The following is a 45,160-nucleotide window of genomic DNA, read 5'->3' as shown; positions in this document are numbered from 1 at the left end:
GGGCGGGGGGGGGGGGGGGGTGGGGACGGCGGGGATGTCTGCGGCGCCGTTGGCGGCCGACTGGGCCGGTCCGGCGGCACGACGGCCACGGCGCCGGCCTCGGCGCCGTCGCGGTTTGGCCTGTTCGCCGTCGGACACCCAAGCGATAGTAGCTGGCACGTTGGGGGGCAACGTGCGCACTCGCCGGTGTCCGCGAGGTGCCGACAGCGCCATTAGGCCGCTGTCCTCCTGCGCATTAGGCTCATCGAACGTGTCCGAGCCCCGTCCGCCCGCAGCCGCCGATGAACCCGCGGCCGCTGACGACGCCGCCCTGCTGGCCCGCGCCGCGGTGGCGCTGAACAAGCACGCTGAGCCGTTGCGCGAGCTCGGAGCGCTGTTCGCCGAGGCAGGTCAGCCGTTGTATCTGGTGGGCGGCAGTGTCCGTGACGCGTTGCTGGGCCGGCTGGGTGCCGACCTGGACTTCACCACCCCGGCCCGGCCCGACGAGGTGCAGAAGATCGTGCGCCCCTGGGCCGACGGCATGTGGGAGGCGGGCATCGAGTTCGGCACCGTGGGCGTGGCCCGCCGCGGGCATCGGGTGGAGATCACCACGTTCCGCGCCGACACCTACGACCAGGTGTCCCGCAACCCCCAGGTGCGTTTCGGTGACCGGCTCTCCGACGACCTGGTCCGTCGGGACTTCACGGTCAACGCGATGGCGGTGCGCCTGGATCCGGACCGGCCCGGCGGCATCGGAGAGTTTTTGGACCCGCTGGACGGGCTGTCAGCGCTGCGCGCCGGCGTGCTCGACACCCCATCGGCCCCCGAGGTGTCCTTCGGCGACGATCCGCTGCGCATGCTGCGCGCCGCGCGCTTCGTCTCCCAACTGCAGTTCTCGGTGGCGCCTCGGGTGCGTGCGGCGATCGAGGAGATGGCGCCCGAGCTGTCCCGCATCACCGCGGAACGGGTGGCCGCCGAACTGGACAAGCTGCTCCTGGGCGCCGACCCGGTCGCGGGAATCGACCTGATGGTCCAGACCGGCATGGGCGATCAGGTGCTGCCCGAGGTCGGTGCCATGCGGATGGCGATCGACGAGCACCACCAGCACAAGGACGTCTACCAGCACTCGCTGACGGTGCTGCGGCAGGCCATCGATCTGGAGGAGCCGTCCGAATCCCCCGATCTGGTGCTGAGATGGGCCGCGCTGCTGCATGACGTCGGCAAGCCCGCGACCCGTCGTCACGAAGCCGACGGCGGCGTCAGCTTCCACCACCATGAGGTGGTGGGGGCCAAGATGACCCGCAAGCGCATGCGTGCGCTGAAGTACTCCAAGCAGATGGTCGACGACGTCTCGCAGCTGGTGTATCTGCATCTGCGGTTCCACGGCTACGGCGACGGCAGGTGGACGGATTCGGCGGTGCGCCGGTACGTCACCGATGCCGGTCCGCTGCTGAGTCGCCTGCACAAGCTGGTGCGCGCCGACTGCACGACGCGCAACAAGCGCCGCGCCGCGCGTCTGCAGGCCAACTATGACGATCTCGAGGAGCGGATCGCCGTGCTCGCGGCCAAAGAGGACTTGGCGCGGGTGCGGCCCGATCTCGACGGCAACGAGATCATGAAGCTGCTCAACATCCCGGCCGGACCGGACGTGGGACGCGCCTGGAACCACCTCAAGGAGCTTCGGCTGGACCGCGGCCCCCTCGACCACGACGAGGCCGTCGCCGAACTGCTGCGGTGGTGGAACGAAGAGGGCTCCGCCTCCGTCTGATCCGTATGGATTACTGCCTGGGTGCCGGTGACGGCACGGCCTCGATGCTCAGCGGGGGTCCCGACGTCGACCTCGACGGTGACGGGGTGCTGGACGCGGTCGCGCTGGACTTCGACGGTGACGGACTGCACGACGACGTGCTGGCGGATCTGGACGACGACGGCGTCGCCGATCATGCGGTGCTCGATCACGCCGCGCCGGACGCCGAATGGTTCACCGACGACGGGTCGGGGACGTGGGCCGTGGCCACGACAGCGGCGGGGTCCGGCGCCGCGCAGCCGTCGGGCAGCGGTTCGGCGCTGCGCTGGCAGTCGCTGGACGGTGTGGAGCAGACCGGTGGTCCGCTGGTGGACTTCGACGCCGACGGAGACATCGACGACCGCCTTCTCGACAGCGACGGGGACGGTCTGGCCGACCGCGTCATCGCCGAGGACCGCAGCAGCGGCTACGTGGACACCGACGGTGACGGGCGGATGGACGTCAAGCTCGTCGATACGGATGGCGACGGGTTGGCCGACGACGCCAGCCAGCTGTGAGGCCGGGCGCGCTCATCGACCGGCGCGTGGTCTCTATGGCGCCGGCTCTCTTCGCGCTGGCGCGCTCATCGACCGGCGCGGGTCGTGATGGCGCCGGCTCTCTTCGCGCTGGCGCGCTCATCGACCGGCGCGTGGTCTCTATGGCGCCGGCTCTCTTCGCGCTGGCGCGCTCATCGACCGGCGCCGGGAGGCCCCGCGAAGGCCTGCGCGATCGTCAACCAGTGCTCGGCATCGGGTCCATCGGCGACGACATCCAACGCGGCCCTCGGCCGACGCTGTGTGACCAGCGCGCAGAAGTCCTCGGCCGATCCCGTGACCCGCTGCACGGCGTCGGCGGGCCCCCACGACCAGGTCTGACCATCGGGTGCGCGTAGTTCCACGTGAAACGGTGACGCCGGTGGAGCCTCGCCGTGCACGGTGTACGCGAAGTCCCGGGTCCGGACACCCAGGTGCGCAATGGACTTCAGCCGGTTCGTCGCGGGCCGGGAAACGCCCAGAGCGTCGGCGACGTCGAGGCCGTGCGCCCAGGTCTCCATGAGTCGCGCGGTGGCCATCGACGCCGCACTCATCGGCGGACCGAACCACAGCAGCTTGCGGCCGTCGGCGACGGTGCGCAGCGCGTCGTGCAGGCGGTCTCGGGTCGTGCGCCAATCCGCGAGCAGGGCATCCGGCGGACAGCCGGCCAGCTCGTTGGCGGCCGCGTCGACGAAGTCGGGCACCGACCCGGCCTCGGCGAGCACGTCGGCGAACCGGGACTCGTCGGTGATCGAGATCAGCGCGACGCGGTCGGTCCACAACAGGTGCCCGACCTGGTGGGCGATGCTCCATCCGGGAGCGGGCGTGGGCGACTGCCACTGCTCCGGGGGGAGGGGAGCCACCAGCGAGTCCAGTTCAGCGCTCTCGGCGACGAGATCGTCGACGATCGGTCCGGCGTCGGCCATGGGCCCACGCTAGACCTCAGGTGGCGCGCCGACCGACGAACGCGTGGACGGCCAGGCCGAGCGCGTAGACCGCCGACCCGGCCACGACGAGCAGGGGAGCGTGGCCGTCGGCGGGAACCACGGCCGCAGCCGCGGTGACGGCGGCGATGAATGACATCCAGAACAACGAGTCCTGCACCGCGAACACGTGTCCGCGCAGGGCGTCATCGACGTCGATCTGCATGGCGCTGTCCGCGCACAGCTTGACCACCTGGCCCAGCGCGCCGAGCACGAACCCGCAGATGACCATCACCGCGACCTGGATCCCGGTGGCGGCCAGCTGTACGACGGCGGCCGACCCCAACGCGAGGTTCGCCGTCGCGTAGCGGCCCCACCGGTGCACCAGGGCCGGAGTGATCACCGTGGCCAGAAAGGATCCGGTGCCCGCCGCGGCGGTGAAGATCACCGCCGAACCCAGGCCCGGGACCGAGACCGCCGGGATGTCGGTGTGCCGGACGATCACCAAGACCAGCAGCGTGTTGATGCCGAAGGCGATGCGATGGGCGGCCAGACCGGACAGGGTCGCGGTCACCGACGGCACGGCCAGGGCGGTGCGCGCCCCGTGCAGCCAGCCGGTGGCCACGGCGTAGAACACCGACCCGTGGATGGCACGCGCGGTGTCGTCGGGTCCGAGCACGTGCGACGGGAATCGCAGTGACAGCACCAGCGCGATGCTGATGGGCACGGTGACCATGAAGATGATCGCCGACGAACCGGTGTCACCTGCGCCGATGAGCCAGCGCGGCACCAGCATGAACATCGCGCCGGCGAAGGTCGCCAGCGCACCGGTGGCGGTGGCGACGGAGTTCATCGACACCACCTGATCGCGCGGAACGACGTGTGGCAGGGCCGCGGACAGCCCGGACGCCACGAAGCGGGTGAAACCGTTGACGATCAGCGCGCCGCACAGAATCGCGAACTCGCTGGACCGGGTGGCCAGCAGGACACCGACTCCGAGTGCGAGCAGCAGGCGCCCGGTGTTGGCGCCCACCAGCACCAGTCGGCGATCCCAGCGATCCAGCAGCGCACCAGCGAACGGTCCGAGCGCCGAGTAGGGGAGGAACAGCACCGCGAACGCCCCGGCGATCTGCCACGGGGTGGCCGCGCGTTCGGGGTTGAACAGCAGCGCACCGGCGAGCCCCGCGGAGAACAGGCCGTCGGCGAACTGGCTGACTACGCGGAGTTCGAGGAGGCGGCGGAAGTCGCGCAGGCCGCGCACTGACCGCCAGACGGCGAGGGTGCCGCGCGCGTCAACCACTCCCACACTCCTCGCTCACGGGATCCATCGATCGACGCCCCGGGTCCACAGTACAAATATCCTTGCGCGCCGCGCTTGTCAGCCACAGCGGGGGTCTCGGGTGCGATGATGGAGCCATGCCTGGGCCAGAAGACCCCGAGGACTACGTCGCACCCGCGGCCCACCGGGTGCGCGCGGGCACGCTGCTGCTGGCCAACACCGATCTGCTCGAGCCGACGTTCCGGCGCAGCGTGATCTACGTCGTCGAGCACAACGACGGCGGCACCCTGGGCGTCGTGCTCAACCGGCCCAGCGAGATGGCCGTGTACAACGTGCTGCCGCAGTGGGCGAAGCTGACCTCCAAGCCCAAGACGATGTTCGTCGGCGGCCCGGTCAAGCGGGACTCGGCGCTGTGCCTGGCGACCCTGCGGGTGGGGGCGGATGCCCACGGTGTGCCCGGCCTGCGGCACGTCTCGGGCCGGATCGTGATGGTCGACCTCGACGCCGACCCCGACGTGCTGGCTCCCGTCCTTGAAGGTGTCCGGATCTTCGCGGGCTACTCGGGCTGGACGATCGGCCAGCTCGAGGGTGAGATCGAACGCGACGACTGGATTGTGTTGTCGGCGTTGCCCTCTGATGTTCTCGTCGAGCCCAAGGTGGACCTGTGGTCTCGGGTGCTGCGCCGTCAGCCGTTGCCGCTGTCGATGCTGGCGACCCACCCCATCGACACCAGCCGCAATTGACCGACTAGAAGACGATCGTCTGATTGCCGTGCCGCACGATGCGGTCTTCGCAGTGCCACAGCACGGCCCGGGACAGCACCACACGCTCGACGTCGGCGCCGAGGCGACGCAGGTCGTCGACGCCGTGGCGGTGATCCACCCGCACGACGTCCTGTTCGATGATCGGGCCCTCGTCGAGTTCCTCCGTGACGTAGTGCGCGGTGGCGCCGACGAGTTTGACGCCCCGTTCCTTGGCCTTGCGGTAGGGGGCCTCGCCGACGAACGCCGGCAGGAACGAGTGGTGGATGTTGATCAGCGGGCAGCCGATCTCGCTGAGGAACCGCGGTGTGAGCACCTGCATATAGCGCGCCAGCACCACGAGATCGACGTTGCCGCGGAGCAGGTCCAACTGGCGGGTCTCAGCTTCGGCGCGAATGTCCTTGTGGGCGGGCACATGTAGGAAAGGCACACCGAAGGGACGGACCTGGTCGGCCAGGTCGGGGTGGTTGGAGATCACCATGACGATCGACATGTCCAACTCGCCGCGACGGTTGCGCCACAACAGGTCCAGCAGGCAGTGGTCCTCACGGGAGGCCAGGATCGCCACCCGCTTGGGTTTGGCGGCCTCGGTCAGCTGGAAGTCCATCCCGAACTCGGCGGCCACCCGGTCCCTGAAGGCACGCTCCATCTCGTCACGGGCCGCGGACAGACCCGGCATGTGAAAGATGGTGCGCTGCATGAATGTTCCGCCGGTCTGGGCGGTGGCGTGCTGATCCAGCGAGATGATGTTGGCGCCGGTCTCGGACAGGAACGAACTGATCGACGCGACGAGTCCGGGGCGGTCGTCACAGCGCAGCAGCAGCCGACCGATGTCCTGGGCGGGCAGAGACGTGGCCGAGGGGAAACCGCCGGTGGTCATGGGCTCTGACTCCTCAGTGGCACGACAGGGTGCAGGCCGCGCAGCTTCCCGCGCAGTCGTCGGCGGGTGCGGCCGCAGCGGCCTGCTCGCGCTCGACGGCGAACCGGGCGCCCTGCCAGGAACCCGCGGCCACAGTGCCGATGGCGCCGAGCACACAGACGATCAGGACCAGCAGACCCATCCGCTGGTCGCCGGCCAGCGCCACCACACCGCCGGCCGCCAGCATCGCAGCGGCCGCCAACTGGGTCGGCGCGACAGCGCGGCGCACCTGCACGGCAACATCGGCACTCGCGGGGCGGGTCAGCGTCCACAGCCCGGATCCGGCCGACGCCACCGCCGCGCACAGGCACAGCACACCGGCGATCAACATGGGGTCACCTTATCGAAGGTGCCCGGGTGCCTGCGCTAGCCGGTCGGGGCGACGGGTGCCGGCAGGGCCGGCGCCGCGGCGGCCGCAGGTGGTGCCACCACCGGTGCGGGGGTGACGGCGACAGCCGCCGGATCGGTGACCCGGAAGCCGTTGACGATGGCATCGGTGGCATCCGCGGTGGCCACGGCCTGGTTGACCGCCGTCGTCACCGACAGGCTGACCAGGTAGCGATCGTCGCCGGAGGTGGCGATGACGTGGCGCCGAGATGTGTTCAACGCCATATCGTTCTCGCGATAGGTGCCCTCGATCTGCGCTGACGGGAATCCGCCGAACGGCGCCAGCGAGGCGTCGGTGGTCTGCCAGTTGGCCAGCTGCTGGCTGTCGACGAACCCGTGGGTGATGGCCTCGGTGGGGTCGAACGATCCGACAAGTTTGTAGATGACCACCTGGGCGTTCGACGTGTACAGACCGTCGCCGCCGACTCGGTCGGCGATCACGGCGTAGGCATCCGGCACGTTGGGGTCGGGCACCTGGGTCCAACCGGTCGGCATCGGCAGCGTGATCATCAGCGCTCGGAACTCGCGGGGATTCTGCGCCTCAAGGGTGACGCCCTTGTCGGCGAAGTAATCCCGCAGGGTGCCGGACGTGGCCGGGATCAGCGCCGGGGTCGGCGCGGCCTGGACCGGCGCGGCCTGGACCGGTTGCAGGGCAGTCTGGGGCGTGAGTGCGGTCTGGGTCAGCTGTGAGCTTGGCGTCAGCGGCACCGTGCTGGGGATCGGAGTCACACCGGTGGTCACCGCTGCCGGATCGACGCTGACGGTCACCGGGGTGGGGACCGGCGTGGGCGGTCCGGGCACGATCGGTTCGGCGGCGGCGGTGGCCCCTGCGAACCCCATCACACCGGCGATGCCGGCAGCGGCTCCACCTGCGAAAACCCGCCAGCCACGGGTCATGGAGAACATGTTTGTCGGTCCTTCCCTGTCTGGCAGGCGAGTCCGAAGCCGCCTGCTGTCGACGACTGTGGCGATCACGCCACCCCAGGTCACGGGCCGACACTAACCATGCTCGCGCACCCCAACCAGCCCCGTGGACGGGTTGGAACAGACCTGGAATCAACTGCTGACAGCCCCGCAACTCAACCGAGACCATCCCGTTGCCGACGGCGGGCCGTTCGGCGGGCTTTTTGGCCCGCGGCGCTGGCCTTATACCCTGTCCTGGTGACCGAACCCCAGACCGCCGGAGGAGCCGAATCCGACGCACCGCAGTTCCGCTACAACGCAGAGCTGGCGGGTCGGATCGAGCAGGACTGGCAGGAGACCTGGGCCAGGCTCGGGACTTTCCACGTCCCGAACCCCGTGGGCGAGTTGGCGCCCGCCGACGGTGCACCGGTGCCGCAGGACAAGATGTTCGTGCAGGACATGTTCCCGTACCCGTCGGGCGACGGCCTGCACGTCGGTCACCCGCTGGGCTACATCGCCACCGATGTGTACGCCCGGTACTTCCGGATGACCGGTCGCAACGTGCTGCACGCGCTGGGCTTCGACGCCTTCGGTCTGCCCGCCGAGCAGTACGCCATCCAGACCGGCACGCATCCGCGCACGCGGACCGAGGCCAACATCGTCAACTTCCGGAGGCAGCTCGGTCGCCTCGGCCTGGGTCACGATGCCCGGCGCAGTTTCTCGACCACCGACGTCGACTACTACAAGTGGACGCAGTGGATCTTCCTGCAGATCTTCAACGCGTGGTTCGACACCGAGGCCAACCGCGCGCGGCCCATCTCCGAACTGATCGCCGAATTCGAATCCGGCGCACGCACTCTCGATGACGGCCGGGTCTGGTCGGAGCTGGACGCCGGTGAGCGCGCCGATGTGATCGACGGGTACCGCCTGGTCTATCGGTCGGATTCGATGGTGAACTGGTGCCCCGGACTGGGCACCGTGCTGGCCAACGAAGAGGTGACCTCCGAGGGGCGGAGCGAGCGCGGCAACTTCCCGGTGTTCCGGAAGCGGTTGCGGCAGTGGATGATGCGGATCACCGCCTACTCCGATCGGCTTCTGGATGACCTCGATGTGCTGGATTGGCCGGACAAGGTCAAGGCCATGCAGCGCAACTGGATCGGGCGCTCGGTCGGCGCCAGTGCGCTGTTCGCGTCGCAGGCCGGCGACATCGAGGTGTTCACGACGCGCCCCGACACCCTGTTCGGCGCCACCTATCTGGTCCTTGCGCCGGAGCACGATCTGGTGGACACCCTGGTGAGCGCGCAGTGGCCCGACGGTGTCGACGAACGCTGGACCTATGGCGCCGCCACCCCGGTGGAGGCGGTCGCCGCCTACCGCAGGGCGGTGTCCGCCAAGTCGGATCTGGAGCGCCAGGAGAACAAGACCAAGACGGGTGTGTTCCTCGGCGCCTACGCCACCAATCCGGTCAACGGCGCGCAGGTGCCCATCTTCATTGCCGACTACGTGCTGGCCGGGTACGGCACCGGCGCCATCATGGCCGTGCCCAGCGGAGATCAGCGCGACTGGGAGTTCGCAACCGAGTTCGGCCTGCCGATCGTGGAAGTGGTTGCGGGCGGCGATGTCTCGCAGGGCGCCTACGCGGGCGACGGCGTGCTGGTGAACTCCGACTACCTCAACGGCCTGTCCGTCGTCGACGCGAAGAAGGCCGTCATCGAACGCCTGGTGGCCGATGGACGGGGTCAGGAGCGCGTCGAGTACAAGCTGCGGGACTGGCTGTTCGCGCGGCAGCGGTACTGGGGTGAGCCGTTCCCCATCGTCTACGACGCCGACGGACGAGCCCACGGCCTGCCCGAATCGGCACTGCCCGTCGAACTTCCAGACATCGAAGACTATTCGCCGGTGCTGTTCGACCCCGAGGATGCGAACAGCGAGCCGTCGCCGCCGCTGAACAAGGCGACTGAATGGGTCCACGTCGAGCTGGATCTCGGTGATGGGCTCAAGCCGTACAGCCGTGACACCAACGTCATGCCCCAGTGGGCGGGCAGCTCCTGGTACGAGTTGCGCTACTGCGATCCGCACAATCAGGATGCGCTGTGCGACAAGGAGAATGAGCGGTACTGGATGGGTCCGCGGCCGGCTGAGCACGGCCCGGCGGATCCGGGTGGCGTTGACCTCTACGTCGGCGGCGTGGAGCATGCCGTGCTGCACCTGCTGTATTCGCGGTTCTGGCACAAGGTGCTCTTCGATCTCGGGCATGTCAGCTCCAGCGAGCCGTACCGCCGCCTGATCAACCAGGGCTACATTCAGGCCTTCGCCTACACTGATTCGCGCGGCGCCTACGTGCCGGCCGCCGAGGTCGTCGAACGGGACGGCAGGTTCTTCTGGACCAGTCCCGACGGCGAGATCGAGGTCAACCAGGAGTTCGGCAAGGTCGGCAAGAGCCTGAAGAACTCGATCTCACCGGACGAGATCTGCGACGACTACGGTGCCGACACCCTGCGCGTCTACGAGATGTCGATGGGCCCGCTGGAGGCGTCGCGGCCGTGGGCGACCAAGGACGTCGTCGGCGCGCACCGCTTCCTGCAGCGGGTCTGGCGACTGGTGGTCGACGAGCAGACCGGCGCCGAACGGGTCAGCGAGCACGAGGCGCTTGACGACGCCACCCGCAAGGCACTGCACCGCACGATCGCCGGTGTCGCCGAGGACTATGCGAACCTGCGCAACAACACGGCCGCGGCCAAGCTGATCGAGTACACCAACCACCTCACCAAGGAGGGGGTGACGGCGCGCGCCGCGATCGAACCGCTGGTGCTGATGCTGGCGCCGTTGGCGCCGCATGTCGCCGAGGAGTTGTGGCGTCGACTCGGCCACGACGGCTCGCTGGCGCACGGACCGTTCCCCGTCGCCGACGAATCCCACCTGGTGGAGGACACGGTCGAGTACCCCGTGCAGGTCAACGGCAAGGTCCGCGGTCGCATCACGGTGTCGGCGGACGCCGATCGGTCGGCGCTGGAGGCCGCGGCCCTGGCCGACGATAAGGTGCAGGCGTTCCTGGCGGGTGCGACGCCGAAGAAGGTCATCGTGGTGCCGGGCAAGTTGGTGAATATCGTCGCGTGAGCGACAGGGCCCGGCGTAGCGACAGGGCCCGGCGTGAGCGACAGGGCCCGGCGTAGCGACAGGGCCCGGCGTAGCGACAGGGCCCGGCGTAGCGACAGGGCCCGGCGTAGCGACAGGGCCCGGATCATCCCCGGGGTCTGACGATCACTTCCTGCACGTCGGCGTCGGGAGGTGTGGCCACCACGTCGGCCACCACCTGCGCGACGGTCTCGGGGGACAGGAACCGCGCCGGGTCGTACTCGCCGCCCTCGTAGGCGACGAGGTCGCGCTGCATGTCGGTGTCGATGCGGCCCGGGTAGACCGTCGTGACCCGCAGCGAGGGCTCGTCGACGCGCAGCGAGTCGGCGAAGGCCCGCAGCGCGAACTTGCTGGCGGCATATGACGCCAGCCCGGGGGAGGGGTTGCGGCCCGCCCCGGAGTTGATGAACACGACATGACCGTGTGCCGCGCGCAGCGCCGGCAGCAGGGCGAGTGTCAGCGCCACCGCGCCGACGACGTTGACCTCGAACGTCACGCGCCACTCCTCTGCGGAGCTCTCGGCGACCCGCCCCGGAAACACCACGCCCGCGCAGTGCACGAGCACGTCGAGTTCGGCGAGCACCTCGGTGCTGGCTTCGATGCTGGCCGGATCGGTGAGTTCCAACGGCCAGGTCGGCGCGCCGAGACGTTCGGCGACGGCGTCCAGCTCTGCCGAGGGGCGTCCGGCCAGCAGCAACGTGTGGGTCGGTTCCAGGGCGGTCGCGATGGCCGCCCCCAGGCCCCGGGAGGCACCCGTGATCAGAGCTGTCGGCATACGGCCCACCCTAATCCCGTCGTCGGTGCCCTCGGCGCGCGGTCGACCGCGCACCGAAGCACAATGAGAACGTGGCCCCGGATCCCAGCTTCACCCCGACCCAGCTCTCGGCGCGCGCCGCGTACCTGCTGCGGGGCAATGATCTGGGCACCATGACGACGGCGGCGCCGTTGCTGTACCCGCACATGTGGAGTTGGGATGCGGCGTTCGTCGCGGTGGGCCTCGCGCCGCTCAGTGTGGAGCGCGCGGTCGTCGAACTCGACACCCTGCTGTCGGCGCAGTGGACCAACGGCATGATCCCGCACATCGTGTTCGCCAATGGCGTCGACGGCTACTTTCCCGGGCCCGCGCGGTGGGCCTGCTCGGCGCTCGCGGCGACGGCACCGCGGAACCGGCACACGTCGGGAATCACGCAGCCGCCTGTGCACGCGATCGCGGTGCAGCGGATTCTCGATCATGCGCGCCGGCGGGGGAGGTCCACCCGTGCGGTGGCCGAGGCGTTCCTCGATCGCCGCTGGGATGATCTGGTGCGATGGCACCGTTGGCTCGCAGAGCAGCGCGACCAGGCCTCGCGGGGCCGGATCACGCTGTACCACGGGTGGGAGTCCGGGATGGACAACTCACCTCGATGGGATGCCGCCTACGCCAACGTGATTCCCGGCGCCGTTCCGGAGTATCAGCGCGAGGACAACAACATCGTCACCGATGCCAGCCAGCGTCCGTCCGACGGCGAGTACGACCGCTACCTGTGGCTGCTGGAGGAGATGAAGGCCGCGCGGTACGACGACGAGCTGCTGCCCAAGGTGATGAGTTTCGCGGTCGAGGACGTGTTCGTGTCGGCGATCTTCTCGGTGGCCTGCTCGGTGCTGGCCGAGATAGGTGAGGAGCACAAGCGCCCGCTCTCCGACGTCCGCGAACTGTACGGTTGGGCCGACCGCTTCCGCGCCGGCGTCGTCGAGACCACCGACGAGAGAACTGGTGCGGCAAGGGATTACGACCTGCGGACAGAGCGCTGGGTGGCCACCGAGACGGTGGCGCAGTTCGCGCCGCTGCTGTGCGGGGGGCTGCCGCATGACAAGGAGCGCGCCCTGCTGCGGTTGATGGAGGGCCCGCGATTCAGCGGGCATCCGGATCTGAAGTACTCCCTGATCCCGTCGACCTCACCGGTGTCGCGGGACTTCCGGCCGCGGGAGTACTGGCGCGGACCCGTGTGGCCCGTCGTCACCTGGCTGTTCTCATGGTGTTTCGCACGCCGCGGCTGGGCCGAGCGTTCCTCGATGCTGCGCCGAGAAGGCCTGCGGCAGGCCAGTGATGGCACCTTTGCCGAATACTACGAACCGTTCACGGGCGAGCCGCTGGGCAGCATGCAGCAGTCGTGGACCGCGGCTGCGGTACTGGACTGGCTGGGCTGACCCGGCTCACACCCCCAGGATGGTGGGATGGGGCAGCGGCGCTTCCGGCCGGGCCACCCGTCGGCTGAATGTGCCATGGAAACCCAGCGGCAGGTGGTGCTCCAAATGCGCCACGGCCAGCGGCCCAGCCTCGAGATCGCGGGCGTCGAGGATCACCAACTGCGAACGGTGACTGGGGAGATCATGGTTGACGGCCAGCAGCCATCCGTCGTCCTCCGCCACGCCGCCCGGACGGGCGACGAACAGCGGCTCGCCGGTCTGGCTCAGCCCGAAATCGCACCGCGTGGTGGTCCCGGTTCGATGGTCGATCTTGACGATCGAGTTGTAGTGTCCGCGGTCCGACGTCGCGGCAGCGGCATAGGTGACGGAGTGCTCGCGGGTGGAGCGACGCCAGTCGTACTGCGGGAACTCCATCGGGAAGACCTCGGAGAGAACGGTTTCGGTGATCCGGCCCGACGGGCTGATGCGGTAGCGGGCCAGATGGCCCCGGGGCCATTCGTCGATGACGAGGTGGGCGCGCGGATTGGCCGGGTCGATCGGGCGCTCGGTCTCGCGGCCGATGCGGGCGAACACCGTGGGGTCGATGAAGCGGATGAACTCGACGACCGTGTCCGTTCCGTCTTCGAACGCGTTGGTGACGTGGACGTGGGCGAGCGGGGGATGTTCGATGATCCGCGGTGCGGAGCCGTCCCGGGGGACCAGAACGAATCGCGTCGAACCGTTTCGGAGTTGGTATTCCAGCGAGCGCTCCAGTGATCGGGTGCGGAAAAGCTCCTTGAGGCTGGGCCGCACCGGATCCAGAACGAACACCAGATGCCGTGCAGTGAGGGCGAAGTCGTGATTCCAGACCATGTCCCACAGCGGGATCGAGGTCAGTTCGGTGTTGCGACCGGTGCTGTCGATGCGATGACAGCGCAGTCGCGGTGTTGGGAACAGGTCGAGGCCGAAGTTGAAACACTCCCGGGTGTCCGGGTCCCACTTCGGATGTGCGGAGAAGGCGCCCACGTAACCCAGTCGGTCGCCGGGAAATGATTTGGTGCCCAGCGTCTCCAACGTGTCCGGGTCCACCTGGTGCGGTGGGCCGCCCTCCCACAGTGCCAACAGGTCCCCGCACAGCGAGACGATGTTGGTGTTCGCGGTGTTGGCCGGCCAGCGCAGGTTCCCCCGGAGTCCCGGTGCGTTGGTGGTGATTCCGCGGGTCTGCATCGTGCCGCGCATGCTGTCGCGGAACTGCGGCGTCCGCACGTAGCGGTTGGTGAATCGGACGCCCGATCCGTCGAGGATGAAGCGCGACACCATGCCGTCGCCGTCGAACATCGTCTTCACGACGGTGTCACCGACCTCGAACTTCCCCGGGCCGATCCGGAACAGCGTGCCCACGAGGTCTGCCGGCAGCGCGCCGTCGATGTCGCGCACGGGGTAGTCGTACTCGCGGTAGAGCGACGCGAAGGGGCGAGCGTTGAGATCCTGGTCGGCTGCCGGTTCGGCGACGAGCTCGGTCATCATGCTCCCATCTGACAACGGATGTTCTCAGTTTGGTGTGGTGTGACTCGGGATGTCAAGAGGGGAGCCGACGGGCGGTAGAAGGGAGGGACACGGGGCGGGCGCGGTCATCTGCTGTCCGAGGATCACCAAACCCATTGCCGGGCAGGAGAAGCCCGCCGACCTCTGATCACTCAGCCGGGCGGGGCGGCTGTTCGCCTGCCAGTCGCGACAGCGGCCCGAGAGCGGCCTCAAGCACGGTCAGATCGTCGGGACTGAGTTCGCGGAGCATCGCCGCGAGCGCGGCATGGCGATGGGCGAGCGCCTCGACGTGCTGGGCGCGACCCTCGGGAGTGATCTCCACCAGCACCGCACGCAGGTCTGAGGGATCCTTGCTCCGCTTCACCAGGCCCAGCTTCTCGAGCCGCCGGATCGCCACCGTCGTCGTGGGTGTGCGCACCCGCTCGTGGGCGGCCAGTTCCGTCATCCTGATCGGCCCCTGATTGAGCAGCGTGACCAGGATCGAGAGCTGCGCGAGTGTCAGTTCATCCGCCGCCTCACGGTGGGCGTCCCCCCGCCGCAGGATGCCGAACAGTTTTGCCAGCGTACGGTGCAGACCCTCCGCAAGCTCGGTCACCTCAGGAACGGTGGCTCCGCTTTCTGCCATAGTTTGGCAGTCTAACCTGTCTGTGCCTGTCACGAGTTGGTCCGCGCCCCATTTCCGAACCGGCGTCCTCAGAGCACCTGGGACAGGAAGCGCTGCAACCGGTCGGTCTCAGCGGCGTCGAAGATGCGTTCGGGCGGCCCGGACTCGACGACCTGGCCGTGATCCATGAACACCACGGAGTCGGCGACCGACCGCGCGAAGCCCATCTCGTGGGTCACCATCACGATCGTCATGCCGTCGGCGCCCAACTCGGCGATCAGCGTGAGAATGCCCTTGACCAATTCGGGATCCAGCGCTGAGGTGGCCTCGTCGAAGAACATCACCTGTGGCGACATCGCCAGCGCCCGCGCGATCGCCACGCGCTGCTGCTGACCACCGGACAGCGTGCCGGGCCGGACGTCGGCCTTGTGGCGCAGGCCGACCCTTTCCAACTGCTGCAGGGCCAGTTCGGTGGCCTCGTCCTTCGGCAGTCCCTTGAGTTTGCGCGGCGCCAGCCTGACGTTGTCGAGCACGCTGCGGTGTGGGAACAGGTTGAACTGCTGGAACACCATCCCGATCCGCTGACGCAGCTGGTCGGGGTTGTCGCCGAGCACCGACCGGCCGTCGAGCAGGATGTCGCCTTTGTCGGGTTCGTACAGCCGGTTCAATGTGCGCAGCAGCGTGGATTTTCCGGATCCGGACGGGCCGATTACGGCAGCCGTGGTGCCGGCCGGCACGTCGAGATCCACACCCCTCAGGACCCGGTTGGGGCCGAATGCGAGATGGATGTCCTTGGCTGTCAGGGAGACTGAGTCGGGTGCCATCAGATCATCTCCTGGTGTGCGACTCCGCTGGTCGGCGCCAGCGGATCCTCGGCAGAGGCGGTGCGTCCGCGCCGGAGGCGGGCGTCGATCCAGTTCACCAGGTGGGTCAACGGAATGGTCAGGGCCAGGTAGAACAGTCCGGCGGCCACCAGCGGAGACAGGTTTCCGGTCTGCGCGTTGAGGTCTCGGCCCACCTGGAACAGTTCCCGCTGGCTGGCGATCAGGCCCAGGAAGTACACCAGTGACGAGGCCTTGAGCAGTGAGATGAACTGGTTCACCAGTGCGGGCAGCACTCGTCGCACACCCTGCGGCACCACCACGAGGCGCATCGACGACGTATAGCTGAACCCGAGTGCGCGCGACGCCTCCATCTGGCCGGCCTCCACGCTCTGGATGCCGGAACGCAGGATCTCACCGATGTAGGCCGCGGCCATCAGTCCCAGAGCCGCGATGCCCAGCGGATAGGGATTGTTGCCGGTGAGGCCGCCGACGATCGGCCCGAAGCCCAAGCCGATCAGCAGGATGATCACCACCTCGGGCAGCCCGCGGAAGACGTCGGTGTAAACCCTTGCCGGCCAACGCAGCAGCCGTGAACGCGAGATGCCGGCGACGGCCAGGCCCATGCCCAGCACCAGTCCGATCACGCTGGCACACACCGTGAGGATCAGGGTGTTCGGCAGGCCGGTCTTGAACAGGTCGGGGATGGCCTGTCGGTACAGGTCCCAGCTGAAGAACGCCGTGCCCAGTTGGGCCAGCGTGGATTTGGGTGCCGTCGACTCGGTGGGCGCGGGTTGTTCCCGGCCGGCCGCGATCGCGGCGAAGTCGGGCAGTTGCGGTTCCGGTGCGGCCTTGGAGCCCGGCTTCCAGCCCGGGGGCAGCGCGCGCGGCACCCAGTCGGAGTAGAGCCGAGACCAGGTCCCATCGGCGATGACGGCGTCGAGCCCGGCGTTCAGCGCGTCGATCAGCGGCCGGTTCTCCTTGGCGACGGCGTAGGCGACGAAATTGTCCAGGCTGAACGTGTTTTCGACGATCTGGGCGGGATCGCCGGCCGCCACCGTGCCGATGGCCTGCTGCGATGGCGCCACCCACGCGTCGATCTGCCGCGTCTTGAGGCTGCCGTAGACGGTGTTGTAGTCCGGAAACTTCACCGGATCCAACCCCAGGGTGTCGACGAGGTAGGCCTCCTGCACCGTGCCCTGTACGACGCCGATCCGCAGGCCCGGTTTCAGCTGCGAGAAGCTCGTGATCGGTGATCCGGTGGGAACGACCAGCGAAAAGTAGCCGAAGTCATAGCCATTGGTGAATCCGACGGTCTGTCGGCGGGCGTCGGTGGTGGTGATCGACGAGGATCCGACGTCGAAGCGGCGGGAGGCGACCTGCGCGAGCAGGCCGGAGAAGTCGGTGCCGACGAACTCGACCTTCAGCCCGAGCTTGTCGGCGATGGCGCGCAGCAGTTCGTTGTCGAATCCGGTGAACTGTCCCTTGGAGTCGATGCAGATGCTTGGCGGCGCATCGGACAGCGTGCCGACGGTGAGCGTGCCGGGCCGGCTCAGCCCCAGCCGGGAGATGTCGACGGAGTCCAGGGGGATCACCGAGTCGGTGGTGTACTTGTCCTCGCTCGGACCCTTGGCGGCGGCCGCCAGATTGGTGGGCAGTGCACTGGCGCTGTCGATGCCGGGCGGTGCGCACTGATCGGCCGACGCGGGCGCCGCCAGCATCAACCCGAGTGCGAGCAGTCCCACCGTGACCAGTGCCAGAAGCCGGCGAGGGGAGAATGTCATTGGTCGAACGTAGCGGCCCGCCGGGGGTCCCGTCATCGCTTGCGCTCAGTGCTGATGCAAATCCCCGAGGATGCCGCGGCGCCGCAGTTCGGTGACCATGATCTCGGCGAGGCGCCGGGACCGCTGCTCGTTGATGGCGACGACGGCGGTCGTGTCGCCGGCCCGGATCGCCTCGGTCTCGGCCTCGTAGAAGGCCAGCACCTCGTCACGGACCTCGCCGTAGGCGCTCCACAACATGCGTGGCACAAAGGAGTACGACGACCGGATCAGCGCCTGCAACCGCGGGCCCGCGTGGGCGTCGTTGATCGCCGTGCGGTACTCCCAGGTCAACGTCTGGAATGTGATGGGGTCCGACAGCACGCGCAGTTGCCGCAGCATCGCTTCGAGCCGCTCCAGAAGCTCGGGGTCGGGGTTCGCGGCGGCGCGGGCCGCGGCAATCCCGTTGAGCGCCCCGTAGATCTCGTGGTGCTCGGCCACAGTGGTCTCGTCGAAGCGTTCCACGAACGCTCCGCGGTGGTAACGCGTGGACACGACGCCGTCGTGTTCGAGTTGAACCATGGCCTCCTGGACCGGAACTCGGCTCAGCCCCAACTCGTCGGCGATCTCATTGCGGTCGATGCGGTCACCGGAGCGCAGCTTGCCCGTGAGGATCAGGGTCACCACATGGGAGACCACCAGGTCCTTCTCCTTGACCCCGTACCTCTTCGGCATGTCGGGGCGGACTCAGCCGGCGTCCCGCCAGCGACACAGCGCCTCGGCCGCGGACAGGTCGTAGTCGGGCCCGTTGCTTCCCACCGTCAGCAGCGTCACCCCCAATCCGACGAGCGCCTCGGCGTTGGCCAGCAGCGCCTTGGTGCCCTCACCGCTGCTCACTCCGGACTTGTTCTCCACACCGGCCGACCGTTCGATGGCCGAGGGGTCACGACCGACGTCGGCGCAGTGTGCGTCGAGGACCTCAGCCTTGCCCGGGTAGGACTGCGGTGTGGTGAAGCCGTGCCAGATGTCGCCGTATTCAGCGACCAGTCGCAGGGTCTTCTTCTCGCCCTGACCGCCGATGAGGATCGGGATCTCGCGCGTCGGGGCCGGGTTCAGCTTGGCCAACCGGGATCTGATGCGCGGGAGCGCGGCGGCCAGGTCGTCGAGGCGGCTTCCCGCGGTGCCGAACTCGTAGCCGTACTCGTCGTAGTCCTTCTGCTTCCACCCGGATCCGATGCCCAGGATCAGTCGTCCGCCGGAGATGTGGTCGACCGTGCGGGCCATATCGGCCAGCAGTTCGGGATTGCGGTAGGAGTTGCAGCTGACCAGTGCGCCGATCTCGACGCGCGAGGTCTGCTCGGCCCAGGCGCCCAACATGGTCCAGCACTCGAAGTGCGCGCCGTCGGGATCGCCGTACAGCGGAAAGAAGTGATCCCAGTTGAACACCACGTCCACCCCAGCGTCCTCACAGCGCCGCACGGCGTCACGGATGTCGCCATAGTTCGGTGCGTGCTGTGGCTGCAGTTGGACGCCGATGCGAATGGGGGTGGTCATCCCCTCACGTTAGCGACCGAAGTGGCGATGAGGGACCCTCATTCGAGCACACCCCGCAGAATCTCGATGAGCCGCAGGGGCTGATCACCCTGAACGGAGTGCCCGGAGTCGGCCACCACGATGGTGCGCTGGAAGCCGGGCGCCCCCTCGGCGAATGCGGCCGCGTCCTCGTCGTTGACGAAATGCGAGTTGGCGCCCCGGACCAGCGTCGTCGGCATTGTGATGGCGGGGACGTCGTCCCACAGGTTCGCGAATCCGTCGCCCTTGCGGAAGGTGTCGTAGCGCCACGTCCAGGATCCGTCGTCAAGCCGTTTGGAGTTGTGGAAGACGCCCCGCCGCAGCGAGTTCCGGTCGCGGTGCGGGGCCGCGGCGACCGTCACGTCCAGCATGTCCTGGAACGAGCCGAAGGTGCGGTCGCCTCGAACCAGTGCGACGGTGCCCATCTGCGCCTTGGTCATCTGCTCGTGACGTTCGGGAGCCGAGGGCGTGACGTCGACCAGCACCAGCCGCGGGACCAGGGCGGGTTCGGTGGCCGCGATGCGCAGTGCCGTGAGCCCACCCAGCGACATGCCGACGATCAGGTCGGCGGCGGGTGCCAGATCACGCAGCACAGGCCGCAGCGTCTCGGCATTCAGGCGCGGGCCGTAGTCGCCGTCCTCGCGCCACGCGGAGCGCCCGTGGCCGGGCAGGTCGATCGCCAGCGCGGGCACACCCAGGCCGAGGATCACGGTGTCCCAGGTGTGCGCGTTCTGACCGCCGCCGTGCAGGAAGACCACCCGCGGATCGGCGTCGCCGAATTTCAGGGCGCTGATGGGCCCGACGTCGATGCGCTGCACCGGGGGAATGTCGGCCACGCCGGCCTGTGCGGCGTTCTCGGGCAGCAGACCGAACTCGTCGAGGCGCAGGAGTTCTTCATCGGAGATCACGCCTCTATGTATACGTCGAGACCGCACTGAGGGCGGCAAAGTGCGAGTGCACGCCGCCCTCGGTGCGGTCTCAACGGGAAAACTAGCCCTCGATGAACTTCTCGAGTTCGACGCGCGCGATGTCGTCGGCGATCTGCTTCGGCGGGCTCTTCATCAGGTAGGCCGAGGCCGCCTCGATGGGGCCGCCGATGCCGCGGTCCTTGGCGATCTTCGCCGCACGCACCGCATCGATGATGATGCCGGCCGAGTTGGGCGAGTCCCACACCTCGAGCTTGTACTCCAGGTTCAGCGGCACGTCACCGAAGGCGCGACCCTCGAGGCGCACGTAGGCCCACTTGCGGTCATCGAGCCATGCGACGTGGTCCGACGGGCCGATGTGCACGTTCTTGTCCTCGACCTTGCCGGCCAGCGAACCGGTCAGGTTGGAGGTGACGGCCTGGGTCTTGGAGACCTTCTTCGACTCGAGGCGGGTGCGCTCGAGCATGTTCTTGAAGTCCATGTTGCCGCCGACGTTCAGCTGGTAGGTGCGGTCCAGCGTGACGCCGCGGTCCTCGAACAGCTTGGCCATCACGCGGTGGGTGATGGTCGCGCCGACCTGGCTCTTGATGTCGTCACCGACGATCGGCACACCGGCATCGGTGAACTTCTTGGCCCACACCGGGTCCGAGGCGATGAACACGGGCAGGGCGTTGACGAAGGCCACGCCGGCGTCGATCGCGCACTGGGCGTAGAACTTGTCGGCCTCCTCGGACCCCACCGGCAGGTAGGACACCAGGACGTCGACCTTGGCGTCCTTGAGGGCCTGCACGACGTCGACGGGCTCGACGTCGGAGATCTCGATGGTCTCGGCGTAGTACTTGCCGATGCCGTCCAGGGTCGGGCCGCGCAGCACGTGCACGTCGGTCGGCGGCACGTCGGCGATCTTGATGGTGTTGTTCTCCGAGGCGAAGATCGCCTCGGACAGATCGAAGCCGACCTTCTTGGCGTCGACGTCGAACGCGGCGACGAACTTCACGTCGCGCACGTGGTAGGGGCCGAGCTTGACGTGCATCAGGCCGGGGACGTTGCTGTTCTCGTCCGCGTCCTTGTAGTACTGCACGCCCTGCACGAGCGAGGACGCGCAGTTACCGACGCCGACAATGGCGACCCGCACATCCGTCGACGCAGTCGCGTTGTTCTCACTCATGGGTTCTCCCTCTTCATCTGTGTACTTCTGTACTCGTGGCTGTGAGCTGCTCACTGCTGGTCGTTGCGACCCTGGGCCACCCGTTCGGCGGCGATGAGTTCGTTGAGCCACTTCACTTCGCGCTCACTGGACTCCAGGCCCAGCTGGTGCAGCTGCTTGGTGTAGCGGTCGAACGAGTTGCTGGCCCGCGCGATGGCCTCGCGCAGTCCTTCTCGGCGTTCCTCGACCTGCCGGCGGCGGCCCTCGAGGATTCGCATCCTGGCCTCGGCAGGTGTGCGGTTGAAGAACGCCAGATGCACACCGAACCCGTCGTCGGTGTAATTGGCCGGCCCGGTGTCGGCCACCAACTCGGTGAAACGCTGGCGGCCGGCATCGGTCAACTGGTAGACCCGCCGCGCGCGACGGACCTTGAGGGTGCCTTCGGGTGCCGCGTCCTCGACGATGAGGCCGTCGGTCTGCATCCGGCGCAGTGCCGGGTAGAGCGAGCCGTAGGAGAACGCGCGGAAAGCGCCGAGCAGGCCGGTGAGCCGCTTGCGCAGTTCGTAGCCGTGCATGGGGGATTCGAGCAGCAGACCGAGGACGGCAAGCTCCAGCACTCGATCACCTCCCCCACAGTTGCGCCGTTACGGCGGTTCGACACCTCGCGCAATAGTATCGCGCCGATATATACGGCGCTACATCAGCCCGATGGGTGCTCTCGGACGGGCAGCGCTCAGGGGCTGGGGTAGCTCACCCGTTTGGTGGTCAGATCCCCGTTGAACTCGATGTATCCGCTGTTGCCGAACTCCGGCGTGACATAGACGGCGATCTCGATGCTCTCGGGCGGGGCGGTCATGTCGCTGTTGGGCTCGATGCTGATGTGGGTGCTCTTGACCTCGGCGGGGTTGATGCCCAGAGTCTCGGGCGCGCCGCGGACCAGTGCGACCAGAGCCGGGATGTCGAACGCCCCGAGGTCGACGAGTCGGGCGTCGGAGCTGGTGCTGGTCTCGGACGGGTCGTCCCAGCCCCCGCGGTAGGAGTACCGCAGTACCCGCCGCGGTTCGGCCGGGTCGGGGCGCTCCAGTGACGCGTAGTCCTCGAAGATCGTCAGGTCGTAACCCATGGTGTCGCCGAACTTGACCCGCATCTGCTCGAACAGGCCGGTCAGCCCGCCCAGCGAGTGCAGTTGCCGGGGCGGGGTCAGCACCTTGGCCGGGATGCCGTCGGCCTTGGCGCCCGGATCGGTCTGGAAGCTCAGCGGCGACGGGGTGTTGCCGTACAACCCCCAGCCGATGCCGATGCCGAGCAGGACCAGCACCGCCGCGACCGCGGCCCTGATGCCCCAGCCGCCGCCGACCCGGCCGGCCCACGGCGACGGCCTCTTGAGGTCGGGCAGTTGGACGGGCGCGTTCTCGGTCTGCAGATCGGTGACAAGGGCCTGCAGATCGCCGAGCGTCGCGGCGCGGGTGGCAGCCGCCACCCGTTGGCGGTGCTCCTCACCGGAGAGTTGACCGTCTGCCAGGGCGCTGTCGAGCACCTTGCAGGTGTCGTCCCGATCACTGTCCTTGGCGCGGGTGTTGGGGGTCCGTCGCACAGAACCTGCTGCTGCCACGCGATGATCGTAAGAGGTGAACAGCGTTGGCAGGGGGTGAGCGCGACCAGGTCGGCGCGATCACCGAAGTGGCCCGCTGCTGGCCCGTCGCTCCTCGGCCCAGAATGCGCCGACGTACTCTGGTCTTCGTGCGGTTGCAGCGACAGGTGGTGGACTACGCCCTCCGGCGGCGCTCACTGCTGGCCGAGGTGTACTCCGGCCGGACGGGTGTCAGCGAGGTGTGCGACGCCAACCCCTATCTGCTGCGGGCCGCGAAGTTCCATGGCAAGCCCAGTTCCGTGATGTGCCCGATCTGCCGGAAAGAGCAGCTCACGCTGGTGTCCTGGGTGTTCGGTGAACACCTGGGTCCGGTGTCGGGATCGGCGCGCACCGCCGAGGAACTGGTGTTGCTGGCAACTCGATATGACGAATTCGCGGTACATGTGGTGGAGGTATGCCGAACCTGCAGCTGGAATCACCTGGTGAAGTCGTACGTCCTGGGTGCACCAAAGTCACCCAAGGCGCGTACTCGACCGGCGCGCAAGGGCGCGCGCACGGCCAGTGAATAGCGAAGGGCGCCACGACCGGTCCGCCTCTGATGCGCCACGCGGCGCATCGGGCGACGACGTGCGCGCGACCGAGGCGCCAAGAGCGCCCAGAACTGGGGTCCCGCCCCGCGACAACGCGACGGCCAGGCTGACGCCGCCGCGTGACACGCCTCCCGCCCGGACGACGACTCCGCGCGACAACCGCGACGCCGGTGCGCCGGTCCGGCCGACGGTTCCGAACCGTCCGGCACCTGGGCGGCACGCCTCCCGCTCGGGGAATCCGCCCGTCGCGCCGGACCTGCGTCCCACCGCGATCATCGAACCCGTCCGCGACCCCGATCCGCGCCTTCGCGACCCGATCGACGTCGTCAAGGCTGCACTGGAGGGAACACCGCCGCCCAAGCCGCCGATCGATTCACCGCCACCACCGCGCGGTGGGGGCGGCGGCGGCCCGACGGGTCCGGGGTGGCAGCTTCCGAACATCAACTGGCGCTGGGTCCGTCGCGGCGCCGTGGCGTGCGTGGTGGCCTTCCTGCTGCTGCCGATCATCACCTTTGCGATGGCCTACACCATCGTCGAGGTGCCCAAGCCCGGTGACATCCGCACCCCGCAGGTCTCGACGATCCTGGCCAGCGACGGCTCTCAGATCGCCAAGATCGTTCCGCCTGAAGGCAACCGGGTCAACGTCAAGATCGACCAGATCCCCGTCCACGTGCGCGACGCGGTGATGGCCGCCGAAGACCGGGACTTCTACAGCAATCCGGGCTTCTCCATCACGGGGTTCGCGCGCGCGTTCAAGAACAACATCTTCGGCGGCGACATGCAGGGTGGCTCGACGATCACCCAGCAGTACGTCAAGAACGCCCTGGTCGGTGACGCCCGCAGCGGTCTGGGCGGTCTGGTCCGCAAGGCCAAGGAACTGGTCATCTCGACCAAGATGTCGCGCGAATGGTCCAAGGACCAGGTGCTCGAATCGTATTTGAACATCATCTATTTCGGCCGCGGTGCGTACGGCATCGGCGCCGCTGCCAAGGCGTACTTCGACAAGCCCGTCGACCAGTTGACGGTGGCCGAGGGTGCGCTGCTGGCCGCGCTGATCCAGCGTCCCTCGACGCTGGACCCGGCCGTCGACCCCGAGGGTGCCGCCGACCGGTGGAACTGGGTGCTCGACGGCATGGTCGACATGGGGGTGCTCTCCCAGCAGGATCGAGCGGCCCAGGTGTTCCCGCCGACCGTCTCACCCGACGCTGCGCGCAACGCCGACCAGACCACCGGACCCAACGGCCTGATCGAGCGCCAGGTGATCCGCGAGCTGCTGGACCTGTTCAATGTCAGCGAGCAGCAGTTGAACACCGAGGGTCTGCAGATCACCACGACGATCGACCCGCAGGCACAGGCGGCCGCCGAGGAGGCGGTCTCGGAGTACCTGGACGGCCAGGACCCCGACATGCGTGCCGCGGTGGTCTCGATCGACCCCAGGACCGGGGGAGTGAAGGCCTACTACGGCGGATCGGACGCCAACGGCTTCGACTTCGCGCAGGCCGGGCTGCCCACCGGATCGTCGTTCAAGGTCTTCGCACTGGTGGCCGCGCTCGAGCAGGGCATGGGGCTGGGCTACCAGATCGACAGTTCTCCGCTGACGGTCAACGGCATCGAGATCGGCAACGTCGAGGGCGACGGCTGCGGCACCTGCAACATCGCCGAGGCCCTCAAGCGGTCGCTGAACACCAGCTACTACCGCCTGATGCTCAAGCTCGAGAACGGTCCCGCCGACGTCGCCGACGCCGCGCACCGCGCGGGCATCGCGACCAGCTTCCCCGGCGTCCCCCACACGCTCAGTGAGGACGGCGAGGGCGGCCCGCCGAACAACGGTGTGGTGCTGGGCCAGTACCAGTCCCGCGTCATCGACATGGCGTCCGCCTACGCGACGCTGGCGGCGTCGGGCGTGTATCGCGCCCCGCACTTCGTGCAGAAGGTCGTCAACCGCGAGGGTGAGGTGCTCTTCGACGCCGACTCGCAGGACAACTCGGGCGAGCAGCGCATCGAAAAGGATGTGGCCGACAACGTGACCTCGGCGATGCAGCCGATCGCGGGCTGGTCCAAGGGACACAACCTCGCGGGCGGCCGCGCCTCGGCGGCCAAGACCGGAACCAACCAGCTGGGTGACACCGGCGCCAACCGCGACGCGTGGATGGTGGGGTACACCCCGTCGCTGTCCACCGCGGTCTGGGTCGGCACCACGGGCGGCGACAAGCCGCTGGTGAACAAGTGGGGTGGGGCGGTGTACGGATCGGGTCTGCCGTCCGACATCTGGAAGGCCACCATGGACGGGGCGCTCAAGGGCACCGACAACGAGACCTTCCCCAAGCCGACCGAGATCGGCGGCTACGCCGGCGTGCCCGCCGCACCGCCGGGCCCGGTTGATCCGAACGCACCGATTCCGCCGCCGCCTCCGCCGCCGTGACGCCGGACCACCGGGCCGACACCGAGCCGGACGCGCGCCCGACGGTGTCGCCGCTGCCGCTGGCCACCGATCGGCGATCGGCCGACGACCGGGACATGCCCAGCCGCAATGACGCTCTCGGGGCCGCGCTGGCCGAGGTGGGCGGAGGTCCTGTCGGCCGCCACGCGTTGATCGGCCGCACGCGGTTCATGACCCCGCTGCGGGTGATCTTCATCGTGGCGCTGGTGTTCCTCGGACTCGGGTGGGCGACGAAGTCGCCGTGCCTGCAGACCGTCGGTGAGGGCACCGCGGATCAGCGGGTGGCCAACTGGTCGCAGCAGCGCGCGTACTTCCAGCTGTGCTACTCCGACACCGTGCCCCTCTACGGTGCGGAGTTGCTGAGCAAGGGGCTCTTTCCGTACAAGTCCAGTTGGCTCGAGACCGACGACACCGGCACCCAGCGACTGCAGTACGACGGCACCCCGGCCGTGCGCTACATGGAGTATCCGGTGCTCACCGGTGTCTACCAGTACGTGTCCATGGCGTTGGCGAAAACCTATACGGCGGTGACCAAGACGGTCGCCATCCCGGTGGTCGCCGAGGTGGTGATGTTCTTCAACTTCGCGGCACTGGGGCTCGCGCTGGCCTGGCTGGTCACGGTGTGGGCGACGGCGATGCTGGCGGGCCGACGCATCTGGGATGCCCTCCTGGTCGCCGCCTCACCGCTGGTCATCTTCCAGATCTTCACCAATTTCGACGCGCTGGCAACGGCATTCGCGATGGGTGGTCTGTTGGCTTGGGCCCGTCGGCGACCCATGCTGGCCGGTGCGCTGATCGGCCTCGGGGTGGCCGCCAAGCTGTACCCGCTGCTGCTGTTCGTCCCGCTGGTGCTGCTCGGCATCCGGACCGGTCGACTGGTGGAGGTCGGCAAAGCCGCCTTCGCCGCCATAACGGCCTGGCTGCTGGTGAACCTGCCGATCATGCTGTTGTTCCCACGTGGGTGGTCGGAGTTCTTCCGGCTCAACGCCCGCCGCGGCGACGATATGGATTCGCTCTACAACGTGGTGCGCTCCTTCACGGGCTGGCCGGGTTTCGACCGCAACCTCGGCTTCTGGGAACCCCCGGTGATCCTCAACGCCGTTGTGGCCCTGCTGTTCGTGCTGTGCTGTCTGGGGATCGGCTACATCGCCTTGACCGCGCCGCAGCGTCCTCGGGTGGCGCAGTTGGCGTTCCTGGTGGTGGCGGCCTTCCTGCTGACCAACAAGGTGTGGAGTCCCCAGTTCTCGCTGTGGCTTGTGCCGCTGGCCGTGCTGGCCCTGCCGCACCGGCGAATTCTGTTGGCGTGGATGACGATCGACGCGCTGGTCTGGGTGCCCCGGATGCTGTTCCTCTATGGTGAGGCCAACCGCGGCCTGCCGGAGCAGTGGTTCACCGTGACGGTCCTGCTGCGTGACATCGCGGTGGTTGTGCTGTGCGCGTTGGTGATCCGGCAGATCTACCGCCCGCAGGAGGACCTGGTGCGGTGGGGTGGCCGCATCGACGATCCGGTCGGCGGGGTGTTCGACGGTGCGCCCGATGCTCCGCCACGCTGGCTGCCTGATCGGCTGCGTCCGCGGGCCAAGGCGCCCGCCGAGGTGCCGGTGCCGGCTCATCCCGTGGACGCGTCCGGCGCGGTGGCCGAACCGCTATCGCGCTGACTCGTCGGCGTTCTCGATGAGGCGTTCTGCGACGTCCTCGGCGATGTCGACGGCACCCTGATCGGGTTCGGTTGTGGCAGCGGCCTCTTCGGCACGCGCCGCCTCAGCCTCGATCAACTGCTCCTCGACGATCTCGGCGACCGCGGCGATGTCGCCGTGGTCGATCCCGCCGCTCGCGCCGGCGTGGGCGTGGACGACGAACTCGGTCAACAGGAACAGGCTCACGTCGTCGTCGGTGCGCTGCCGGCCGACCTTGAACGGTTGGTCGATCACGTTGAGGATGCGCAGCAGGTAGATGAAGAAGAACGCCAGAAATCCCAGCGTGACCAGGGACTCGATGTGCCCGCCCATGTCGGTGAACATCAGCATCGTCAGGATGATGAACACCAGGCTGACGATCATCGCGCGCGCCGACGGCAGGAACGCCTCGCGCTGAATGTGGTAGAGGCGCAGGATGGCCTTGCGCAGGGCGGCCTGTTCGGACCGCAGGCGGACGATGTAGTTGGCCGGGACGTCGGACTCCTCAAGCTCGAGCAGGGAGGCCGAGATGTCCTCGACGGCGGCCTGGCTCTCGCGGGTGTCACCGGCGTTGATGTCGGCGCGGATCGCGGTGACGACGTTGACCAGGCGCGTGCGCATGGCTGCGATGTCGGGCCGGCCCCAGACCGTGTGCATGGCCTCGGATTCGCGCAACAAGGCGTACAGGCCGGCGGCGACGTCGGTGGGCGCCCGTTCGGCGTCGCGGTAGTCGGCCAGCGTGCCGGCGACCACGAGGCCCATGACGAACACGCCGCCGCCGATGATGCTGGAGGCCAGCGGCGTGGTCGACATGCCGGTGACTCCCAGCTCCCACAGCACGGCCCGCACGACGACAAGCACCGCCACGATGGCCGCCGTCTCGGCCGCCACGCGGTAACTGCTCAGTTTCTCCAACAGCGTGGGCATCACGTCCCCGATCTCTTCCCGAACCGCTGACCGGACGTTACCTGCGTAAACGCCGTTGCGCGGGGGTTCTGGCCGAGTCGGGACCGGTTTCGGCCTCGGCTGGGTGGGTATTAACCCCAGAGCGCGCCGTTCCCGCACAGCGCCGTAGCGAAAGTTTGCTCGGCGGGCAGCACCAGCCTGGAACAAACCGGCGTGCGGGAGCCTTGATGATGACAGTGAACAAGCACCGACAGCCGGATCAGCACCGCGGACGCCGACGCGCCGTGGAGGTGACGGCGGTCGCCGCGGCCGCCGCCGCGGGGTGGCTGTTGCCCGCGCTGTTGTCCAATCCCGACCCGTCGCCGTCGGTCACGGCTCACCACGCGGTGCCGGGGGTCGACGCGGCGGCCACGCCGGTCGAGCGCATCGGTCAGGTGGTCGCCACCGCGGCCGATTCGATCACCACCAAGACCAGCGACGGGCAGCTCATCACGTTCCGCATCACGCCACAGACGGCACAGATCGTCGAGTCGGGCGCACAGTTCGTGGTCAACGACGTGATCGTGGTGCAGGCCACCGAGCAGAACGGAACCCAGGTCGCGACGACGATCGCCGATCGGGACCTCGTCGGCCAGGACGGCCCGCCGATGGACTACAACCTGCCCTGACCTGCCGCCACCCTGCCCCATGTCCTGGGGATTCCCGAGAACAACGTGCCGTTCGGGGACCGACTGTCGGGGCAACCGACCCGTGATGCGCGCACGGCTGTGGGGTGACGCGATTTCGCAGGTCGCGCGCACTTCCTGTAGCCTGAGCCGGTTGCCGACGCAGGCGACCCTCCTGCCGTGGAACACGCCACGGCCGAGAAGACCATAGGAGGTGATGAGGTTCCCATGCGTCCATACGAAATCATGGTCATCCTTGACCCCACTCTTGACGAGCGCACCGTAGCTCCGTCTTTGGAGACGTTCCTGAACGTCGTCCGCAAGGACGGCGGCAGTGTCGACAAGGTCGACATCTGGGGCCGTCGCCGGCTCGCCTACGAGATCGCCAAGCACGCCGAGGGCATCTATGCCGTCGTCGATGTGAAGGCCGAACCCGCCACCGTGGCCGAGCTCGACCGTCAGCTGGGGCTGAACGAGTCGGTGCTGCGCACCAAGGTGATGAGGACCGACAAGCACTGAAGCCCGGTGCTCGTCGGGGTGCTTCCGTAGGCTCGCCTGCGAAGACCCCTAGACGCCCGTCGCTCCACCAGGACTTGAGGAGGATCCCGTGGCTGGTGACACCACGATCACCGTCGTCGGAAACCTGACCGCCGACCCCGAACTTCGCTTCACCCCGTCGGGTGCTGCCGTGGCCAACTTCACGGTGGCGTCCACGCCGCGCATCTACGACCGGCAGAGCGGGGAGTGGAAGGACGGCGAGGCGCTGTTCCTCCGGTGCAACATCTGGCGGGAGGCGGCCGAGAACGTCGCCGAGAGCCTGACCCGGGGGTCGCGTGTCATCGTGACCGGCCGACTCAAGCAGCGCTCCTTCGAAACCCGTGAGGGTGAGAAGCGCACGGTGGTCGAGGTCGAGGTCGACGAGATCGGCCCGTCGCTGCGCTACGCGACCGCGAAGGTCAACAAGGCCAGCCGCGGAGGCGGCGGTGGTGGCGGCTTCGGCGGCGGCGGCGGGAACTCCCGTCCTGCCGGCGGTGGCGGCGGCGCTCCGGCCGAGGACCCGTGGGGCAGTGCCCCGGCGTCGGGTTCCTTTGGTGGTGCCGACGACGAGCCCCCCTTCTGACAACTTTGATTCACACAGATATTTAGAAAGAGAACGAACATGGCCAAGGCCAACAAGCGGCGTCCTGCGCCGGAAAAGCCCGTCAAGACTCGGAAGTGCGTGTTCTGCTCCAAGAAGGGCCAGAACATCGACTACAAGGACACCGCGCTGCTGCGCACCTACATCAGCGAGCGCGGCAAGATCCGTGCCCGCCGGGTGACCGGCAACTGCGTCCAGCACCAGCGTGACATCGCCGTCGCGGTCAAGAACGCCCGCGAGGTGGCGCTGCTGCCCTTCACGTCGAGCACGCGCTGAGGGACGGGAGACACACGATGAAGCTCATTCTCACCGCTGAGGTCGACCACCTGGGTTCGGCCGGCGACACCGTTGAGGTCAAGGACGGCTACGGCCGTAACTACCTGCTGCCCCGTGGTCTGGCGATCGTCGCCACCCGTGGTGCGCAGCGTCAGGCCGATGAGATCCGCCGCGCCCGCGACATCAAGCAGGTTCGCGATCTCGATCACGCCAAGGAACTGAAGGCCGCCATCGAGGGCCTGGGCAGCGTCGCGCTGACCGCCAAGACCGCCGGCGATTCGGGCAAGCTGTTCGGCTCGATCACCGCGGCCGACGTCGTCGCCGCCATCAAGAAGGCCGGCGGTCCGAGCCTCGACAAGCGTTCGGTGCAGCTGCCCAAGGCGCACATCAAGGCCGTCGGCACGCATCCGGTCGAGGTGCACCTGCACTCGGGTCTGCACGCGACCGTGTCGCTGGACGTCACCGCGGAATAGCGGTCCGCGGCCGTCGCCATAATTTAGCGTCAGCGTAAATACTCCCCGGTCATCGCCACAATGGGCGAAGGCCGGGGAGTAGCTGTCTGTCCTGGCGAACTGACTCGTGGGTCGGGTGCTCAGCGAACCTAACCTGCCGTTAACTCACCGCTTCATCGCCGGCAATACAACACGCCCGAGAACGCAACCTGGTCCGACACGCCGTGGCGATTGCCATCCACAGAATCACAGGCCGGTTGTGGTGCGCTTATCTGCGGTAACACCGAAAAATTGATCATTACTCCACAGGTTCTCCCCAACCAGCCAACATGGCGGTGCACAGATATCCACACACGATGCACAGGTTCATCAACAGGGGTGGTTCCACTGGCCACAGCAACGCTCTAACGTCTACCCGGCGCAATGCGGCGCCGGGGGACGACAGCCCACTTGTCGGGGGTTGGACGTAGATTCCGAGCGGGTACGCTCGAATGTGTGTTCGACTTGTGAGGTAGGAGGCACGTAAGCCGTATGGCCGTCGTTGACGATCTCGGGCAGCCGGGGATGGACACACCCCCGCCCAGTGAAGATTTCGGTCGCCAACCGCCGCAGGACATGGCCGCAGAGCAGTCCGTGCTGGGCGGCATGCTGCTGAGCAAGGACGCCATCGCCGACGTGCTCGAGCGCCTGCGGCCCACCGACTTCTACCGTCCCGCGCACCAGAACGTCTACGACGCGATCCTGGACCTCTACGGGCGCGGTGAGCCCGCCGACGCCGTCACGGTCGCCGCCGAGCTCGACCGCAAGGGCCTGCTGCGCCGCGTCGGCGGTGCGCCGTATCTGCACACGCTGATCTCCACGGTGCCCACCGCGGCCAACGCCGGGTACTACGCCGGAATCGTGGCCGAGAAGGCACTGCTGCGCCGTCTGGTCGAAGCGGGCACCCGGGTCGTGCAGTACGGCTACGCGGGTGCTGAGGGCGCCGATGTGGCCGAGGTGGTGGACCGGGCCCAGGCCGAGCTCTACGAGGTCACCGACGGACGCACGTCCGAGGACTTCGTGCCGCTCGAGGACATGCTGCAGCCCACGATGGATGAGATCGACGCGATCGCGTCCAACGGCGGCATCGCCAAGGGTGTGCCGACCGGGTTCACCGAACTCGACGAACTCACCAACGGCCTGCACGGCGGCCAGATGATCGTGGTGGCGGCGCGGCCCGGTGTCGGCAAGTCGACGCTGGGAATGGATTTCCTGCGGTCCTGCTCCATCAAGCACAGGCTGCCCAGCATCATCTTCTCGCTCGAGATGAGCAAGACCGAGATCGTCATGCGCCTGCTGTCGGCGGAGGCCAAGATCAAGCTCGCCGACATGCGGTCGGGCCGCATGAGCGACGACGACTGGACGCGCCTGGCGCGCCGGATGAGTGAGATCAGCGAAGCGCCGCTCTACATCGACGATTCGCCCAACCTGACCATGATGGAGATCCGGGCCAAGGCACGGCGTTTGAAGCAGAAGTCCGATCTGCGTCTGGTGGTCATCGACTACCTGCAGCTGATGACCTCAGGCAAGAAGGTCGAGTCCCGGCAGCAGGAGGTTTCGGAGTTCTCCCGAAACATGAAGCTGCTGGCCAAGGAACTCGATGTGCCGGTGGTGGCGATGAGCCAGCTGAACCGTGGTCCCGAGCAGCGCACCGACAAGCGGCCGATGCTGTCGGACCTACGCGAGTCCGGCGCCATCGAGCAGGATGCCGACATGGTGATCCTGCTGCACCGCCCCGATGCGTTCGAGCGTGACGATCCGCGTGGCGGCGAGGCCGACCTCATTGTGGCCAAACACCGTGCCGGCCCGACGAAGACGGTGACGGTGGCGCATCAGCTGCATTTGTCGCGGTTCACCAACATGGCGCACTGAGGATTCGAGCTGTAACGACGCTGCAGTAGCTGTTACTTCCAACGGCGGCGGCGACTCGCACCGCCCCGCCGTCCGAAATGTGCGGAATGGCAGCGTTTTTCGCGAAGAAGCCTGCCATTCCGCACAAGACGCGACATGAAATGCTCAACATTTCCCTCTGCGGCTACGGGATCCGCTCGGATGGCCGCGACAGGGCCGCGACACGGGTGTGGTGGACAAAGGCCCGCTGGCAGTGTTGGCAGGAGCAGCCCACCGCCGAAGGCCGCGATGGAAGAAACTGAGCCGCGCCGGTCCTGCGTACGCGACTACGCCTCACCCAGACTCGGCCGGTACTCGGCGGCTTCCGTCTCGGCGGCAAGCAATGCACCCAGCTCGCCCTCCTGCTGGGCAACAAACACACCGATCACCTGCCGGCATAACTCCGGCACGCTCACCCCACGCATTCTCGCGATACGGTTCAGTCCGACCAGCATTGAAGTGGACACGTGAAACTGCACAGTGAACTGGCCGCACGAACCATCCTCAGGCGGCGCCCCCGGTCCCACCACCGCCGGTTCGTCCACCCCGTACTCGCTCACCTCAGCGGCCCGAACTCTTTCAACGACCCCACTGACGCCGCCACCCGCGCCGTCGGCGGGGTCCCGGAACTCCTCGTGACTGAACAAACCCATTCCGCTCACGCTAGACCCCGGCGAGCGAAGCGGCGCTGAAGTCGCAGAGAGGCCGAGGTCGGGGCTCAGCGGGCGACCGGCAGCGCATGCTGCAGGTCGAACGGGCGACGCTGAGCGCAGTCGTCATGGCCCTGGTGCGCAAGCGGCCCGTCGAGCTGATCCCTGACAGCCTCGATCAACGACAGAAGCTGTTGCGCATCAAGCGTTGTCCGAGACGCGTGCCTGCGCCGTTGCCCGGGAACCCGATGAGTGGTGTTGTTGTTGGCCCAGGCCACCGCCACAGCCCAGATCAGCGTTGGCCGGGCGCCTTTCGGCGGCGCTTCGCGGCGTCGGTCGCGTTGACCCTCAGGTGGTCGATCATCAGCTGTGCCATGGCGTGACGTTGGGGGTCCGTTGGAAGGGGAGCGTCACTGACCATTTGGCCGACCATGAGACCCAGGGGTGCTGCCCAAAGAAGGTCGGTGATCGCGGCGGCGTGGGGTGAGGGTGTGCCGATGAGTGAAGCGATGCGTTCCAGTCCTGGTTGCAGGCTGGCGAGTTGCTCCATGCCGAGCGTGGAGCGCAGTGATCGGGTCGCGATCAGTATCTCCATCGCGGTGAGGCTGGCAGGGTTGAGGAAGACCCTCCAGGCGGCATCGGTGAGTGCACGCATGCGCTCCTCGGTGTCCTTGATGCCTTCGACTTCGTCGGCGAGCTCGTTGATCGAGGCGACCAGGGTGGTGACGGCGTGGTCGATGACAGCGGTGAGCAGACCATCCCGGTCGCCGAAGTGGTACTGAACGACGCCGGTGCTGACGCCGGCGCGTTCGATGATGTGTCGGGTGCTGGCCGCGGAGAAGCCTTCCTCGCGGATACATCTGATGGTTTCCTCGATGACCAGTTCGCGTGTGCGGTCGGCGCGTTCCTGACTTCTGTGCCGGCTGCGTCGTGGCATGGAACCGCGAGGGTGATCGGCCGTCATCGGTTCGCGGCTCGGGCCGGCGTCAGCGGTATGTCGATGTGGCGGCGGGAGCGCTTCGAAGACCCGCCGGGACGGGGCCATCGGTGCGCTGTCAATGGGGTCGTGAACAGGAGCCGCACGCGTCGATCCTATTCGTGCGCGGCGTGGAAATGCCGGAATGGGTTGCGCACTGTCACGTCAGTTGGGGGCTGACAAGTGAGGACGACGTTTCCTGTACACGAGTGGTGTCCCAACAGTGCTGGGAGACAGCACCTCTCCGCCGACATGCTGAGCGCGTGGCCGGTGTCCCACGCGTCGGGCGTACTTTTCGTGTGAAAAACTATCGACCGTTATAACATCACACGTGATATAAAACGAGGGCTCGGTGCCAACTGCGACGCAGACGCACTTCCGCCCGTCGCCGGGTCGGACGGTCCGGTCGGCGAGAACCTCGGAGGCCAGTGCTCATGACAGAGACATCGATCAAGCACGACGGGGCAGGGGAGGCGCCTGAGCGCCGCGGATTCTCCTCACTGCAGAAGTCGCTCTTCGGAGTGCTTGCCTTCTTCTTCGCGATCCACCCGGTGTTCTGGTACCTCGAGACCCGTGCGGGGGTTCCTCAGCCCGTCGCGTCGACGGTGATGGTGGTCGTCGTGGTCGGCTGCTTCGTGACCGCGCTTGCGCTTCCCTGGCTCCGGGTCGGAGACCGCCGGGATTGGACGCGGGCAGACTGTTTGGGGGCGATGGTGATCGTGTGGGTCTTCATCGCACTGATCCCGCGCTTCATCTGGGAACTCCCGTGGCTGCTGTTCTTCGATCAGATCGTCGAGGGCGTTGAGAACGGGGCCCTCTGGACGTACATGTGGGCGCCCATCCTGCTCGGTGGTGACGCGCGCTACCTGACTGGCGACCCCCTCATCGTCTGCATGGAATGGATCGCGCTGTTCGTCGGGATATTCGAGGCCTACGCGCTGTTCCAGTTCTTCCGAAACGGCAGGCGTTTCACCAGCAACCAGCTGTCGTTGATCATGGCCGGCATGATCGTCGAAGTGACCCTGCCTGCCGTCTATTTCGGCACCGAGATCGCCAACAATCTGGAGAGCATGTCGTCGCCGGTGGAGATGTGGGTGAAATTCGTCCTCATCAACGTGCTCTGGTGCACCATGCCGCTGCTCACCTACTTCTGGGGAGTGCGCAGACTCGTCAGCAACGACCTTCACGTGCGGTTCTGAGAGGCCCGACGAAGCGAAAACACTGACCGATCCATCGGGTACGGAGGTGGCGCGCGGCCGCGAAACGTGGGATGGGGGTGCCCTGCTTCGGGAACCACGAAACGGGGCGGAACCAGAGATCTGCGGTAACGGGGCTTTCACGTGAGCGGCACACCGCCGTAGTGGCTCACACCTAGGTTCCAGAGCATGAAAGCGCTGAGACACCCTGCTCTGCAGATAGGCGTCGCCGCGATCGCCGGAATCGTCTTCGGCTTGGTCGTCGGAGAGTGGGCGGCCAATCTGAAGTTCGTCGGCGATATGTTCATTCGCCTGATCCAGATGTCGATCGTGCCGCTGGTCATGGCCTCGGTGATCGTGGCCACCGGGTCGATGACCGGCGCGGGCACGGGCCGGATCGCCCTGCGCACCGTCAAGTGGATGCTCGGATTCTCGCTGGCCGCCGCCCTGCTGGCCTGGCTGCTCAGCAGTGTGTTCCGCCCCGGTGCCGGCATGGTGTACACCGAACAGGTCGATCCGAGCCTCGAGGAGTCGGCGAGCAGGGCACTGGGCTGGCAGGAGACCCTGCTGAACTTCGTCTCCACCAACATCTTTGACGCGATGTCGACGGCGACGATGGTCCCGATCATCGTCTTCTCGCTGCTGTTCGGCATCGCGTTGCGGACCCACATCGCCAAAACCGGTGACACTACGGTGCTCTCGTTCATCGACCAGATCCAGCAGATCGTGCTGACGATGATCCGACTGGTGATGTACATCGCGCCGATCGGCGTCTTCTGCCTGCTGGCCAACATGGCCGGCGACGTCGGCTTCTCGGTGGTGACGACCGCGCTGAAATACCTGGGCACCACCCTGCTCGGTGTACTGATCCTCTTCACCCTGTTCGTGGTGGTCGTGACCGTGCGCACCCGGTTGAACCCGTGGAAGCTCCCGAGCAAGCTGGCCGAACAGACGGTGATCGCGGTGACGACGACGAGCTCGGCGGTCACCTTCCCGACGGTCCTCAAGAACACCGTCGAGAAGGTGGGAGTGAGCCAGAAGGTCGCGAACTTCACGCTGTCGCTCGGGTTGACCATGGGTTCCTACGGGGCCGTGCTCAACTACATGATCGTCGTGATGTTCCTGGCGCAGGCCGGCGACATCCAGCTGAGCTTCGGCCAGATCGCTCTCGGCATGGGGTTGGCGATCTTGCTCAACATGGGGACCATCACCGTCCCCGGCGGCTTCCCGGTGGTGGCGATGTTCCTCGCCACGTCACTGGGTCTGCCGTTCGAGGCGGTGGGGTTGTTGATCGCCGTCGACTGGTTCACCGGCATCTTCCGCACATTCCTCAATGTCAATGGGGACACCTTCGTGGCGATGCTTGTCGCCAACGCCGACGATGAGATCGATCGCGACGTCTACAACGGCACCAAGGTCGTTGCGGCCGAGGAGATCGACATCACGGAGTACAGCGCGGCCCTGGCGGCTGCCGATCAAACCGACTGAGGAAGCGCGTCGGTTTCGCCCGCCACGTCGATCGCGACCCTGTCGCGCAGCGCGTACGACCGTCTGTTCTCCGGAGTTCGTGAGTCTCGCCCATTCGAGCGAGGGGAAGAGTCGCGCCGATCACCGGCTTCAAGACCGTGTTCGGGAACTGCTTCCGCCGGCGTTCGGGTCAATGCGATCAGCCCGGGTCAGTTCGATTACGAGTATTGACACCGCCACATCCCGCTGTTAAAAAGGTCTAGTGGCACACCATAGCCCATTATGCGGCAGATCCTAGGGCGGTTGACCATGGCGCCTGAGCGGCACACTCCCATGTGCCTGTACCCAATCTCTCGGACCCGACATCGCACCTGCGCGTCGCAGCTGGGTCCACCACTTCGAGCGTAGCGGTGCGCTGATCGAAGCCTTGCTGGCCATTCGATGCAACGGCACCGACGGCATCGGTGAGATGGGACGCGACAGATTCTCCTCGTTGACAGGGCTGGCCGACCAGCATCCCCGGCCACTCGCGACAGGTCCACCCAAGGCAGATGCCCTGTTGGGCACGCGAACTATGAACTAAGGCAGCAGGAAAGGTGCAGCATGGGCGGTCTTCTCACTGGGCGGCGGGCATTCATCACGGGGGCGGCGCGAGGCATTGGGGCAGCCACCGCACGGCGGCTGGCCGAGGAGGGCGCGAAGGTGGCCCTCAATGATCTGGACGGCGAGGGAGCCGAGAGGCAGGCGGACGAACTGCGGTCTCGTGGCTTTGATGCGTACGGTACGCAGTTGGACGTGACAGCCGACGGCGCCGTCAGTGAGGCGCTCGATGAGGCCGCTCGCCGATTCGGCGGGGTGGATCTGGTGGTTGCCAATGCCGGTGTACTCACCTCAGGCCGAGTGGATCAGACGCCCGTTGAGCAGTTCCAACGAGTCCTGCAGATCAACGTCGGGGGTGTGTACAGCGTCTTTCATCATGCTGTTCCCCATCTGAGGGCGGCCGGAGGAGGCGTGCTCCTGGCGACATCGTCGCTTGCGGGCAAGCAGGGGGTGACCAACCTGGCCGCCTACTCCGCTTCGAAATTCGCCGTGGTTGGACTCGTGGAGTCACTCTCCAACGAAGTCGCCGGGGAGGGAATTCGGGTATGTGCGGTGGCGCCGGGATTTGTTGACACCGCGATGCTGGACCCATTCACCTCTGACAAAGCGGCGTCCACGGGGCGCAGTGTCGACGATGCCAGGAAGGGCATGATCGAGTCGATTCCGTTGGGGCGCTTGATTACACCAGAAGAAGTGGCGAACACCTTCGTCTACCTTGCCTCGCCGCTGGCGAGCGGAGTGACAGGCGAGTTGTTGACGGTGAGTGGCGGCGGCCACTAGCCGGATCGGAACCGACGCGTCGAGGGTGGCAGTCTCTACGGTCGGTGAGAGAGCGCGCTCGGTAGTGCAGGTGTCATCGGAGCGGCCGAGTGTCCACTCGGCATGCCCGCCGACTCCAGGGCTCTCAGTCCCGAGCGCATCGCCCCACGGGCAACCTGCCGAACCTGCGAAATGTTGTGTTCCGCAGCGAAACCGGCGCCCGGGGTGCCAGACCGAATCATTGCGTGCGGCCTATTGTGCCGACCGTCTCCTCGGAGGCGGTGGGAACTGCGAGCGACGGCATCAGGCCGGCAGTCCGGTCCTGCGCACCACTTCTTGTAGGCCCCGTGCCCCTGGCCAGCCACCTTTGTGTGCCTGATCGCAAACGTACGGGAGCCTTGTCTCACATCACATAATGGGCTATCCTCATACCAATAACCAAAGCGAAGGTAGGTGAACACCAAGTGGCAATCGACGTCGATCCTGCGAAGGCAGTGGAGTGGCTCCGTCTGATGATCCGAATCCGTGAGTTCGAAGGTGCGCTCGGAGTTCTGTTCAAGCGCGGCGAACTCCTTGGGGCGGTGCACCTCTCGACAGGGCAGGAAGCAGTCGCCGTTGGTGCGGCGGCAAGCCTTCGCCCCGGTGACCAGATGACCGTGACGCATCGAGGCCACGGCCATATGATCGCCCGCGGCCTGGACCCCCGATTGATGCTGGCCGAGATCTTGGGCCGCATCGATGGCTACTGTCGCGGCAAGGGCGGATCGATGCATGTCGCGTGTCCCGAGAGTGGAATCGCGGGAGCCAACGGCATTGTCGGAGCGGGGATTCCGATCGCCTTCGGCTTGGGAGTGGCGGCAGCGCACCGAGGACAGGGCGACGTTGCCGTCGCCGCGTTCGGAGACGGCGCGGCGAACCAGGGTGTGCTGCATGAGTCGCTCAACCTGGCGGGGCTCTGGAAGACCCCCGTGATCTTCCTCTGCGAGAACAACCAGTACTCAGAGTTCACACCGTCCGAAGACGTCGTCTCGGGACCAGGTGTCTACACGCGTGCGGCCGGCTACGGAATACCCGGTGTCCGGGTCGATGGTGACGACATCGTGGCAGTGGCAGCTGCTTTCGATGAGGCGGTGAACCGCGCCAGGACCGGAGGCGGGCCGTCGTTCATCGAGTGCATGACAAATCGTTGGAGTCCCCACCATGAGGGCGAGGAGTCGTATGCGGGAGTTTATCGAGTTGTCCCGGAAGTGCCCGACCCCATTACGCGGCTGGTCGAACGGTGCACAGCCGCAGGCATCGACATCGGCAACGTCGACGAGATCTGGCGGGAAGAGGTCGCGCTGATCGAAGAGGCGATCACCTTCGCGAAGAACAGCCCCCTGCCGTCCCTGGAGAGCGCCTACGAGGATGTGTACGCCTGATGACTACCGTGGAACATAACAAGATTCAGCGCCTGATCGACGCCGGCAAAAAGGTCCGCCTCACCCAGGCCATCTCTGCGGCGATCGCCGCTGAGATGCGCACCGACGACAATTATGTGCTCTGGGGCGAGGACGTGCGGATCGGCGTCAATGTGCCGACCAAAGGCCTTTTCGAGGAGTTCGGGCCGGAACGCATTGTCAACACCCCCATCTCGGAGGCGACCATGGTCGGCGGCGCGGTGGGGGCCGCATTGGCGGGTATGCGCCCGATCGTCGACCTGATGTACTCCAGCTTCACCTACGTCGCGTTCGATCAGTTGGTGAACCAGGCGGGACGCATGCGGTACATGACCGGCGGACAAGCGTCGGTGCCGATTACGGTCATCGCCGCCTCCGGTGTCGCCGGCTCCAACGCCGCTCAGCACTCGGAGTCACCCTATCCGATGTTTATGAACGCGACCGGACTCAGGATCGTCTTCCCGAGCACGCCGCATCAGGCGTACTGGCTGACGCGAGCGGCGCTGCGGTCGGAGGATCCCTTCCTCGTCCTCCATCATCCTTCATTGGGTGGGGCACGCGGTGAGGTCGGTCCCGAACTGGCAGTTGGACACGCCGACGTACTCACCCTGGGCGCCGACGTCACGGTCGTCGCGAGTGGTCTGATGGCGTCACGTGCGCGCGCAGTCGCACACCGATTCACTGACAAGGGAATCGGGGTCGAGGTGGTGGACCTGTGCAGCCTCTCGCCCTTGCCCACGGAAGACATCATCGCCTCGGCCCGCAAGACCGGCCGTGTGGTGGTCGTCGACGAGGCGAGAATGCTGTGCTCGGTGGCCTCTGAGGTTGCCGCGATCGTGCAGGAAACCTGCTTCTCCGACCTCCGTGCACCCGTTCGACGACTCGCAGTGGCGAATGTTCCCATTCCCTACGCTCCGATGCTCGAAAAGGAAGTCATCCCGTCCGAAGATCAAATCGAAGAAGCAGTAGTGGAGGTGCTCAATGTCTGAACGCATTCCGGTGATCCTCCCGAAATGGGGGATGAACATGACGGAAGGGACCCTCACCGAGTGGCTGGTGCAAGTCGGTGACTCCATCGGCGTCGGCGATGACATCGCAGTGATCGAGACCGACAAGGTCGAAACCAATTTGGAATCGCCGTACGAGGGCACCGTCGACGAGCTGTGTGTCGAAGAGGGCGATGACGTACAGGTCGCAGAAACGGTGATCTACATCCGCACCGAGTGATGTCCTCCGCCACTGGACTACCAGCCGCTGTAGGCGGAGGGCCTCCTTGGCCACTGGTGGTCCGGGGCATATTCAGAGATTCCATTGAGTAACTGCGCCGGCCACGGTGAATTGCGCTGAAACTACAGGAGATTGAAAGCATGACCACAAAATCAGGAGCCCCTTGGCCGGCGCAGATGCTCACGCTCGATGACTTCAGGGAGAGTGTCGCCGCAGGCACTGTCGACTCCATCGTTGTTGCAAGCGCGGACATCCAAGGAAAGCTTTTCGGAAAGCGGCTCCCTGCCGACTACTTTCTCGAACGGTCGATGGGTGGAATTCACGTACCGTCGTCAATGCTGACCTACGACAACGAATACGCATTCGGCGAAGGCTTCCCGGAGATCGGAAGCCAGAACGCATGGAATGACATGACCATGGTGCCTGACCTGAAAACCCTGCGGTTCTACGGCCACAAGCCTCGCACCGCAGTGGTCCTGTGTGACGCCAAGTGGGCCAATGGAGACAGGGTTGAATACCTGCCTCGGCAGATCCTGAAGAATCAGATCGACAGGCTGGCCGAGGCGGGCCTTGCGATGATGGCAGCGGCAGAGACCGAGTTCTTGCTGTTCCGAGAAGAGTACGAATCTGCCGCCGCCAAGAACTGGGCGAATCTCGTCCGCAGCGACGAGATGATGGCCGATTACAACGTGATGCAGTCGGATATCGACGAGATCTTCCTCGGCGATGTCCGGCGGGCTTTGATCGCCAGCGGCATTCCGGTGGACGCGGTGAAACACGAATGGGGCAAGGGGCAGCACGAAATCACCCTGACCTACTCCGACGCGATGGCCGCCGCAGATCGCATCACCCTGTTCAAGACCATTGTGAAGGGTATGGCCCAGGAGGCGGGCCTGTCCGCAACGTTCATGGCTCGATACTCCCGGCAGGACTCCGGATCCTCGGGCCATATGCATTCGAGTCTGTGGGATCTGGAGCTCCAACGGAACCTTCTGTGCGACAGTGACTCCGACTACCCCGGCGGGTTGAGCAGCACGGGGCGTCATTGGCTCGGCGGAATGATGGCCAACGCCCCTGGCATGATGCCGCTCTACTGTCCGGGGGTCAACTCCTACAAACGTCTGGACGCCGCCACGTTTGGACCGAGCACATTGGCCTGGGGCATCGATGTTCGGACGGTCCCGTTCCGACTCTGCTCGAGCGGGTCCTCGGCTCACATCGAGAATCGAATCCCAGGCGCAGACGCAAACTTCTACCTCGCGATGGCGGCGATGATCGCCTCCGGCCTGCATGGAATCGAGAACGGCACGGACCCGATCGGGGAGCCGGCGATGACATCGGTGCACACGCCAGGGGAGCGGCTCCCCATCACACTCCGCGATGCGCTGCCGATGTTCCGAGACAGTGAGGTGGCACATGCGGCGTTCGGGAGCAAGGTCGTCGAGCACATCGCAGTCGCCGCGGAGCATGAACTCAGCGTCTATGAGCGCGAGGTGTCCGACATCGAACGCCGACGCTACTTCCAATGGGCATAGGCGTTGTACGGGAATCGGTTCGGGAACGTCACTCAGAACATCAATGATGCGGAACAGCTTTGCCGCAACTGTGGCTCTGGACCTGCTGCATCTGTCACTGCGAAGTTTCAAAGGATGAGAACATGCCCGGAGAATTGAGCAATCCGCCGGTTCGTCAACTGAACCACGTCTCGGTCACCACTGGCGACATCGACCGGTCGGTGCGCTTCTATCGTGACGTTGTTGGGCTGACCGTACTGGGATCTGGAACTAAACGAAGCCCGGAACTGGCTGCCATCACCGGCTTCCCAGATCTTGAGCTTCGCTGGGCCGAGCTCGGGATCGAGGGTTTCCGGTTCCTGGAACTCTTCGAATACGTCTCGCCTCATGGTAGGAGGCTCGAGCAGAGGACCAGCGATCCCGGTTGTATGCATTTCGCATTGAGTGTGCGGGACATTGATGCCATTCACGACGCCGTCACGAAAAGTGATGGAACCGTGGTTGCGCCGCCGGTGACCCTTCGCGGTGGCGACTGGGATGGAGCGCGGGCAATGTACGTGCGCGATCCCGACGGAGCGACGGTCGAATTCATCGAGTTTCCCGTGGGGAACGAACTCTTCCTCGGAAGCGAACATGTCTGATTACGATATCGCCGTCCTGGGCGGGGGCAGCGGTGGATACGCAACTGCCCTGCGCGCATCCCAGCTCAATCTGCGAGTTGCTCTGGTGGAGAGGGACAGACTGGGTGGCACGTGCCTGCATTCAGGCTGCATTCCGACCAAGGCGTTCGTCCATGCGGCGGAGATCGCAGAATCGGCCCGGCAATCGCACCTCTTCGGCATCAAGAGTTCATTCGAGGGTGTCGACGCCGAAGGTCTGCACGCATTCAAGGATGGAGTGGTCAATCGGCTCCACGCCGGCCTGCAGGGGCTGGTGACCGCATCGCCCAACATCACCCTTGTGCAGGGTGCAGGCAGACTCGTATCCCGAGGCGTGGTCGAGGTCGATGAAACCCGCGTCACTGCAGACAACATTGTGCTTGCAACGGGTTCACGCGCCAACGTGCCGGCCGGGCTGAGCCTTGGTCCCCGGGTGATCACCAGCGAAGAAGCGTTGTCCCTGACCGATGTTCCTGAGCGTGTGGTCATCATCGGTGGAAGCGTGATCGGGGTTGAGTTCGCGTCGATCTGGAAGTCGTTCGGATCCGACGTCACGATCATCGAGGCGATGCCCACACTCGTTCCCTTGGAAGACCCCATGTTGTCCAAGGGACTGGAACGTGCCTTCCGGAAACGAAAGATCGCGTTCAAGACCGGCGTTCGGTGCTCGGGCATCGAGCACACCGATGATGGGGTGGCAGTTTCGCTGAGCGACGGAGAATCCATTCACACCGACCTCGTCCTGATTGCAGTCGGACGAGTGCCTGCCTCGGCGGGGTTGGGCCTCGAGGAGTGCGGCGTCGTGCTGGACCGCGGATGGGTGCGCACCGATGAACGACTCGCGACGAGTGTCCCAGGCATTTTCGCAGTGGGCGACTTGGTCCCCGGTCTCCAGCTGGCGCACCGCGGTTTCGCCCATGGAATCTTTGTGGCCGAGGAGATTGCAGGTTTGGCACCCGAGCCTGTCGTCGACTCGTCCATTCCGCGCGTCACATACTGCGAGCCCGAACTCGCCTCCGTCGGGCTCACCGAGAATCAAGCGGCCGAAAGATACGGACCGATCGAGACGATCGAGTACAACCTCGGCGGCAACGGTAAGAGTCAGATCCTGCGGACAGCGGGAATGGTGAAGCTGGTCCGTAAGAAGGACGGCCCGATCGTCGGCGTGCACATGATCGGGTCACGGTTGGGCGAGCAGGTGGGCGAGGCGTCGCTTCTGGTGAACCTGAATGTCCTCCCCGAAGATGTCGCCCACCTCGTCCACGCCCATCCCACTCAGAATGAGTCGCTTGGCGAGGCCCTCATGGCGATCGCCGGAATGCCCCTCCATACCCACGCCTAAGTCCGCAACGGAGAATCCATGAGTACCGACAGCACACCTCTCACCGCGCCAGGCAGCAGCCCCGCCTCCACTCCGTCACCGCTTCGCGGAACGACTGTGAAACTGACCCGGCTGCGTAAGACAATCGCGAAGCGGATGCATGAATCGCTCCAGTCAACGGCGCAGCTCACTTCCGTCGTGGAGGTGGATGTCACCGAGATCGCGCGCCTGCGAGACAAGTACAAAGCCGAGTTCGCGCAGCGCGAGCAGCTGAAGTTGTCGTTCCTGCCCTTCTTCGCGTCAGCGGCGGTCGAAGCGCTGCAGGTGTTCCCACAGGTCAACTCGATCCTCGACCTGGATTCAGGCACCGTCACCTACCCCGATGCCGAATCTCTTGGCATTGCCGTTGACACTGACCGCGGTCTGCTGGTCCCGGTGATCAAGAACGCAGCGTCCCTGTCGGTGCCCGAGCTGGCGCGCGCGATCGCTGACGTCGCAGAGCGTGCACGGACGGGCACGATCTCAATCGACGAGATGTCGGGT

General features: G+C 66.6%; 43 protein-coding genes and 1 pseudogene (1 of these 44 running past the window's edge). 24 read left to right on the top strand and 20 right to left on the bottom strand.

The annotated features are described in order from the left end of the window. Window positions 1-138 (bottom strand): annotated as a pseudogene (locus A5727_RS28540) (NUDIX hydrolase); the annotation flags it as partial. 112 nt (window positions 139-250) lie between these two features. Between A5727_RS28540 and A5727_RS20970 the strand changes: the two are divergent. Together A5727_RS20970 and A5727_RS20965 are read left to right on the top strand one after the other, a co-directional pair. Further along, window positions 251-1,747: a CCA tRNA nucleotidyltransferase gene (locus tag A5727_RS20970; RefSeq protein WP_068254327.1), complete on the top strand. Its 1,497-nt coding sequence runs from the start codon at window positions 251-253 to the stop codon at window positions 1,745-1,747. A gap of 5 nt (window positions 1,748-1,752) precedes the next feature. Then, on the top strand, window positions 1,753-2,283 hold the full coding sequence (locus A5727_RS20965; protein ID WP_068254324.1) for a pullulanase: 531 nt from the start codon (window positions 1,753-1,755) through the stop codon (window positions 2,281-2,283). Between the two features lie 170 nt (window positions 2,284-2,453). Here the strand turns inward: A5727_RS20965 and A5727_RS20960 are convergent, their stop codons facing one another. After that, window positions 2,454-3,224 (bottom strand): TIGR03084 family metal-binding protein, encoded by a 771-nt coding sequence (locus A5727_RS20960; protein ID WP_068254321.1) that lies wholly within the window; start codon window positions 3,222-3,224, stop codon window positions 2,454-2,456. 16 nt (window positions 3,225-3,240) lie between these two features. Next, window positions 3,241-4,521 (bottom strand): MFS transporter, encoded by a 1,281-nt coding sequence (locus A5727_RS20955; protein WP_068254319.1) that lies wholly within the window; start codon window positions 4,519-4,521, stop codon window positions 3,241-3,243. Window positions 4,522-4,637: 116 nt separating this feature from the next. On the opposite strand from A5727_RS20955, the gene A5727_RS20950 reads away from it, so the two are divergent. After that, the gene (locus tag A5727_RS20950) at window positions 4,638-5,243 is read left to right on the top strand and encodes a YqgE/AlgH family protein (protein ID WP_068254317.1); all 606 of its coding nucleotides are present in this window, start codon (window positions 4,638-4,640) and stop codon (window positions 5,241-5,243) included. 4 nt (window positions 5,244-5,247) lie between these two features. On the opposite strand, the gene purU is transcribed toward A5727_RS20950, so the two are convergent. Genes purU through A5727_RS20935 form a run of 3 tightly spaced genes read right to left on the bottom strand, consistent with a single transcriptional unit; the run spans window position 5,248 to window position 7,473 of the window. Further along, complete coding sequence (gene purU / locus A5727_RS20945; protein ID WP_068254307.1) at window positions 5,248-6,141, bottom strand: formyltetrahydrofolate deformylase; 894 nt, start codon at window positions 6,139-6,141, stop codon at window positions 5,248-5,250. A gap of 13 nt (window positions 6,142-6,154) precedes the next feature. Beyond that, the gene (locus A5727_RS20940) at window positions 6,155-6,511 is read right to left on the bottom strand and encodes a hypothetical protein (RefSeq protein WP_068254302.1); all 357 of its coding nucleotides are present in this window, start codon (window positions 6,509-6,511) and stop codon (window positions 6,155-6,157) included. Window positions 6,512-6,546: 35 nt separating this feature from the next. Beyond that, complete coding sequence (locus A5727_RS20935) at window positions 6,547-7,473, bottom strand: LpqN/LpqT family lipoprotein (protein WP_068254297.1); 927 nt, start codon at window positions 7,471-7,473, stop codon at window positions 6,547-6,549. Window positions 7,474-7,728: 255 nt separating this feature from the next. Between A5727_RS20935 and leuS the strand changes: the two genes are divergently transcribed. Further along, window positions 7,729-10,587: a leucine--tRNA ligase gene (gene leuS / locus A5727_RS20930; protein ID WP_068254289.1), complete on the top strand. Its 2,859-nt coding sequence runs from the start codon at window positions 7,729-7,731 to the stop codon at window positions 10,585-10,587. Between the two features lie 124 nt (window positions 10,588-10,711). On the opposite strand, the gene A5727_RS20925 is transcribed toward leuS, so the two are convergent. Further along, window positions 10,712-11,380 carry an SDR family oxidoreductase gene (locus tag A5727_RS20925; protein ID WP_068254287.1) on the bottom strand — a complete coding sequence of 223 codons (669 nt, stop codon included), beginning with the start codon at window positions 11,378-11,380 and terminating at the stop codon, window positions 10,712-10,714. Between the two features lie 71 nt (window positions 11,381-11,451). Here A5727_RS20925 and ggh point away from each other — a divergent pair, with 71 nt between their 5' ends. Then, window positions 11,452-12,792, top strand: coding sequence for a glucosylglycerate hydrolase (gene ggh / locus A5727_RS20920; RefSeq protein ID WP_068254276.1), 1,341 nt, complete (start codon window positions 11,452-11,454; stop codon window positions 12,790-12,792). Window positions 12,793-12,798: 6 nt separating this feature from the next. On the opposite strand, the gene A5727_RS20915 is transcribed toward ggh, so the two are convergent. The 10 genes from A5727_RS20915 to A5727_RS20870 form a co-directional block, all read right to left on the bottom strand. Beyond that, entirely contained in the window at window positions 12,799-14,298 is a 1,500-nt protein-coding gene (locus A5727_RS20915; RefSeq protein WP_231992175.1) for a carotenoid oxygenase family protein, read from the bottom strand. Window positions 14,299-14,464: 166 nt separating this feature from the next. Then, a complete protein-coding gene (locus A5727_RS20910; RefSeq protein WP_068254273.1) occupies window positions 14,465-14,941 on the bottom strand; it encodes a MarR family winged helix-turn-helix transcriptional regulator in 477 nt (158 codons plus the stop codon). A gap of 68 nt (window positions 14,942-15,009) precedes the next feature. Next, a complete protein-coding gene (locus A5727_RS20905) occupies window positions 15,010-15,744 on the bottom strand; it encodes an amino acid ABC transporter ATP-binding protein (protein ID WP_068254269.1) in 735 nt (244 codons plus the stop codon). After that, on the bottom strand, window positions 15,744-17,525 hold the full coding sequence (locus A5727_RS20900; protein WP_068254267.1) for an ABC transporter substrate-binding protein/permease: 1,782 nt from the start codon (window positions 17,523-17,525) through the stop codon (window positions 15,744-15,746). The genes A5727_RS20905 and A5727_RS20900 overlap by 1 nt, the downstream gene beginning before the upstream one ends. Window positions 17,526-17,570: 45 nt before the next feature. Then, complete coding sequence (locus tag A5727_RS20895; RefSeq protein ID WP_068254263.1) at window positions 17,571-18,236, bottom strand: GntR family transcriptional regulator; 666 nt, start codon at window positions 18,234-18,236, stop codon at window positions 17,571-17,573. Window positions 18,237-18,248: 12 nt separating this feature from the next. Further along, a complete protein-coding gene (locus A5727_RS20890; protein WP_068254261.1) occupies window positions 18,249-19,055 on the bottom strand; it encodes an LLM class F420-dependent oxidoreductase in 807 nt (268 codons plus the stop codon). A gap of 38 nt (window positions 19,056-19,093) precedes the next feature. Next, complete coding sequence (locus A5727_RS20885) at window positions 19,094-19,981, bottom strand: Rv0045c family esterase (protein ID WP_068254256.1); 888 nt, start codon at window positions 19,979-19,981, stop codon at window positions 19,094-19,096. An 82-nt stretch (window positions 19,982-20,063) separates the two neighbouring features. Beyond that, entirely contained in the window at window positions 20,064-21,167 is a 1,104-nt protein-coding gene (locus A5727_RS20880) for an inositol-3-phosphate synthase (RefSeq protein WP_068254252.1), read from the bottom strand. A gap of 50 nt (window positions 21,168-21,217) precedes the next feature. Beyond that, a complete protein-coding gene (locus A5727_RS20875; protein WP_068254250.1) occupies window positions 21,218-21,763 on the bottom strand; it encodes a PadR family transcriptional regulator in 546 nt (181 codons plus the stop codon). A gap of 116 nt (window positions 21,764-21,879) precedes the next feature. Further along, entirely contained in the window at window positions 21,880-22,758 is an 879-nt protein-coding gene (locus A5727_RS20870) for a DUF1707 SHOCT-like domain-containing protein (protein ID WP_068254246.1), read from the bottom strand. Window positions 22,759-22,886: 128 nt separating this feature from the next. Here A5727_RS20870 and A5727_RS20865 point away from each other — a divergent pair, with 128 nt between their 5' ends. From A5727_RS20865 to A5727_RS20855, 3 genes are all read left to right on the top strand, one after another. Continuing rightward, window positions 22,887-23,306, top strand: a complete 420-nt coding sequence (locus A5727_RS20865; RefSeq protein ID WP_068254244.1) for a DUF5318 domain-containing protein — start codon at window positions 22,887-22,889, stop codon at window positions 23,304-23,306. After that, entirely contained in the window at window positions 23,299-25,749 is a 2,451-nt protein-coding gene (locus tag A5727_RS20860) for a transglycosylase domain-containing protein (protein WP_197507715.1), read from the top strand. Before A5727_RS20865 ends, A5727_RS20860 begins: the two co-directional genes overlap by 8 nt. Before the next feature lie 95 nt (window positions 25,750-25,844). Further along, window positions 25,845-27,425 carry a glycosyltransferase family 87 protein gene (locus A5727_RS20855; protein WP_082949939.1) on the top strand — a complete coding sequence of 527 codons (1,581 nt, stop codon included), beginning with the start codon at window positions 25,845-25,847 and terminating at the stop codon, window positions 27,423-27,425. Here A5727_RS20855 and A5727_RS20850 read toward each other — a convergent pair. Further along, window positions 27,414-28,370, bottom strand: coding sequence for a hypothetical protein (locus A5727_RS20850; protein ID WP_068254243.1), 957 nt, complete (start codon window positions 28,368-28,370; stop codon window positions 27,414-27,416). The genes A5727_RS20855 and A5727_RS20850 overlap by 12 nt on opposite strands. Window positions 28,371-28,576: 206 nt before the next feature. On the opposite strand from A5727_RS20850, the gene A5727_RS20845 reads away from it, so the two are divergent. From A5727_RS20845 to dnaB, 6 genes are all read left to right on the top strand, one after another. Further along, window positions 28,577-29,017: a hypothetical protein gene (locus tag A5727_RS20845; protein WP_082949934.1), complete on the top strand. Its 441-nt coding sequence runs from the start codon at window positions 28,577-28,579 to the stop codon at window positions 29,015-29,017. Window positions 29,018-29,242: 225 nt separating this feature from the next. Continuing rightward, window positions 29,243-29,533, top strand: a complete 291-nt coding sequence (rpsF, locus tag A5727_RS20840; protein ID WP_068254240.1) for a 30S ribosomal protein S6 — start codon at window positions 29,243-29,245, stop codon at window positions 29,531-29,533. An 88-nt stretch (window positions 29,534-29,621) separates the two neighbouring features. Further along, a complete protein-coding gene (locus tag A5727_RS20835; protein ID WP_068254238.1) occupies window positions 29,622-30,134 on the top strand; it encodes a single-stranded DNA-binding protein in 513 nt (170 codons plus the stop codon). A gap of 39 nt (window positions 30,135-30,173) precedes the next feature. Next, complete coding sequence (gene rpsR / locus A5727_RS20830; protein ID WP_068254230.1) at window positions 30,174-30,428, top strand: 30S ribosomal protein S18; 255 nt, start codon at window positions 30,174-30,176, stop codon at window positions 30,426-30,428. Between the two features lie 17 nt (window positions 30,429-30,445). After that, window positions 30,446-30,901: a 50S ribosomal protein L9 gene (rplI, locus tag A5727_RS20825; protein ID WP_068254227.1), complete on the top strand. Its 456-nt coding sequence runs from the start codon at window positions 30,446-30,448 to the stop codon at window positions 30,899-30,901. A gap of 510 nt (window positions 30,902-31,411) precedes the next feature. Then, a complete protein-coding gene (gene dnaB, locus A5727_RS20820; protein ID WP_068254224.1) occupies window positions 31,412-32,791 on the top strand; it encodes a replicative DNA helicase in 1,380 nt (459 codons plus the stop codon). A gap of 305 nt (window positions 32,792-33,096) precedes the next feature. On the opposite strand, the gene A5727_RS20815 is transcribed toward dnaB, so the two are convergent. Then, window positions 33,097-33,462 (bottom strand): hypothetical protein, encoded by a 366-nt coding sequence (locus A5727_RS20815; RefSeq protein WP_068254223.1) that lies wholly within the window; start codon window positions 33,460-33,462, stop codon window positions 33,097-33,099. 289 nt (window positions 33,463-33,751) lie between these two features. Continuing rightward, window positions 33,752-34,423 carry a TetR/AcrR family transcriptional regulator gene (locus tag A5727_RS20805; protein WP_068254220.1) on the bottom strand — a complete coding sequence of 224 codons (672 nt, stop codon included), beginning with the start codon at window positions 34,421-34,423 and terminating at the stop codon, window positions 33,752-33,754. Window positions 34,424-34,869: 446 nt separating this feature from the next. Between A5727_RS20805 and A5727_RS20800 the strand changes: the two genes are divergently transcribed. The 10 genes from A5727_RS20800 to A5727_RS20755 form a co-directional block, all read left to right on the top strand. Then, complete coding sequence (locus tag A5727_RS20800; protein WP_068254210.1) at window positions 34,870-35,634, top strand: emopamil-binding family protein; 765 nt, start codon at window positions 34,870-34,872, stop codon at window positions 35,632-35,634. Between the two features lie 186 nt (window positions 35,635-35,820). Next, window positions 35,821-37,119 (top strand): dicarboxylate/amino acid:cation symporter, encoded by a 1,299-nt coding sequence (locus A5727_RS20795; protein ID WP_068254207.1) that lies wholly within the window; start codon window positions 35,821-35,823, stop codon window positions 37,117-37,119. 582 nt (window positions 37,120-37,701) lie between these two features. After that, window positions 37,702-38,478: an SDR family NAD(P)-dependent oxidoreductase gene (locus A5727_RS20790; protein ID WP_068254205.1), complete on the top strand. Its 777-nt coding sequence runs from the start codon at window positions 37,702-37,704 to the stop codon at window positions 38,476-38,478. Window positions 38,479-38,921: 443 nt separating this feature from the next. Next, the gene (locus A5727_RS20785; protein WP_068254202.1) at window positions 38,922-39,878 is read left to right on the top strand and encodes a thiamine pyrophosphate-dependent dehydrogenase E1 component subunit alpha; all 957 of its coding nucleotides are present in this window, start codon (window positions 38,922-38,924) and stop codon (window positions 39,876-39,878) included. Next, window positions 39,878-40,885 (top strand): alpha-ketoacid dehydrogenase subunit beta, encoded by a 1,008-nt coding sequence (locus A5727_RS20780; protein ID WP_068254199.1) that lies wholly within the window; start codon window positions 39,878-39,880, stop codon window positions 40,883-40,885. The genes A5727_RS20785 and A5727_RS20780 overlap by 1 nt, the downstream gene beginning before the upstream one ends. Further along, entirely contained in the window at window positions 40,878-41,123 is a 246-nt protein-coding gene (locus A5727_RS20775) for a biotin/lipoyl-containing protein (protein ID WP_082949933.1), read from the top strand. Before A5727_RS20780 ends, A5727_RS20775 begins: the two co-directional genes overlap by 8 nt. 140 nt (window positions 41,124-41,263) lie before the next feature. Continuing rightward, window positions 41,264-42,658: a glutamine synthetase family protein gene (locus tag A5727_RS20770; protein ID WP_082949932.1), complete on the top strand. Its 1,395-nt coding sequence runs from the start codon at window positions 41,264-41,266 to the stop codon at window positions 42,656-42,658. Between the two features lie 122 nt (window positions 42,659-42,780). Then, window positions 42,781-43,278 (top strand): VOC family protein, encoded by a 498-nt coding sequence (locus A5727_RS27125; protein WP_082949931.1) that lies wholly within the window; start codon window positions 42,781-42,783, stop codon window positions 43,276-43,278. Further along, window positions 43,271-44,638: a dihydrolipoyl dehydrogenase gene (lpdA, locus tag A5727_RS20760; RefSeq protein WP_068254191.1), complete on the top strand. Its 1,368-nt coding sequence runs from the start codon at window positions 43,271-43,273 to the stop codon at window positions 44,636-44,638. Before A5727_RS27125 ends, lpdA begins: the two co-directional genes overlap by 8 nt. Window positions 44,639-44,656: 18 nt before the next feature. Then, window positions 44,657-45,160, top strand: partial view of a 2-oxo acid dehydrogenase subunit E2 gene (locus A5727_RS20755; RefSeq protein WP_082949930.1) — the 5' portion only. Its footprint extends 288 nt past the window's final position; 504 of the gene's 792 nt are visible here — the first part of the coding sequence; its start codon is at window positions 44,657-44,659; its stop codon lies beyond the right edge, outside the window.

The organism is Mycobacterium sp. ACS4331 (assembly GCF_001667265.1).
Taxonomy (GTDB): Bacteria; Actinomycetota; Actinomycetes; order Mycobacteriales; family Mycobacteriaceae; genus Mycobacterium.
This window is presented reverse-complemented; position numbering and strand designations above follow the sequence as displayed.

Coding starts and splice junctions, on each gene's coding strand:
- A5727_RS20965 (WP_068254324.1), top strand. CDS start 1,753: ATGGATTACTGCCTGGGTGCCGGTGACGGCACGGCCTCGATGCTCAGC.
- A5727_RS20960 (WP_068254321.1), bottom strand. CDS start 3,224: ATGGCCGACGCCGGACCGATCGTCGACGATCTCGTCGCCGAGAGCGCT.
- A5727_RS20950 (WP_068254317.1), top strand. CDS start 4,638: ATGCCTGGGCCAGAAGACCCCGAGGACTACGTCGCACCCGCGGCCCAC.
- purU (WP_068254307.1), bottom strand. CDS start 6,141: ATGACCACCGGCGGTTTCCCCTCGGCCACGTCTCTGCCCGCCCAGGAC.
- A5727_RS20940 (WP_068254302.1), bottom strand. CDS start 6,511: ATGTTGATCGCCGGTGTGCTGTGCCTGTGCGCGGCGGTGGCGTCGGCC.
- A5727_RS20935 (WP_068254297.1), bottom strand. CDS start 7,473: ATGTTCTCCATGACCCGTGGCTGGCGGGTTTTCGCAGGTGGAGCCGCT.
- A5727_RS20925 (WP_068254287.1), bottom strand. CDS start 11,380: ATGCCGACAGCTCTGATCACGGGTGCCTCCCGGGGCCTGGGGGCGGCC.
- A5727_RS20915 (WP_231992175.1), bottom strand. CDS start 14,298: ATGATGACCGAGCTCGTCGCCGAACCGGCAGCCGACCAGGATCTCAAC.
- A5727_RS20910 (WP_068254273.1), bottom strand. CDS start 14,941: ATGGCAGAAAGCGGAGCCACCGTTCCTGAGGTGACCGAGCTTGCGGAG.
- A5727_RS20905 (WP_068254269.1), bottom strand. CDS start 15,744: ATGGCACCCGACTCAGTCTCCCTGACAGCCAAGGACATCCATCTCGCA.
- A5727_RS20900 (WP_068254267.1), bottom strand. CDS start 17,525: ATGACATTCTCCCCTCGCCGGCTTCTGGCACTGGTCACGGTGGGACTG.
- A5727_RS20895 (WP_068254263.1), bottom strand. CDS start 18,236: ATGCCGAAGAGGTACGGGGTCAAGGAGAAGGACCTGGTGGTCTCCCAT.
- A5727_RS20890 (WP_068254261.1), bottom strand. CDS start 19,055: ATGACCACCCCCATTCGCATCGGCGTCCAACTGCAGCCACAGCACGCA.
- A5727_RS20880 (WP_068254252.1), bottom strand. CDS start 21,167: ATGAGTGAGAACAACGCGACTGCGTCGACGGATGTGCGGGTCGCCATT.
- A5727_RS20855 (WP_082949939.1), top strand. CDS start 25,845: ATGCCCAGCCGCAATGACGCTCTCGGGGCCGCGCTGGCCGAGGTGGGC.
- A5727_RS20850 (WP_068254243.1), bottom strand. CDS start 28,370: ATGCCCACGCTGTTGGAGAAACTGAGCAGTTACCGCGTGGCGGCCGAG.
- A5727_RS20845 (WP_082949934.1), top strand. CDS start 28,577: ATGATGACAGTGAACAAGCACCGACAGCCGGATCAGCACCGCGGACGC.
- rpsF (WP_068254240.1), top strand. CDS start 29,243: ATGCGTCCATACGAAATCATGGTCATCCTTGACCCCACTCTTGACGAG.
- rpsR (WP_068254230.1), top strand. CDS start 30,174: ATGGCCAAGGCCAACAAGCGGCGTCCTGCGCCGGAAAAGCCCGTCAAG.
- rplI (WP_068254227.1), top strand. CDS start 30,446: ATGAAGCTCATTCTCACCGCTGAGGTCGACCACCTGGGTTCGGCCGGC.
- dnaB (WP_068254224.1), top strand. CDS start 31,412: ATGGCCGTCGTTGACGATCTCGGGCAGCCGGGGATGGACACACCCCCG.
- A5727_RS20815 (WP_068254223.1), bottom strand. CDS start 33,462: ATGGGTTTGTTCAGTCACGAGGAGTTCCGGGACCCCGCCGACGGCGCG.
- A5727_RS20805 (WP_068254220.1), bottom strand. CDS start 34,423: ATGACGGCCGATCACCCTCGCGGTTCCATGCCACGACGCAGCCGGCAC.
- A5727_RS20800 (WP_068254210.1), top strand. CDS start 34,870: ATGACAGAGACATCGATCAAGCACGACGGGGCAGGGGAGGCGCCTGAG.
- A5727_RS20795 (WP_068254207.1), top strand. CDS start 35,821: ATGAAAGCGCTGAGACACCCTGCTCTGCAGATAGGCGTCGCCGCGATC.
- A5727_RS20790 (WP_068254205.1), top strand. CDS start 37,702: ATGGGCGGTCTTCTCACTGGGCGGCGGGCATTCATCACGGGGGCGGCG.
- A5727_RS20780 (WP_068254199.1), top strand. CDS start 39,878: ATGACTACCGTGGAACATAACAAGATTCAGCGCCTGATCGACGCCGGC.
- A5727_RS20775 (WP_082949933.1), top strand. CDS start 40,878: ATGTCTGAACGCATTCCGGTGATCCTCCCGAAATGGGGGATGAACATG.
- A5727_RS20770 (WP_082949932.1), top strand. CDS start 41,264: ATGACCACAAAATCAGGAGCCCCTTGGCCGGCGCAGATGCTCACGCTC.
- A5727_RS27125 (WP_082949931.1), top strand. CDS start 42,781: ATGCCCGGAGAATTGAGCAATCCGCCGGTTCGTCAACTGAACCACGTC.
- lpdA (WP_068254191.1), top strand. CDS start 43,271: ATGTCTGATTACGATATCGCCGTCCTGGGCGGGGGCAGCGGTGGATAC.